60 protein-coding genes (2 of these 60 running past the window's edge) are annotated in these 55823 nt (G+C 61.2%); 8 read left to right on the forward strand and 52 right to left on the reverse strand.

Features of this window, described 5'->3' with window-relative positions:
* The 6 genes from LOY31_RS21155 to LOY31_RS21180 form a co-directional block, all read right to left on the reverse strand.
* On the reverse strand, window positions 1–367 hold the 5' end (the start) of the coding sequence (locus tag LOY31_RS21155; RefSeq protein WP_258712174.1) for a PLP-dependent aminotransferase family protein. It extends 1073 nt beyond the left edge of the window; 367 of the gene's 1440 nt are visible here — the first part of the coding sequence; the start codon lies at window positions 365–367; its stop codon lies off the left edge, out of view.
* Between the two features lie 201 nt (window positions 368–568).
* The gene (locus LOY31_RS21160; protein ID WP_007950867.1) at window positions 569–1381 is read right to left on the reverse strand and encodes an OmpA family protein; all 813 of its coding nucleotides are present in this window, start codon (window positions 1379–1381) and stop codon (window positions 569–571) included.
* Window positions 1378–1734, reverse strand: coding sequence for a DUF4398 domain-containing protein (locus LOY31_RS21165; protein WP_170929392.1), 357 nt, complete (start codon window positions 1732–1734; stop codon window positions 1378–1380). The genes LOY31_RS21160 and LOY31_RS21165 overlap by 4 nt, the downstream gene beginning before the upstream one ends.
* A 9-nt stretch (window positions 1735–1743) precedes the next feature.
* Entirely contained in the window at window positions 1744–2580 is an 837-nt protein-coding gene (locus tag LOY31_RS21170) for an ABC transporter substrate-binding protein (protein ID WP_085607278.1), read from the reverse strand.
* 80 nt (window positions 2581–2660) lie between these two features.
* Window positions 2661–3590: an electron transfer flavoprotein subunit alpha/FixB family protein gene (locus LOY31_RS21175; protein ID WP_007950863.1), complete on the reverse strand. Its 930-nt coding sequence runs from the start codon at window positions 3588–3590 to the stop codon at window positions 2661–2663.
* A 2-nt stretch (window positions 3591–3592) separates the two neighbouring features.
* Window positions 3593–4342 carry an electron transfer flavoprotein subunit beta/FixA family protein gene (locus LOY31_RS21180; protein ID WP_007950859.1) on the reverse strand — a complete coding sequence of 250 codons (750 nt, stop codon included), beginning with the start codon at window positions 4340–4342 and terminating at the stop codon, window positions 3593–3595.
* Window positions 4343–4867: 525 nt separating this feature from the next.
* Between LOY31_RS21180 and LOY31_RS21185 the strand changes: the two genes are divergently transcribed.
* Window positions 4868–6532, forward strand: coding sequence for an electron transfer flavoprotein-ubiquinone oxidoreductase (locus tag LOY31_RS21185; protein WP_085607280.1), 1665 nt, complete (start codon window positions 4868–4870; stop codon window positions 6530–6532).
* A gap of 66 nt (window positions 6533–6598) precedes the next feature.
* Here LOY31_RS21185 and LOY31_RS21190 read toward each other — a convergent pair whose 3' ends face one another.
* Window positions 6599–7489 carry an AraC family transcriptional regulator gene (locus LOY31_RS21190; RefSeq protein WP_007950856.1) on the reverse strand — a complete coding sequence of 297 codons (891 nt, stop codon included), beginning with the start codon at window positions 7487–7489 and terminating at the stop codon, window positions 6599–6601.
* A 191-nt stretch (window positions 7490–7680) separates the two neighbouring features.
* Here LOY31_RS21190 and LOY31_RS21195 point away from each other — a divergent pair, with 191 nt between their 5' ends.
* The gene (locus LOY31_RS21195; protein ID WP_011335405.1) at window positions 7681–8733 is read left to right on the forward strand and encodes an NAD(P)-dependent alcohol dehydrogenase; all 1053 of its coding nucleotides are present in this window, start codon (window positions 7681–7683) and stop codon (window positions 8731–8733) included.
* Window positions 8734–8737: 4 nt separating this feature from the next.
* Here the strand turns inward: LOY31_RS21195 and LOY31_RS21200 are convergent, their stop codons facing one another.
* From LOY31_RS21200 to LOY31_RS21225, 6 genes are all read right to left on the reverse strand, one after another.
* A complete protein-coding gene (locus tag LOY31_RS21200; RefSeq protein WP_007950852.1) occupies window positions 8738–9541 on the reverse strand; it encodes an IclR family transcriptional regulator in 804 nt (267 codons plus the stop codon).
* Window positions 9542–9601: 60 nt separating this feature from the next.
* Window positions 9602–10912, reverse strand: coding sequence for an MFS transporter (locus tag LOY31_RS21205; protein WP_085607282.1), 1311 nt, complete (start codon window positions 10910–10912; stop codon window positions 9602–9604).
* A gap of 190 nt (window positions 10913–11102) precedes the next feature.
* Complete coding sequence (gene dgoD, locus LOY31_RS21210) at window positions 11103–12251, reverse strand: galactonate dehydratase (RefSeq protein WP_085607284.1); 1149 nt, start codon at window positions 12249–12251, stop codon at window positions 11103–11105.
* Window positions 12252–12299: 48 nt separating this feature from the next.
* On the reverse strand, window positions 12300–12920 hold the full coding sequence (locus LOY31_RS21215) for a 2-dehydro-3-deoxy-6-phosphogalactonate aldolase (protein ID WP_085607286.1): 621 nt from the start codon (window positions 12918–12920) through the stop codon (window positions 12300–12302).
* A gap of 19 nt (window positions 12921–12939) precedes the next feature.
* The gene (locus LOY31_RS21220) at window positions 12940–13929 is read right to left on the reverse strand and encodes a 2-dehydro-3-deoxygalactonokinase (protein ID WP_085607288.1); all 990 of its coding nucleotides are present in this window, start codon (window positions 13927–13929) and stop codon (window positions 12940–12942) included.
* A gap of 193 nt (window positions 13930–14122) precedes the next feature.
* Window positions 14123–14605: a GNAT family N-acetyltransferase gene (locus tag LOY31_RS21225; protein WP_007950842.1), complete on the reverse strand. Its 483-nt coding sequence runs from the start codon at window positions 14603–14605 to the stop codon at window positions 14123–14125.
* Window positions 14606–14716: 111 nt separating this feature from the next.
* On the opposite strand from LOY31_RS21225, the gene LOY31_RS21230 reads away from it, so the two are divergent.
* The 4 genes from LOY31_RS21230 (at window position 14717) to LOY31_RS21245 (ending at window position 16588) form a co-directional block, all read left to right on the forward strand.
* A complete protein-coding gene (locus LOY31_RS21230) occupies window positions 14717–15385 on the forward strand; it encodes an HD domain-containing protein (RefSeq protein WP_221533150.1) in 669 nt (222 codons plus the stop codon).
* 82 nt (window positions 15386–15467) lie between these two features.
* Entirely contained in the window at window positions 15468–15812 is a 345-nt protein-coding gene (locus tag LOY31_RS21235; protein WP_039770633.1) for a hypothetical protein, read from the forward strand.
* A gap of 52 nt (window positions 15813–15864) precedes the next feature.
* Window positions 15865–16119 carry a hypothetical protein gene (locus LOY31_RS21240; protein WP_011335416.1) on the forward strand — a complete coding sequence of 85 codons (255 nt, stop codon included), beginning with the start codon at window positions 15865–15867 and terminating at the stop codon, window positions 16117–16119.
* An 88-nt stretch (window positions 16120–16207) separates the two neighbouring features.
* Window positions 16208–16588 (forward strand): Rho termination factor N-terminal domain-containing protein, encoded by a 381-nt coding sequence (locus tag LOY31_RS21245; RefSeq protein WP_085607302.1) that lies wholly within the window; start codon window positions 16208–16210, stop codon window positions 16586–16588.
* Between the two features lie 130 nt (window positions 16589–16718).
* Here the strand turns inward: LOY31_RS21245 and LOY31_RS21250 are convergent, their stop codons facing one another.
* From LOY31_RS21250 to LOY31_RS21380, 27 genes are all read right to left on the reverse strand, one after another.
* Window positions 16719–17648, reverse strand: a complete 930-nt coding sequence (locus LOY31_RS21250) for a PfkB family carbohydrate kinase (protein ID WP_221533151.1) — start codon at window positions 17646–17648, stop codon at window positions 16719–16721.
* Window positions 17641–19107, reverse strand: coding sequence for a cytosine permease (locus tag LOY31_RS21255; protein WP_221533152.1), 1467 nt, complete (start codon window positions 19105–19107; stop codon window positions 17641–17643). Before LOY31_RS21255 ends, LOY31_RS21250 begins: the two co-directional genes overlap by 8 nt.
* Window positions 19108–19322: 215 nt before the next feature.
* Complete coding sequence (locus tag LOY31_RS21260; RefSeq protein ID WP_007950831.1) at window positions 19323–20321, reverse strand: ADP-ribosylglycohydrolase family protein; 999 nt, start codon at window positions 20319–20321, stop codon at window positions 19323–19325.
* A complete protein-coding gene (locus tag LOY31_RS21265; RefSeq protein WP_085607311.1) occupies window positions 20318–21031 on the reverse strand; it encodes a GntR family transcriptional regulator in 714 nt (237 codons plus the stop codon). Before LOY31_RS21265 ends, LOY31_RS21260 begins: the two co-directional genes overlap by 4 nt.
* Window positions 21032–21216: 185 nt before the next feature.
* Window positions 21217–22185, reverse strand: coding sequence for an L-arabinose ABC transporter permease AraH (gene araH / locus LOY31_RS21270; protein WP_011335422.1), 969 nt, complete (start codon window positions 22183–22185; stop codon window positions 21217–21219).
* 12 nt (window positions 22186–22197) lie between these two features.
* The gene (gene araG / locus LOY31_RS21275) at window positions 22198–23742 is read right to left on the reverse strand and encodes an L-arabinose ABC transporter ATP-binding protein AraG (protein ID WP_221533153.1); all 1545 of its coding nucleotides are present in this window, start codon (window positions 23740–23742) and stop codon (window positions 22198–22200) included.
* Window positions 23743–23798: 56 nt separating this feature from the next.
* Window positions 23799–24803: a substrate-binding domain-containing protein gene (locus tag LOY31_RS21280; protein WP_221533154.1), complete on the reverse strand. Its 1005-nt coding sequence runs from the start codon at window positions 24801–24803 to the stop codon at window positions 23799–23801.
* A gap of 143 nt (window positions 24804–24946) precedes the next feature.
* Complete coding sequence (locus LOY31_RS21285) at window positions 24947–25765, reverse strand: SDR family oxidoreductase (RefSeq protein WP_011335425.1); 819 nt, start codon at window positions 25763–25765, stop codon at window positions 24947–24949.
* Between the two features lie 270 nt (window positions 25766–26035).
* A complete protein-coding gene (locus tag LOY31_RS21290) occupies window positions 26036–26911 on the reverse strand; it encodes an SMP-30/gluconolactonase/LRE family protein (protein ID WP_221533155.1) in 876 nt (291 codons plus the stop codon).
* Window positions 26912–26936: 25 nt separating this feature from the next.
* The gene (locus LOY31_RS21295; RefSeq protein WP_007950814.1) at window positions 26937–27653 is read right to left on the reverse strand and encodes a FadR/GntR family transcriptional regulator; all 717 of its coding nucleotides are present in this window, start codon (window positions 27651–27653) and stop codon (window positions 26937–26939) included.
* A gap of 102 nt (window positions 27654–27755) precedes the next feature.
* Window positions 27756–28316, reverse strand: a complete 561-nt coding sequence (locus tag LOY31_RS21300; RefSeq protein WP_221533156.1) for a DUF1285 domain-containing protein — start codon at window positions 28314–28316, stop codon at window positions 27756–27758.
* A 15-nt stretch (window positions 28317–28331) separates the two neighbouring features.
* Window positions 28332–28937 (reverse strand): DUF4823 domain-containing protein, encoded by a 606-nt coding sequence (locus LOY31_RS21305; RefSeq protein ID WP_007950810.1) that lies wholly within the window; start codon window positions 28935–28937, stop codon window positions 28332–28334.
* 122 nt (window positions 28938–29059) lie between these two features.
* Window positions 29060–30028, reverse strand: a complete 969-nt coding sequence (locus tag LOY31_RS21310; RefSeq protein ID WP_085607317.1) for a GTP 3',8-cyclase MoaA — start codon at window positions 30026–30028, stop codon at window positions 29060–29062.
* 138 nt (window positions 30029–30166) lie between these two features.
* A complete protein-coding gene (locus LOY31_RS21315) occupies window positions 30167–30805 on the reverse strand; it encodes a TetR/AcrR family transcriptional regulator (protein WP_007950805.1) in 639 nt (212 codons plus the stop codon).
* A 340-nt stretch (window positions 30806–31145) separates the two neighbouring features.
* Window positions 31146–31931, reverse strand: a complete 786-nt coding sequence (locus LOY31_RS21320) for a TatD family hydrolase (protein WP_221533157.1) — start codon at window positions 31929–31931, stop codon at window positions 31146–31148.
* A 15-nt stretch (window positions 31932–31946) separates the two neighbouring features.
* Window positions 31947–32303, reverse strand: a complete 357-nt coding sequence (locus LOY31_RS21325) for a PilZ domain-containing protein (protein WP_007950801.1) — start codon at window positions 32301–32303, stop codon at window positions 31947–31949.
* A 42-nt stretch (window positions 32304–32345) separates the two neighbouring features.
* The gene (locus LOY31_RS21330; RefSeq protein WP_258712175.1) at window positions 32346–33329 is read right to left on the reverse strand and encodes a DNA polymerase III subunit delta'; all 984 of its coding nucleotides are present in this window, start codon (window positions 33327–33329) and stop codon (window positions 32346–32348) included.
* On the reverse strand, window positions 33322–33954 hold the full coding sequence (gene tmk / locus LOY31_RS21335) for a dTMP kinase (protein WP_007950797.1): 633 nt from the start codon (window positions 33952–33954) through the stop codon (window positions 33322–33324). Before tmk ends, LOY31_RS21330 begins: the two co-directional genes overlap by 8 nt.
* 19 nt (window positions 33955–33973) lie before the next feature.
* Window positions 33974–35155, reverse strand: a complete 1182-nt coding sequence (mltG, locus tag LOY31_RS21340) for an endolytic transglycosylase MltG (RefSeq protein ID WP_221533159.1) — start codon at window positions 35153–35155, stop codon at window positions 33974–33976.
* 3 nt (window positions 35156–35158) lie between these two features.
* Window positions 35159–35974: an aminodeoxychorismate lyase gene (gene pabC / locus LOY31_RS21345; RefSeq protein ID WP_221533160.1), complete on the reverse strand. Its 816-nt coding sequence runs from the start codon at window positions 35972–35974 to the stop codon at window positions 35159–35161.
* Window positions 35974–37218 carry a beta-ketoacyl-ACP synthase II gene (gene fabF / locus LOY31_RS21350; RefSeq protein ID WP_007908259.1) on the reverse strand — a complete coding sequence of 415 codons (1245 nt, stop codon included), beginning with the start codon at window positions 37216–37218 and terminating at the stop codon, window positions 35974–35976. The genes pabC and fabF overlap by 1 nt, the downstream gene beginning before the upstream one ends.
* A 108-nt stretch (window positions 37219–37326) precedes the next feature.
* Entirely contained in the window at window positions 37327–37563 is a 237-nt protein-coding gene (gene acpP / locus LOY31_RS21355) for an acyl carrier protein (protein WP_003175607.1), read from the reverse strand.
* A gap of 196 nt (window positions 37564–37759) precedes the next feature.
* Window positions 37760–38503, reverse strand: coding sequence for a 3-oxoacyl-ACP reductase FabG (fabG, locus tag LOY31_RS21360; RefSeq protein WP_221533161.1), 744 nt, complete (start codon window positions 38501–38503; stop codon window positions 37760–37762).
* A 16-nt stretch (window positions 38504–38519) separates the two neighbouring features.
* Window positions 38520–39458 carry an ACP S-malonyltransferase gene (gene fabD / locus LOY31_RS21365; protein WP_007950787.1) on the reverse strand — a complete coding sequence of 313 codons (939 nt, stop codon included), beginning with the start codon at window positions 39456–39458 and terminating at the stop codon, window positions 38520–38522.
* 125 nt (window positions 39459–39583) lie between these two features.
* Window positions 39584–40594 carry a phosphate acyltransferase PlsX gene (gene plsX / locus LOY31_RS21370; protein ID WP_221533162.1) on the reverse strand — a complete coding sequence of 337 codons (1011 nt, stop codon included), beginning with the start codon at window positions 40592–40594 and terminating at the stop codon, window positions 39584–39586.
* Between the two features lie 4 nt (window positions 40595–40598).
* Window positions 40599–40781, reverse strand: coding sequence for a 50S ribosomal protein L32 (gene rpmF / locus LOY31_RS21375; protein WP_003179396.1), 183 nt, complete (start codon window positions 40779–40781; stop codon window positions 40599–40601).
* A gap of 13 nt (window positions 40782–40794) precedes the next feature.
* The gene (locus LOY31_RS21380; protein WP_003204262.1) at window positions 40795–41322 is read right to left on the reverse strand and encodes a YceD family protein; all 528 of its coding nucleotides are present in this window, start codon (window positions 41320–41322) and stop codon (window positions 40795–40797) included.
* Between the two features lie 106 nt (window positions 41323–41428).
* On the opposite strand from LOY31_RS21380, the gene LOY31_RS21385 reads away from it, so the two are divergent.
* Window positions 41429–42007 carry a nucleoside triphosphate pyrophosphatase gene (locus LOY31_RS21385; protein ID WP_258712176.1) on the forward strand — a complete coding sequence of 193 codons (579 nt, stop codon included), beginning with the start codon at window positions 41429–41431 and terminating at the stop codon, window positions 42005–42007.
* Window positions 42008–42053: 46 nt separating this feature from the next.
* Here LOY31_RS21385 and LOY31_RS21390 read toward each other — a convergent pair whose 3' ends face one another.
* Genes LOY31_RS21390 through rluC form a run of 3 tightly spaced genes read right to left on the reverse strand, consistent with a single transcriptional unit; the run spans window position 42054 to window position 44679 of the window.
* The gene (locus tag LOY31_RS21390; RefSeq protein WP_085607331.1) at window positions 42054–43043 is read right to left on the reverse strand and encodes a S49 family peptidase; all 990 of its coding nucleotides are present in this window, start codon (window positions 43041–43043) and stop codon (window positions 42054–42056) included.
* 24 nt (window positions 43044–43067) lie between these two features.
* Window positions 43068–43730: an HAD-IA family hydrolase gene (locus LOY31_RS21395; protein WP_085607333.1), complete on the reverse strand. Its 663-nt coding sequence runs from the start codon at window positions 43728–43730 to the stop codon at window positions 43068–43070.
* Window positions 43717–44679 carry a 23S rRNA pseudouridine(955/2504/2580) synthase RluC gene (gene rluC / locus LOY31_RS21400; protein ID WP_007950779.1) on the reverse strand — a complete coding sequence of 321 codons (963 nt, stop codon included), beginning with the start codon at window positions 44677–44679 and terminating at the stop codon, window positions 43717–43719. Before rluC ends, LOY31_RS21395 begins: the two co-directional genes overlap by 14 nt.
* A 699-nt stretch (window positions 44680–45378) precedes the next feature.
* Between rluC and rne the strand changes: the two genes are divergently transcribed.
* Window positions 45379–48618 (forward strand): ribonuclease E, encoded by a 3240-nt coding sequence (gene rne / locus LOY31_RS21405; RefSeq protein WP_221533163.1) that lies wholly within the window; start codon window positions 45379–45381, stop codon window positions 48616–48618.
* A 67-nt stretch (window positions 48619–48685) separates the two neighbouring features.
* Here rne and LOY31_RS21410 read toward each other — a convergent pair whose 3' ends face one another.
* From LOY31_RS21410 to lpxK, 9 genes are all read right to left on the reverse strand, one after another.
* The gene (locus tag LOY31_RS21410; protein WP_221533164.1) at window positions 48686–49282 is read right to left on the reverse strand and encodes a nucleotidyltransferase family protein; all 597 of its coding nucleotides are present in this window, start codon (window positions 49280–49282) and stop codon (window positions 48686–48688) included.
* On the reverse strand, window positions 49279–50259 hold the full coding sequence (locus LOY31_RS21415) for an XdhC family protein (protein ID WP_221533165.1): 981 nt from the start codon (window positions 50257–50259) through the stop codon (window positions 49279–49281). Before LOY31_RS21415 ends, LOY31_RS21410 begins: the two co-directional genes overlap by 4 nt.
* Complete coding sequence (locus tag LOY31_RS21420; protein ID WP_221533166.1) at window positions 50259–52580, reverse strand: xanthine dehydrogenase family protein molybdopterin-binding subunit; 2322 nt, start codon at window positions 52578–52580, stop codon at window positions 50259–50261. Before LOY31_RS21420 ends, LOY31_RS21415 begins: the two co-directional genes overlap by 1 nt.
* Window positions 52577–53047: a (2Fe-2S)-binding protein gene (locus LOY31_RS21425; RefSeq protein ID WP_007950774.1), complete on the reverse strand. Its 471-nt coding sequence runs from the start codon at window positions 53045–53047 to the stop codon at window positions 52577–52579. Before LOY31_RS21425 ends, LOY31_RS21420 begins: the two co-directional genes overlap by 4 nt.
* Before the next feature lie 246 nt (window positions 53048–53293).
* Entirely contained in the window at window positions 53294–54313 is a 1020-nt protein-coding gene (murB, locus tag LOY31_RS21430; RefSeq protein ID WP_221533167.1) for a UDP-N-acetylmuramate dehydrogenase, read from the reverse strand.
* The gene (locus LOY31_RS21435) at window positions 54310–54774 is read right to left on the reverse strand and encodes a low molecular weight protein-tyrosine-phosphatase (protein ID WP_221533168.1); all 465 of its coding nucleotides are present in this window, start codon (window positions 54772–54774) and stop codon (window positions 54310–54312) included. The genes murB and LOY31_RS21435 overlap by 4 nt, the downstream gene beginning before the upstream one ends.
* Window positions 54774–55538: a 3-deoxy-manno-octulosonate cytidylyltransferase gene (gene kdsB, locus LOY31_RS21440; protein ID WP_064383500.1), complete on the reverse strand. Its 765-nt coding sequence runs from the start codon at window positions 55536–55538 to the stop codon at window positions 54774–54776. The genes LOY31_RS21435 and kdsB overlap by 1 nt, the downstream gene beginning before the upstream one ends.
* Window positions 55535–55720, reverse strand: a complete 186-nt coding sequence (locus LOY31_RS21445) for a Trm112 family protein (protein ID WP_003174668.1) — start codon at window positions 55718–55720, stop codon at window positions 55535–55537. Before LOY31_RS21445 ends, kdsB begins: the two co-directional genes overlap by 4 nt.
* Before the next feature lie 24 nt (window positions 55721–55744).
* On the reverse strand, window positions 55745–55823 hold the end of the coding sequence (gene lpxK, locus LOY31_RS21450; RefSeq protein ID WP_221533169.1) for a tetraacyldisaccharide 4'-kinase. The gene runs 932 nt beyond the window's last position; 79 of the gene's 1011 nt are visible here — the last part of the coding sequence; its start codon lies off the right edge, out of view — the gene reads right to left on this strand; its stop codon occupies window positions 55745–55747.

Below are 55823 nucleotides of genomic sequence, written 5' to 3' on the forward strand. Positions count from 1 at the left end.
GCAAGTAATCGACACTCGGCACCGCCGCCCCCAGCGGGAACACGCCTTCACGACGGGACTCGACCAATACTTGTTGAATGATACTGCTGCGGGTGACCAGGCCTGGCCGCTCGACCCGGGCAATGTCCGGCGTGGGCGCCGTCAGTGCGGGAGTCTGGTGGACATAGTAACCGGACTGCGGCCGCGCGCGGATCAGGCCCTGATCCTCGAGGTTCGCGTAAGCCTGCAACACGGTGGCATGGCTGACGTTGAGCTGCGAACTCATCTTGCGCACCGAAGGCACGCGCTCGCCCGGTTGATAGACGCCACGGCGGATATCTTCGGCCAGCTGTTGAGCAATACGTTGGTAGAGCAAGAGATTGGTCATGACGCAGCACTCGATTTCACGGGCGTTTTATTCTTGTGTGAAACAATACCGGAACAGTTTGGAAGTGTACTGGGACAGTTGCCATATTAGTCAACCATACAGTGCTGTGTCGGTTAAATCTGTACTGCTTTGTGAGGTAATCGACAGACGTAAAAAAGCCCGGTGCTGCCTGACAGCCCGGGCTTTCCAGTAACGCCACCCTCAGCGGGCGGCGCCGAGCTGGCCTTTTTCGTCGGAGAACACGATTTCCACTCGACGGTTCTGCGCACGCCCACGCTCGGAAGCGTTGGCGTCCACCGGATATTCGTCGCCGTAGCCTTCGACCTGAATGCGTTTTTCGTCGATGCCCAGGTCCGTCAGCACGTCAGCCACCGACTGCGCGCGATCACGGGACAGCTTGAGGTTTTCCTGCTTGCCGCCGGTGCTGTCGGTGTAGCCCTCGATGCGCACGATGCGTTTCGGGTTGAGTTGCAGGAACTGCACGATCTTCAGCACCACGCGGTTGGCCGAGTTTTTCAGCTCGGCTTCACCGGTATCGAACAGCACGTCACCGAGGGTCATCACCAGACCACGATCGGTCTGGGTGGTGGCCAGCGCGACGATCTGCTCTTCCAGCCATTTGCCCTGCTGTTGCACGCTCAGCAGTTTGGACTCGCGCAAGGCCAGTTGCAGGCGCTGGCGCTCCAGCTCCAGCTTCGCCACACGCTCTTCGTTGAGCACCTGATTGGTGTGCTCACGGGCGATTTCGCTGTAGCGCTGGCTCAGGTAGGCGTAATGCACCACGTCCGAGCCACTGCCCCAGTACGTCGACAGACGATCGGCACGGGCCAGGGACTCACCGGCGCGGATCACGTCTTTCGGCGCGATACGCAGCACGTTGGAATCTTCCTTGACCTTCTGGAAGTCGGTGCTGGCCTGCTGCAATGCGGATTCGCTGTGCTGACCGGCGCAGCCGTAAAGACTGGCGCAACCGGCGAGGATCAGAGTGCCGAGGGCTTTGGACTTCAGGCTCATTGGGCATCCCCCAGTTGCTTGCGCAGTCGGACGATGCGGGTGTTGAGCACGTTCACTTGCTCTTCGCTCTTCTGGGTCAACACTTTGGCTTCCGCCAGACGTGCGTCGAGTTCGGCCTGTTCGAATCGCATCCGCGCATTCTTGTAGGACTCACCCGCCATGCTGCCTTTGGCCCGGTTGAACTTGTCTTCTGCCAGTTTCATTTCCGGCACGTCTTCGGCGGTGGCGCCCACGGCTTTGGCTTGCTCAAGGGCCTGCTCGGTCAGGCGCATTTGTTCGTTGGGTGCCGGATCGCTGGCGCAACCGGCCAGGGCCAGAACGGCCATGGCCGCGAAAAGAAGTCGATTACTCACTAAGAATCCCTACTGTTTTGGGGCGCTGACAGGTGGTTGCGGCGGCTGTTGCTGCTGCGCCTTCCATCGCTCGATGTTGCGTTGCAGCGCGGCTTCCGTCAGGCCGGACGCGGGCAATTCTGTCATCTTTTTGGCCAGCTGTCCGCGCAACCACGGATCGTTGCAGGCCGAGTTGTGCGAAACCGCGAGGAACAGACCGGGCCGGTCGATGGGTTGTTCAAAAGCCAGCAGATCATTGGCCATGCCCAGTGCCTGCGCGGCCGCCATGCCCGAGTAGCGACCGGCGAGTACATATTCCACCTCGCCCAGCAGAAGTTTCTGAAACGCCTGGGTCAGGTTTGCCGTACGGGTCAGGGTCAATTGCTGCTCGGCGAAAGTGCCGAATGCCGGGGTCATTCGAGACTTTTCCGACAAGCCTCCTTGATGGCCCTGGAGATCCTTCGCTTCGCTGTAGACCAGAGTCGACCCCTTGCGGGTCCAAACTAGATAGTCGTTTTCCAGCAACGGCGGGTGTATATAGTCGAGGTTTTCTAGCTCGTTGAAGGTCAGCGGCGCGTCAGCCAGCATGTCCATGCGCCCGCTGCGCACTTCGTCGAGGGCCTGGGAACGCTTGCCGGCGTACAGCAGATCGACTTTGATCCCCAGCTCTTTCGCCACCTGTTGCAACAGGTCGGCGCTGGCACCGATCAGTTGTTTGGGGTTCTGCGGATCCTGCCAGAGATACGGCGGTGCATCCGGGCTGCCGGTGACGACCAGCCGCTCGCATTTGCCCGCCGCCACCGACAGGCCCGGCAACAATGCCAGCCCCAGCAACCACGAGCAGCCCAACCGACGATGCAGATCCATGGCGAAACGCTCCCACTCAAATCCGAGACAAAAAAAAGCCCGACCAAAAGGTCGGGCTCTTTATAAGTGAAGCGGCCGAATTAGACCAGCTTCTCCAGCTCAGGTACGGCTTCGAACAGATCCGCCACCAGGCCGTAATCGGCCACCTGGAAGATCGGCGCTTCTTCGTCCTTGTTGATCGCAACGATCACTTTGGAGTCTTTCATGCCGGCCAGGTGCTGGATCGCGCCGGAAATACCGACGGCGATGTACAGCTGTGGCGCAACGATCTTGCCGGTCTGACCGACCTGCATGTCGTTCGGTACGAAACCTGCGTCGACCGCGGCGCGGGATGCACCCACAGCAGCACCCAGCTTGTCGGCCAGAGCGTACAGGTGTTTGAAGTTGTCGCCGTTCTGCATGCCGCGGCCGCCGGAAACGACGATCTTGGCAGCGGTCAGCTCAGGACGATCGGACTTGGCCAGTTCTTCGCTGACGAAGCTGGAAGTGCCGGCGTTGTGAGCAGCGGCAACGGATTCAACGGCAGCCGAACCACCTTCAGCGGCAACCGGGTCGAAACCGGTGGCACGCACGGTGATCACTTTGATCGCAGCGGTCGATTGCACGGTAGCGATGGCGTTACCGGCGTAGATCGGACGCTTGAAGGTATCAGCGCTTTCTACCGAGATGATCTCGGAGATCTGGTCAACGTCCAGCTGGGCAGCAACGCGCGGCAGGATGTTTTTGCCGTTGGAAGTGGCGGCAGCCAGGATGTGGCTGTAGCCAGCGCCCAGCTCTGCTACCAGAGGAGCAACGTTTTCCGGCAGCTGATGCGCGTAGGCAGCATTGTCAGCGTTCAGGACTTTGCTCACGCCAGCGATTTTCGCGGCGGCTTCAGCCACGGCGCCAGCGCCCTGGCCTGCAACCAGAACGTGGATGTCGCCGCCGATTTTGGCAGCGGCAGCCACGGTGTTCAGGGTGGCCGGAGCCAGCACCTTGTTGTCGTGTTCGGCGATTACCAAGATAGTCATGATCAGATTACCTTCGCTTCGTTTTTCAGTTTCTCGACCAGTTCAGCCACCGACTTGACCTTGATGCCCGCGCTGCGTGCAGCCGGCGCTTCGACTTTCAGGGTCTTGTTGGTGGAGGCGGTGGAAACGCCCAAAGCGTCCGGAGTCAGCGTCTCGAGAGGCTTCTTCTTGGCTTTCATGATGTTTGGCAGGGACGCGTAGCGCGGCTCGTTCAAACGCAGGTCGGTGGTGACGATCGCTGGCAGTTTCAGGGAAACGGTCTGCGCGCCGCCGTCGATTTCGCGGGTCACGGCAACGCTGTCGCCGGAGACTTCGACTTTCGAGGCGAAAGTGCCCTGACCGTAGCCGCTCAGTGCAGCGAGCATCTGGCCGGTCTGGTTGTTGTCGCTGTCGATGGCCTGTTTGCCCAGGATCACCAGCTGAGGCTGTTCCTTGTCGACCACGGCCTTGAGCAGCTTGGCCACGGCCAGGGAAGTCAGGTCTTCAGCGGATTCGACGAGGATGGCGCGGTCGGCACCCAGAGCCAGTGCGGTACGCAGCTGTTCCTGAGCGGTGGACGGGCCGATGGAGACGACGACGATTTCAGTCGCAACGCCTTTTTCTTTCAGGCGTACGGCTTCTTCCACTGCGATTTCGCAGAACGGGTTCATCGACATCTTGACGTTGGCGAGGTCTACGCCGGAATTGTCCGCCTTGACGCGAACCTTGACGTTGTAATCCACAACGCGTTTGACAGCTACAAGAACCTTCATGGATTCCTCGTTACTCTCCGGTGAAAAGAAAGTCGCCTAGGCGAACCTGGCGGTTGATGCTCATCGGGCACAAGGGCACCTCTAAAAACGCCGGCTGAGCGGGATGACCGTTCGTCAGTCGTGACCGACGAGTCATGCCGCTTCGCGGTGTGTAAACTGCGCGCCGAACCTGCGCTGCGCATCACCGGTTACCGCCTACGCCCTGTCTTTAGAGGTGCTCTTGAAACCACCATTCAGCCTACGGCGAGCGCAAAACCGCCCGTATCTTGACCGGAACGCCCATTCTGGTCAATACGCCAAAATGCCCTGTCATAAGCCGCGCTTCTTTGATTTCTCTGGGCTGGAGCCGATTCAAACAAACGTTTGTATTGGACGCTAAGAGTGGTGTAGATATAATGCGCCGCCTAGAGAGAAAGGTGGTTTGCCCATTATTAGCCTTGACGTTAACGTAAAGGCAATAACGGATACGACACCGAACCTCCAAATTAGAAAAAAAACTGTTGAGCCTTGAGTAGGAGATAGCCTGTGGAACGCGAATACATGGAATTCGACGTGGTCATCGTCGGTGCCGGCCCCGCTGGCCTGTCCGCCGCCTGCCGTCTGAAGCAGAAGGCCGCCGAAGCCGGTAAGGAAATCAGCGTCTGCGTGGTCGAAAAAGGCTCCGAAGTCGGCGCGCACATCCTGTCCGGTGCCGTATTCGAACCACGGGCCCTGAACGAACTGTTCCCGGACTGGAAAGAACTCGGCGCTCCGCTGAACACGCCAGTCACCCGCGATGACATTTTCGTGCTGAAAAACGCCGAAAGCGCGCAGAAAATTCCTGACTTCTTTGTGCCCAAGACCATGCACAACGAAGGCAACTACATTATCTCCCTCGGCAACCTGTGCCGCTGGCTCGCTCAGCAGGCCGAAAACCTGGGCGTGGAAATCTACCCGGGCTTCGCCGCTCAGGAAGCGCTGATCGATGAAAACGGCGTGGTACGCGGGATCATCACCGGCGACCTCGGCGTAGACCGCGAAGGTCATCCGAAAGAAGGCCTGTACACCCCAGGCATGGAACTGCGTGGCAAATACACGCTGTTCGCCGAAGGTTGCCGTGGTCACATCGGCAAGCAACTGATCAAGCGCTACAACCTCGACAGTGATGCCGACGCCCAGCACTACGGCATCGGCCTGAAGGAAATCTGGGAAATCGACCCGTCCAAACACCAGCCAGGCCTGGTGGTGCACACCGCCGGTTGGCCGATGGACATCATGGGCACCGAGAACACCGGCGGTTCCTTCCTCTATCACCTGGAAAACAACCAGGTGGTGGTCGGTCTGATCGTCGATCTTTCCTACAGCAACACCTACCTGTCGCCGTTCGACGAATTCCAGCGCCTCAAGCATCACCCGGTACTCAAGCAGTACCTGGAAGGCGGCAAGCGCATCAGCTACGGCGCACGTGCAATCTGCAAAGGTGGCCTGAACTCGCTGCCGAAGATGGTGTTCAAGGGCGGCGCACTGATCGGTTGCGACCTCGGCACCCTGAACTTCGCCAAGATCAAGGGCAGCCACACCGCGATGAAGTCCGGCATGCTCGCCGCTGAATCCGTGGCTGATGCGCTGTTCGCTGAAAAGGACGGCACCGAAGAGCTGACCACTTACGTTGACGCCTTCAAGAAGAGCTGGCTCTACGAAGAACTGTTCGCCAGCCGCAACTTCGGCCCGGCGATCCACAAGTTCGGCGCCATCGTCGGCGGCGGTTTCAACTGGCTGGATCAGAACATCTTCGGCGGCAAACTGCCGTTCACCCTGCACGACACCAAGCCTGACTACGCCTGCCTCAAGCTCGCGGCCGACTGCAAGAAGATCGACTACCCGAAACCCGACGGCAAGATCAGCTTCGACAAGCTGAGCTCGGTGTTCATCTCCGGTACCAACCATGAAGAAGAACAGCCGTGCCACCTGAAACTGACCGACCCGACTATCCCGCTGAGCAAGAACCTGCCGCTGTACGACGAGCCGGCACAGCGTTACTGCCCGGCCGGTGTGTATGAAGTGATCACCAAGGAAGACGGCGAGAAGCGCTTCCAGATCAACGCCCAGAACTGCGTGCACTGCAAGACCTGTGACATCAAGGACCCTTCGCAGAACATCACCTGGGTGACGCCGGAAGGCGCCGGCGGCCCGACCTACCCGAACATGTAAGTCGAATTGCTGAACATCAAGGCTCCCGAAACGGGGGCCTTTTTGTTGCCCGCGATTTGCTGAAGATCAAGCCGCGCGCTCATCCCCCGGACTGCGCTCGAAATAACGTTTGTACTCGCGACTGAACTGCGACGTGCTCTGATACCCCACCCGATGCGCCACCTGCGCCACTCCCAGTCCTTCGGCGATCAACAACGTCTGCGCCTTCAACAAACGTAAACGCTTCAGATACTGCACCGGCGACAGCAACGTGCTGCGTTTGAAATGCTCATGAAAGGTCGAAACGCTCATGTTCGCGCAACTGGCCAGCGTCTCGACGTTCAACGGTTCGGTGTAGTGCGAGTGCAAATGGCTGATCGAAGCCGCCACCCGGGCAAACTGACCCTGCTGCTCCACCAATGCCCGCAGCACATCGGCCTGGGGACCGCGCAAGGCTACGAACAACAACTCCCGCACCCGCGCCGGCCCGAGAATCTGGCACTCCAGCGGATCGTGCAGACAGCGCAGCAAGCGTTCGACGCAACCGCGCATGTCATCGTCGAGCACCACCGAAGTCATCGACTCCGGTGTCTGCGCCGGAATATGCCGCCCCGGCGCCAGCCCCATGGCCAGCACCAGTTCACCGAGCAGCACCCGGTCGATCGCCACCGACACGCCGAGCAACGGCGCGTCCGGCAACGCGTAGGTCTCGCACTCGAACGGCACCGGCAACGCCTGAATCAGGTAATGCCCGGCGCCGTACTCCATGGTGCGCGGCCCCAGATACGCCAGTTTGCTGCCTTGGGCGATGATCATCAGGCTCGGTTCATAAATGTGCGGACCACGGGCGACATCGCAACTGGCGCGCAACACCTGCACGCCCGGCAGCCCGGTCTGGCTGTAACCATCGCGCAGCGCCAGCGGTTCGATCAGCGAAACCAGGGTGGCGTTGGCATCAAGGTGACGGGTCAATTGCATCGGGTAGCTCTTCAGAAAAAATCACGAAAAAAGGGATGAAAGCATCATCGCAGATCCTTTTGCCAATGCGACCGATCAACCCCGCATGCCGGAGGATTAGGCATGACACCCGGAGGAATCGCCATGGCCGGACGACCGGACGGCGCCCAGAATGCGCCGCCTCACTTGTCACTGCTTTTGCGAGGTTTCACATGTACACCGCCATCGGCTATGCCGCTCAAACGGCCACCACGCCCCTCGCCCCGATGAAGTTCGAACGCCGCAGCCCACGGGCCGACGACGTCGCCATCGAAATTCTGTACTGCGGCGTCTGCCACTCCGACATCCACCAGGCGCGCAACGAATGGGGCATCGCCGTTTACCCGTTGATGCCCGGCCACGAGATCGTCGGAAAAGTCACCGCCGTCGGTGCGAATGTCACCAAGCACAAGGTCGGCGATCTGGTCGGCGTCGGCTGCATGGTCGACTCCTGCCGCACCTGCGAAGCCTGCCAGTCGAACCTCGAGCAATACTGCCTCGAAGGCCCGACCATGACCTACGCCACTCCGGACCGGGTCGATGGCAGCAACACCATGGGCGGTTATTCGGACAGCATCGTGGTCAGCGAGCACTTCGTGGTGCGCATTCCAGAGAAGCTGGATCTGGCGGCTGCCGCACCGATTCTCTGCGCTGGCATCACCACTTACTCGCCGCTCAAGCACTACGGCGTGAAGGCCGGCGACAAGGTCGGGATTCTGGGCATGGGCGGCCTCGGCCACATGGGCATCAAGTTCGCCAAGGCCATGGGCGCTGAAGTGACGTTGTTCACCCGCTCGGCGAGCAAGGCCGAGGAAGGTCGTCGTCAGGGCGCCGATCATGTGATCGTGTCCACCGACGAAGAGCAGATGAAAGCTGCAGCCGGTCGTTTCGACTTCCTGCTGGACACCATTCCGGTGCAGCACGATCTCAACCCGTACCTCGACACCCTGCGCTTCGACGGCGTGCACATTCTGGTGGGCCTGATCGAACCGATCGATCCGCCGGTTCACGCCGCGAAACTGGTGCTGGGTCGTCGCGTATTGGCCGGTTCGTTGATCGGTGGCGTCGCTGAAACCCAGGAAGTGCTGGATTTCTGCGCCGAGCACAACATCAGCTGCGACATCGAAATGCTCGACATCCGCCAGATCAACGAAGCCTACGCCCGCATGATCGCCGGCGACGTGAAGTATCGTTTCGTCATCGACATGGCGACTCTGAAGCTCTGATTCCTCAGACCTTCAAGCCTAGCTCCGCCGAGAGCCGGGCTGTGACCCCTTTGATCAGGGGAATCAGCTCGGCCATTTTTTCCAGCGGCATGTACGGCACGGTGCTGGCGATGCTGATCGCCGCGACGATGCGCTTGCTCGCGTCGCGGATCGGCGCCGCCACGCAACGGATCGACGGCTCGTTGTCTTCCAGATCGAACGCGTAGCCGCCGGCCACGTATTCGGTCATCCGCTGCTCCAGCTGCTCCCACGACTGCTGGGGATGCTGCGGCCAGAACTGACTTTTCCCACCCGCCGGCAGACTGATGTCGTACAGACGCTGCCAGTCCTGCGGCGCGTCATCCAGCATCAAGGCCTTGCCGATCCCGGTCCGCGCCAACGGCATGCGATGGCCGACCCGCGAGCGCATTTCCGGGCCGTTGCGTCCCGGATTCTTCAGCAAATAAAGCACCTCGTCGCCTTCGCGAATCCCCAAGTGAACGGTGTCGCCGGTCAGCGCCGACAACTCGTCCAGATACGGACCGGCCAGGGTCACCAGCGGCAACTCTTCGCGCGCCTGGAAACCCAGTTCGATCAGCTTCGGCCCCAGCAGATAACCGACTTGCGGCACGACGCGCAGGTAGCGCTCGTCCACCAGACAACTGGCCAGACGATGAGTGGTACTGCGCGTGGTACCGATCAGGCGGGCAATCTCTTTGAGATCGCGGGCGCCACTGGCGACGGCCTGCACCACACCCAACCCGCGAAGCAGGGTCTGGGTGCCGGTCGGCGCGGCGTCCTTGGCGGTTTTTGGGGCGTCTTCCTGCATATCCAGCCTTTAGCGTTGAGCGAGGGAACGGGCGGCATTATGGTCGCCCGGCATGGCCGACTACAACTCGATGCGCTCGACCTTGCCCACCAGCAGCACGTAGGACAAAGCACCAATCAATGCCAGAACCGCGATGTAGGTGATCGCCGGTGCGAACGAATCGCCGCTGGCCAGGAAGCCGATGACAATCGGCGTGGCAATCGCCGACAGGTTGCCGATGAAGTTGAACACCCCGCCGGTCAAGCCCAGTAACCGCGCCGGCGCCAGTGTCGAGACCAGAGACCAGGTGATCGACGCCAGCCCATTGCCGAAAAACGCCAGCGCCAAAAAGGCAATCACCAACGGCGTCGATTCGACGAAGTTGGCGCCGATGATCGAGGTGGAAATCAGCAGCCCGCCAATGATCGGCAGCTTGCGTGCAAACCCGACGGTGCAGCCGCGACGGATCAGGAAGTCGGAGAAGAACCCGGAGCACAGCACGCCGATGAACGCGGCGAGAAACGGCAGCGACGCCAGCAGGCCGGACTTGATGAAGTCCATTCCGCGATACTTCACCAGGTAGGTCGGGAACCAGGTCAGGAAAAACCACAGCGTCGAATTCAGGCAGAACTGGCCGAGGTAGATCCCCCACAACTTGCGTTTGCTCAGGACGATGCCGAGATCGGTCCAGCTGAATTTCGCCCTCACCTTGGCGGTTTCGGCGGCGATATCCACCAGCCCGCCGCCCTCGCGGATCAGATCGATTTCGCCTTGGTTGGCGCCTTTGAAATCACGCGGTTCGCGATACACCGCGTACCAGATCGCCGCCCAGACAATGCCCACCGCGCCGGTCGCGACAAACACCATGTGCCAGCCAAACTCATGTTGCAGCCACGCCAGCACCGGGGTCAGAAACGCCAGCCCGACAAACTGCCCGGAGGTATAGAAGCCGATGGCCGTGGCCCGCTCACGCTCGGGAAACCAGGTCGTCACCACGCGGCTGTTGATCGGATACGCCGGTGCTTCCAGCGCACCGACCGCCATGCGCAGCACGAACAGGGCGATGAAACTGGCGGCGAAACCGAGCATCACCGTGGCCAGCGACCACAACAGCAGCGCAACGCTGTACAGGATGCGCGGTGGCACCCGATCCACCAGCCAGCCGCCGGGGATCTGCATGGCGGCGTAGGTCCAGCCGAAGGCGGAAAAGATCAGCCCGACGTGCACCGGGTCGATGCCCAGATCCGTCGTCAGTGCCGGGGCGGCAATCGACAGGTTGCTGCGGTCGAGGTAGTTGATGACCACGGTGATGAACAGCAACACCATGATGAAAAATCGCTTGCGGCTGGGCGTGACTAACGTCGCTTGCCCGGTGAGGGTTTGCGGTTGCATGGGGAGCGCCTCTTCTTATGTTTATTGAGGTCGGGGGTTGTTGGCGAGATCGTTCCCACGCTCCGCGTGGGAATGCAGCCCGGGACGCTCTGCGTCCCAAGAGCGGACGCAGAACGTCCATTGAGGCATTCCCACGCGGGCGGTTCGACGCCTCGACGTGGGAACGATCTCTTAGAAGGAAATCAGCGACTCACCACTCGGCAAAACTGCCATCGGCATGACGCCAGATCGGGTTGCGCCAGCGGTGGCCGACCGCCGCGCGTTCGATCACGTATTCCTCGTTGATCTCGATGCCCAGGCCCGGGCCGTTCGGGATTTTCACGAAGCCTTTGTCGTAGTCGAACACCCGCGGATCCTTCACATAATCGAGCAGGTCATTGCTCTCGTTGTAATGGATGCCCAGGCTCTGCTCCTGGATAAACGCGTTGTAACAAGCGGCGTCCAGTTGCAGACACGCGGCCAGCGCAATCGGCCCCAGCGGGCAGTGCAGTGCCAGCGCCACGTCGTAGGCTTCAGCCATGTTGGCGATCTTGCGGGTCTCGGTGATGCCGCCGGCGTGGGAGGCATCCGGCTGGATGATGTCGACGTAACCTTCGCTCAACACCCGTTTAAAGTCCCACCGCGAAAACAGCCGCTCGCCGAGGGCAATCGGGGTGCTGGTCAGCGGTGCCAGTTCTTTCAGCGCTTCGTAGTTTTCGCTGAGCACCGGCTCTTCGATGAACATCAGTTTGTACGGGTCGAGTTCCTTCATCAGCACCTTGGCCATGGGTTTGTGCACCCGGCCATGGAAGTCGACGCCGATGCCGACGTTCGGCCCGACCGCATCACGTACGGCGGCAACGTTGGCAAGCGCCAGATCGACTTTTTCGAAGGTATCGAGAAATTGCAGCTCTTCGGTGCCGTTCATTTTCACCGCTGTGAAACCACGGCCCACCGCCTCTTTCGCAGCTCGCGCGGTGTCCGCCGGACGGTCGCCGCCGATCCACGAATACACTCGGATCTTGTCCCGCACCTGGCCGCCGAGCAGGTCGCTGACCGACACGCCCAGCGCCTTGCCCTTGATGTCCCACAGCGCCTGATCGATGCCGGCCAGTGCGCTCATGTGGATTGCGCCGCCGCGGTAGAAGCCGCCGCGATACAGCACAGTCCAGATGTCTTCGATATTGCGTGGGTCTTTGCCGATCAGGTAGTCGGACAATTCCTCAACCGCTGCGGCAACCGTGTGGGCCCGACCCTCGACCACGGGCTCGCCCCAACCGGTCACGCCCTCGTCGGTTTCGACTTTCAGGAAGCACCAGCGCGGCGGGACGATGAAGGTGGTGAGTTTGATGATTTTCATCTGCTTGTCTCTCTTGTTAGATGCAGCGCACGCAGCGCCGGAAAAGTCTTAGCGAAGGGCTTTCCAGGCCGCCACGTAGGCCTTGGCATTGACCGCCACTTGCTCAGTCGTCAGGCCCGGTTTGAACAGCCCGGACCCGAGGCCGAAGCCTTTGACGCCGGCGTCGATGAACGCCTGCATGTTGTCCGGCGTGATGCCGCCGACCGGCGCCAGAATCGTCCCGACCGGCAACACCGCCAGCCAGGCTTTCACCACCGCCGGGCCCATCTGTTCGGCCGGGAACAGCTTGAGAATGTCCGCGCCCTCCTCCAGTGCCGCGAAGGCTTCGGTCGGTGTGGCGACGCCCGGCGACAGGTACAGCCCCGCCGCTTTCGCTGCCCGCAACACCTTGGCATCGCTATGAGGCATGACGATCACCTGGCCGCCGGCCTCCTTTACCAATTCCACTTGTTCCGGGGTCAGCACCGTGCCGGCACCAATCAGGCAATCGGCGGGCAAAGTCTTACGCAGGATGCGAATACTTTCGTACGGTGCAGGGGAATTGAGCGGTACTTCAATGACGCGAAATCCGGCCGCATACAGGACTTCTCCGACAGCGGCCGCTTCCTGCGGATGCAGGCCGCGTAGGATCGCGATCAGACCGTTTTGCGCCAGTGCTTGCTTGAGCATGTCAGGCCTCCAGTCAGGGTTAACGGGATGAGGAATCGATCAGTCCGGCGGCGAGCGCCAGTTGCCACAGACCACGTTCGGTGGCTTGCTCGGCCAGGGTCACCCGGGCGAAACCGCAGGCGTCGAGGGCACGGCTGTAACGGGCGCACAACTGCGCGTTGCCGATGAGGATGATCGAAGGAAGATGTGTGCTGTTGCGCCGACGTCGTTGCACGGCGGCCAGCGCCGTCAGTTCATGGCCGATCAGCAGGCCGGACAGATAGTCCGGTTGCGCGGTGGCGCCGAGTTCACCGGTCAGGCCCAGGCTGCGGGCGCTGAACAGGGTCGACAGCACGCCGATTTCGCCTTCTGCCGACAACGCCACCTGCACGCCGCGATCAAACGCCTCGGCATCGAACGTCGCGCTGTGCTGTTGGGTACGGCCGAGAATGCTGTGTTCGCTGAGTACGGCGAACACTTCGCCGGTCATGAAGGTGTCGAAACGGGTGATGCAGCCGTCGGCCACTTCCACCCATTTCGAATGACTGCCCGGCAGGCCGATCAGCAGATCATTGCCCGCCTCGACCGGCAGATTCTGCAGGACGCCGAGTACCTGGGTTTCTTCGCCGCGCATCACGTTCGGCAGCGTCGAGCGCTGAATCACACCCGGCACGATGTGCACATCAACACCGCGAAGACTGCGAACGGTTTGCAGGGATTTTCCGAGATCGGCCACGTTGGCCGGCGTATCGCGGTAGGACGCTTCGCGCCAGCCCTGGGCGCTGCCGACCATGCCGCAGGCAATCACCGGCAAGTCGGGCTGCGCGTCGAGCCAGTCGCCACAGGCCTCGTCGAACGCCAGTTCAAAACCGTCGGAGCATTCACGACCGTTGATGACCCGCGGCGTCTTCGGCAACTGCATGATCCCGAACGACAGCGACCGCTGCGCCAGCACCTGCCCGCCCGCCGCGAGTTTGTAAGCACGTAGTGAGGTCGTCCCCCAATCGAGCGCGATCAATTGCGCCAGCATCGCTTCACCTGTTTTGTTATTGGCAGTGAGTGAGCTGGACTATAGACCCGGGCACAACAAAATCTCAATATATAAATATCATTCCCACATTATGGGACGCTGGCAAAAAAATATCGCAGGCAGAAACAGTGCCTTCAGAGAAATTCAACTTCCCTGCAGGAGCCGTCTCGGGCTGCGATATTCCTGGCGCGGCTCAGTTGCCCTCGGCAAACTCGCGCAACACCTTGCCATCCATGCGGTAACGCACCCACTCTTCCTGCGGCTGGGCACCAAGGGATTTGTAGAACTCGATGGCTGGAGTGTTCCAGTCCAGCACGCTCCATTCGAAGCGGCCACAGTCGTTGGCGCAGGCGATTTTCGCGAGGTGACGCAGCAGGGTTTTGCCAGCGCCGCCGCCTCGTTGTTCGGGGGTGATGTAGAGGTCTTCGAGGTACAGGCAGTTGCTGCCCAGCCAGGTCGAATAGCTGAAGAAGAACACCGCAAAACCGATCGGTACGCCGTCGCGCAGGCAGATCAGACCGTGGGCGGTGGCGCCTTCGCTGAACAGGCTGCGCTCGATGTCGGCAACGCTGGCGATGACTTCGTGACGGGCCTTTTCGAAGTCTGCCAATTCGGTGATGAACGCGAGGATTTGCGGTGCATCGCTGGGGGTCGCCGGGCGGATTTCGATCGTCATGGACGGGCCTTGTCGGAAAAAGGAAAACGCCATACTAAGGCGGCGCGCGGCGCTCGTCACATGGCAATCCACGGATTAGGCTAGCGCGGCCGATGACTCGCAAGGACTCCCATGAACAATCTCGTTTTTTCACATCTCACGGAGCTCGCCGCCGAACTGCTGCCCCACGCGCTGGAACCGTCGGAAGACGGCGCTCATGATCTGTCGCATCTGCAACGGGTCTGGCACAACGCGCGCACCTTGCAGGCCGAGGAAGGTGGCGACCTTGAAGTGCTGCTCGCTGCAGTGTTGCTGCACGATTGTGTGGCCGTGGAAAAGAACTCGCCGCTGCGTTCACAGGCATCACGCCTGGCAGCGGAAAAAGCCTCGAAGGTGCTGGCGAACATGCATTGGCCCGAAGCCAAAATCGACGCCGTTACCCACGCCATCGAGGCCCACAGCTTTTCCGCAAACATCGCCCCGCTCACCCTCGAAGCGCGACTGGTGCAGGACGCCGACCGTCTCGACTCCCTCGGCATGCTCGGCGTCGCCCGCACCTTTTACACCGCCGGACGCATGGGCAGCGCGCTGTACGACCCGCAAGATCCCGAGGCCCGGGAAAGGGACTACGACGACAAGCGATTCTGCCTCGACCATTTCCAGACCAAACTGCTGCACCTCGCCGACGGTTTCCAGACCGTTGCCGGTCAACGTCTGGCACAGCTCCGTCATCGACGCTTGAAAGGTTTCATGGAGCAATTCAAGGAAGAGATCGGCCTCGAAAGCGCTCAGCCCTTCTGAACCGTTCGTCGATCATCAGGCACCAATCTTTCACGAGGGCAGACCAAAAGGAGGTAAGGATTTCAATCACTGGAGACACCCTATGATCTCGTCAAGGTTGACTGCACTCGTATTCGCTACCCTCCTCAGCCCGGCGGTATTCGCCGCCTCGACCACCGCTGCCGGTACCGGGCCGACCGATCCGGTTACCCAGCCAAGAGCCCCCGCCATCAACAGTGCCCCCGGTATGAATACCGACGGTTCGGGTGTACCGCTGATCAATCAGCCACCCGCGACGGGAACCGATCCTCGCACCCAGGGCAGCGATCCCGGTCGCCAAGGCGGCATGAACACCCCCGACGCTCCGGCCGCCCCCGACAACGCCGGCCCCGGCGTCGGCTCGAAAACCACCACGGGTGGTTCGGGCTCTGAAGGCGCAGGACAGTGATCCGTGCTTCATCCACGCAACGTGTCTTATCCACTTCCTTGAAGAGGTAACCATGAACGTCGATAAAAACCTGGAAAAAGAAGTCCTCACCCGCCTGTTACATGCCCACCCAAGCGGCCTCGGCAAAGAGGTGCTGGACAATTATCGCGGCGAGAAAGTCGTGGCCAGTGCCCTCGCCGCCCTGCAGGAGCGTGGACTGATTCACCACGGACACATCACTTGCAATGAAGCCGGAGAGCATTCGCTGAATCTGCCGATCAAGCTCAGCGCTGCAGGGGTGGAAGCGGCGCGCAAGCTCGATACCTGACGCTTGCGGTCACTGGCGCAGGCAGTGTTCGAATGCATTGCCTGCGCCGGTTCATACCGAGATTCATCCAACCACCAGGAGACTCGCCATGCCTCGTGGAAGCAAAGCCAAATACACTGAAGAACAGAAGCGCAAAGCCGAACACATCGAAGACAGCTATCAAAACAAAGGGATGTCCAAGGACGAAGCCGAGGCCCGCGCCTGGGCGACAGTGAACAAACAGTCCGGCGGCGGCGAGAAGGCCGGAGGTTCCGGGCGTCGGAAACCGGCCAATGCCAAGGCCGAGGATCGCAAGGAATCAGCGCGGCGCGCGGCGGTGAGTCGTGAGGGACATTCGCGCGATAGCAAGGCTTCACGCGAAGTGCAGACGGTCGACAGTCTGCGTAAGGAGGCCCGGGAGCGGAAGATTCCCGGGCGTTCGTCGATGCGTAAAGATGAGTTGATTGCGGCGTTGCGCAGAGCCGGCTAGGTCCAGACTGGACGTAACGCCTGAAGGCCTTATCGCTGGCAAGCCAGCTCCCACAGAAATCAAAGTGCTCGCAAAAACTGCGCCCCCTACTGAAACCTGTGGGAGCTGGCTTGCCAGCGATTGCGATCGTTCAGTCAGTGCATTTTTTGCTGATCAGCACATCAACCTCCGCAGTGCCAGGAGCGGTCGCCGGGCCCCAGCGAGTGACCGCTAACGCAGCCGCAGCGTTGGCGCGCCGGGCGGCTTCGTGAGCGGCCAGTCCTTGTGCCAGCCCGGCGACGAATACGCCTGCATGCGCGTCGCCCGCGCCGTTGCTGTCCACCGCCTGCACCTTGAAACCCGGCACATGCTGGCGTTCGCCGCGCTGATGAATCCAGCAACCCTGCGGGCCATCGCGTACCACCATCAAAACTTCCTGTGGCAGATGCACGGCCAATCGGTCCAGCGCGGTTTCAATGTCAGCCGCGCCCGTGAAACGCAGCGCCTCGACGCGGTTGCTGGTCCACACATCAATGCGCGGCAGTAACGCCTGCATCATCGGTGAGTCCGGCGATTCCACCAGCGGACCTGGATCGAACACCACGTTGATCGTCTTCGGCAGCGCCAGCGTCCAGTCCAGCAACGCCTGGGCCTTGCCGCTGTGCAGCAGGCTGTAACCGCTGACGTAGACGTAGTCCCCCGTCTCGGCGGCGACGCTGTTCAGCTCCGCTGCCGTCACCTCACCTTCCGCGCCGATGTAGGAGATGAAACTGCGCTCGGCCGACGCATCGGTCAGCGCCACGCAGATGCCGGTGTCACGTTCTGCAGGTTGTTCGATGCCGATGCGGATGCCTTCGGCGTTCATCGCCTGCCGCGCCAGATCGCCGAATCGGCCGCTACCGTGGCGACCGAGATAGACCACCGGCAAGCCATTACGCGCGGCGGCAGCCATCACATTGAAGCCGCCGCCGGCTTCGAAACTGGCGGACTGCGCCAGCACGTCGCCGCCGATTTGCGGCAGCGCATCCACGGCCATGACCAGGTCGATGATGACCTGGCCGGTGTGCAACATCTTAGGCATGAGCATTCTCGGATTGCGCGGCGCGGCGATCTCTCGCCCCGCCGAGTACGAAGTAAATGCCGCCGGCGACCACGAACGTCACGATCCAGCCGAGGCCGTTGTGGCCCAGCCACGAATCGGACAGGAAGCCCTTGAACCAGACGTTCTCGGCGGTGGTGCCGATGGTGGTGAAACTGAAGCCCAGCACGATCGCGATTGCCCATGCGCCGAACGCGCGCCATTCGATGCCGCCGCTGTACCAGTAGGCGCTGCTCGGGCTGACGTCGAGCAGGTCTTTCGGGCTGTAGTAGTGACGGTGAATCAGGTCGACCACGAAGATCCCGACCCACGCGGTGATCGGCACTGCCAGCAGGGAAATGAAGGTGATGAACGGGCCGTAGAAGCTGTCGGCGATCAGCATGAAGTAGATCGAACCGGCGAATATCGCAACGATGTCGACCACTACCGCGTACACGCGCTTGACCTTCAGGCCGAGGGTCAGCGTGGTCAGGCCGGCGGAGTACACCGACAGGTTGTTCGACAACAGCAGGCCGCCGAATGCGGTGATCAGGTACGGCACGGCCATCCAGGTCGGCAGCATGTCGCGGATCGCCACGATCGGGTCAGTCGCCGACGCCAGGTCGTTGTTGCCCACCGACAGCAGGCCGCCGAGGGTGATCAACAGCACCAGCGGAATCCCCGCGCCGAACGCCGCCGAAGCGACCAGGCGCACGGCTTTGACGCTGCGATGCTGATAGCGCGACATGTCGGCGCCAGCATTTGCCCAGCCGATCCCGGTGCCGGCGGCCATGGTGCCGATGCCGATGATCATCGCGCTGATCGGCGCTGGTGTGGCGTTGAACACCGCGCTCCAGTCGATGGTCGCGCAGAGGAAGCCGCCGACCAGAATGTTCAGCGCGCCGAACACGTAGGTCGCCCACTTCTGGATCACCAGCAACGTGGCGTGGCCGAGGCCGGACACCGACAGGGTCAGCAGCACGAAAATCGCGATGAAGATCAGGGTCAGCACCGGCGCGCTTTTGGCTTCCACCGGCGAGCCGAACAGGATCGAGCACAACGACAGCAGCACGAATGCGGCCGTGGTGGTGTTGACGGTTTCCCAGCCCAGGCGCGACATCAGCGAGACCAGCGTCGGGCCGATATTGCCGCGCACACCGAAGATCGCCCGCGACAGGGTCAGGCTCGGCGCACGACCGCGACGGCCGGCAATCGAGATGATCCCCACCACCGCGAACGAACCGGCAGCGCCGAGAATCGCGACAATGATCGCCTGCCAGATCGCCAGGCCGCGAAAGGCAACCAGCGTGGCGCCCAGCGGCAGGCCGAGGATGGAAATGTTGGCAGCGAACCAGACCCAGAACAGTTGCAGCGGATGGCCGTTGCACTCGCCTTCCGGCACCGGCTCGATGCCCCGGGTTTCCAGTTGCCCGGCGCTTTGCCCGGCGTTCGATGAACTCATGAAAAATGCTCCTGTTTGCCTTTATTGTGGTTGTGGCAATGACGCAGAACGACGAGACATCCCGCCCTTCCTGGGCCTGTCTGCGCGATCCATTGCGGGTGAATATTCAGGGTTTGTGGTGCGCCTTTCGCGAGCAAGCTCGCTCCCACATTTTAATTTGTGGTGTTCACACAGCCCCTGTGGGAGCGAGCTTGCTCGCGAAGGCGTCAGTCCAATCAGCGCAAGGCCAAAAGCCCTGTCACCAACGGTTCCAGCTCCAGACCATTGACGGCCTTCACCGTCTCGATCATCGGCGCCGGCCAGCTCTGCAGACCCAGGCAGGCCCCGAGCATGGCGCCGAGAATCGCGGCGATGGTGTCGGTGTCGCCACCCAGGCTCGCGGCCATGCACAGCGCATCAAATGGCGTCATTTCACCGACCGCGACTTGCTGCGCGAGGGCGAACGACACCACCACCGATTCCTGCGACGCCACCGAGGTGCCGATCACGTCGTACAGCAGATCCGCGAGCAACACCGGGTCGCTCTCGACACTGATGCTGCGCGCCCAACTGATCCGCGAGGCGATGCGCCCGCCGGCCACCCAGTGGCCGTGCGATTCAGCTTGCTGGGCGATCTGCTGGCCGAGGTTCAGCGCCTCGCCCAGATCCAGACCGTTGATGCCGGCCGAAACCACCGCCGCCACCGCCGCCGCGCTGGAAATCCCCAGCGTGGTGTTGTGAGTGACCTGACAGGCCTGCACCACCGCCGCGATAAAGCGTTCGGGGTCGGCGACATCCGCCGCGATGCCCACCGGGGTGATGCGCATCGCTGCGCCGTTGGTGGTGCCATAACGCCCGGCCTCTTCCGGCGAATGGCCGGCGAGGATCATTTCGATCGCACGTTTGGTCGACGGGCCGAGCAAATCCTGCGAGCCCTTGGCCTGCATCTCGGCTTCCCATTCGATCAGCCGTTGCGCGAGCACCGCCGGTTCGATCCGGCCCTTGCCTTCAACCAGCAACTCGCCGACCAGAATCGCCTGTTCGGTGTCGTCGGTGATCGAGCCTTTGGGCATGTTCGCGGCAATCGGCTGCAAGGGGCCGGCGTCCTGCAGGTCGGTGATCTGGCCGAAGCGCTGCTTGATGGTTTCGCGGTTCAGGGATTGGGTCGGCATGCCCAGCGCGTCGCCGAGGGCCAGGCCGTAAAACGCGCCCAAGGCACGGTCGAGGGCGGTCATTTCGATTCTCCAAATTGCAGGTGCAGGCGGAAATGCACCGGGTCGAGCAGGCTTTCGACCTGTTCCATGAAACGGTTCTGCCGGTCGTAGGTGGTGCGCAATGCCTTGAGGAACACCGTGCCTTCTGGGCGGCCGAGCAGTTCGGCGTCCACGGCGTTGAGCGGTTCGGCACCGATCCACTGATCGCCGCGCTCGCCGATGTAACCGTAGGCGGCCAGGGTGATGGTCAGGGAGTTATCGATCAGGCCCACTCGCGGCAGGCTTTCCAGGCCTCCGCTGGCGGGCATCAGAGAGCGTTCAAGGGACACCGCCGTGCCGTCGTTGGAACGGCGGCGACGTTCGAGAAGAATGAATTGATCGGAGCCGAAACGCGCAAGCAGATCCGCACGTGTCACGGCCTCCAGACGCAGCACGTCGGTATTGATCATCGCCCCGCTGTCGGCCAGGGCCTGGGCCCAGCCGCTGCGCTGGTCGAGCACCACCCCGTCAAACGTGACGATGGAGCCGACCCCGCTTTGCGTGGCGATGTAATTGCGCCGCTTCAGTTCGGCCAGCGCTTCGCGCAACGTGCCACGGCTGACGTTGAATTCCTGAGCCAACTGATGCTCGCCGGGCAACAGAAAGCCGTCCTCCATGAGACCGCTTTCGATGCGTCGGACGAGCTCGTCGACCACCCGTTGTTTCTTGTCAAATCGTACCTGTCTAATCATGTACAAAGTGATACCCGAAACAAGACAGGGCGAGCAAGGAGTATTTATCTGGAAGTGACGGAAGGTTCGGTAGACAGGATGAACTGTGGGAGCGAGCTTGCTCGCGATAAGGCCTGCACATCCGACATCAAAGTGTCGGATCTACCGCTATCGCGAGCAAGCTCGCTCCCACAGGGTATTGCGGATTACCGTTGCTTGAGTCGGTCGATAACCACAGCCAACAACAAAATCGACCCTCGAATCACATACTGATAAAACGTGTCGATATTCTTCAGGTTCATCGCATTCTCGATAATCGCCAGAATCAACACCCCGGCAATCACATGCCGAATCATCCCGATCCCGCCACTCAGCGACACCCCGCCCAACACGCAAGCCGAAATCACCGTCAGCTCAAAACCCTGCCCGATCATCGGCTGACCCGAAGTCATCCGCGAAGCCAGAATCACCCCCGCCAGCGCACCGATCACCCCATGCACTGCGAAGATGATGATCTTCGTGCGATCGACATTCACCCCTGCCAGCAGCGCCGCTTCCTGGTTGCCGCCGATGGCCATGGTGTTGCGTCCGTAGGTCGTGTAATTCAGCAACCAGCCGAAAAACAGGAAGCAGACAATGGTGATCAGAATCGGCACCGGCACGCCGAACAACTGGCCGTTGCCGAACACGAAGAACGATTCCTGCGATACGCCCACCGCTTTGCCGTTGGCAAAAATGTAGGCCAGGCCACGGACGATCTGCATGGTCGCCAACGTCGTGATCAGCGCATTGACCCGCAACTTGGCGATCACGATGCCGTTGATCAGGCCGACGATCAGGCCCATCACCAGCGCCGCGCTGACGCCGAGAAACACGCTGTTGGTATCGCGCATGACCACCGCCGCAACCACGCCGGCGCAGGCAATCACCGAACCCACCGACAAGTCGAAATGTCCCGACGCCAGGCAATACAACATGGTGCACGCGGCGATCCCGGTGGTGGAAATCGCCAGGCCCAGGCCACGCATGTTCAGCGGCGAGAGGAAGTTGTCGATCAGCAAGGTGCAGGCGACAAAAATGCCCACCGCCGCCAGCAGCATCACCCAGTCATCGAGGAAGCGCCGCATATCCAGAGGTTTGCGCTCGGTCGGCAGGGTTTCGTTTTGGGTTGTCATCATAGTCACCTCTCAGTTCGCCACGCCGTCAGCGCGGTGGCGCGGCAAAGCCAGTTGCAGCAGGTTGGATTCGTTGGCCTGGTCGCGGCTGACTTCGCCACGCAGGGCGCCCTCGCACAGCACCAGAATGCGGTCGGAAATGCCCATTACCTCCATCAGATCGCTGGACACCACGATCACCGAAATACCGTCGGCGGCCAGGTTATGGATGATCTGGTAGATCTCGGCCTTGGCGCCGATGTCGATGCCGCGGGTCGGTTCGTCGAGCAGCAGGACTTTCATCGGCATCGACAGCCAGCGGCCGAGAATGGCTTTCTGCTGATTGCCGCCGGACAGGAACTTGATTTGTTGCCCGGCGTGGGGCGTTTTCACTTTCAGGGCCTTGATCTGTTTGTCGGCGTTGCCCTTTTCCCAGATCCCGCGCAGCAGGCAACCGAGACCGGAGTTCGCGCCACGCGCACTGATGTTGATGTTCTCGGCGACGCTGGCGAGCGGGATGATGCCTTCCTTCTTGCGATCCTCCGGACACAGCAGAATCCCGGCAGCAATTGCATCGCGGGGCGAACGCAGCTTCAGTTCATGGCCGCGCAATTCCAGGCGTCCGGCGGTGTTGCGCTCAAGACCGCTGAGCAGCCGGAACAGCTCGGTGCGCCCTGCCCCAACCAGTCCGAACAGGCCCAGAATCTCGCCTTTGTGCGCATCGAAACTGATCGGCTCGCGCAGGCCCGGGCCGAGCAAGCCATCGACTCTCAGCGCCACGGCACCGCGTGGACGACCGCGATAATCGTAGATGTCCTGAATGTCGCGCCCGACCATGCAAGTCACCAGTTGATCGTGGGTCAACTGACTCATGTCGTCGAAGGTGCGCACGTAGCGACCGTCCTTGAACACCGTCACCGCGTCGCAGATGCGGAACACTTCTTCCATGCGATGGGAGACGTAAAGCACGACTTTGCCTTCGTCGCGCAGTCGGCCGATGATCGCCATTAACCGGTCGATTTCCCGCGCCGAAAGGCTGCTGGTCGGTTCGTCAAAGGCAATCACATGCGCGCCACGGGACAGCGCCTTGGCGATTTCAACCAGTTGCCGCTGACCGAGGGACAGGCGTCCGACCTTGGTCTGCGGGTCGATTTCATCGGCCAGGCCTTTGAGGCAGGCCAAGGCTTGCTGGCGCAGCGCGCCGCGATTGATCAGGCCGAAACTGGCGGGCAGATGACCGAGGAACAGGTTCTCGGCCACAGTCATTTCCGGTACCAGATGCAACTCCTGGTGAATCACCGCCACACCGCTGCCGATGCTGTCGGCGGTCGACTTGAACGCCATCGTCCGATCGCCGATCTGCAGCTCGCCGCTGCTCGGAATGTAGGCACCGCCGAGGATTTTCAGCAGGGTCGATTTGCCGGCGCCGTTCTCGCCCATCAAGGCGTGGACCTGCCCGGGGTGGGCGACGAAACTGATGCCGTCCAGCGCCTTCACGCCCGGGAAGGTCTTGCCGATCCCGTTGAAACGCAGGCTGCCGCTGGCGCTGTGTTCTTGTGTCTGTACTTGCGCGTGCATTTAAGCCACCTCATCACACCGTTCAAGCGGCCCGGCTGCCCGGGCCGCCGCTGCCGTCAGTTCCACAGGCCGATCTTCTCCAGCTCCTGCTTGAAGTTGTCGCGGGTGATCAGGGTGACGTCGTCCATCGCGGTGTACTTCGGCGGTTCCTTGCCGGTGTTGACCCACTCGTACATCATCTCGGCAGTCTTGTAGCCTTCGATGTGCGGGCTCGGCAGCATCGAACCGTAGAAGCCGCTGTTGGGCTTTTTCAGCTCGCCGATGGCGTCGGTGCCGTTGATGCCGATACCGATCACGTTGGCCGCGGCAAACCCGGCGGCTTCGGTGGCGCGTACGCCGCCGAGCACGGTGTTGTCGTTCATGCCGCCGATGATCAGGTTCTTCGCCGCGCCCGGCAGCTTGACCAGCGCCGAGTTGGTGGCGTCCATGCTGCCCGGTACGTCGAGGGTTTTCAGGGCGGCGGTCAGAATGTGATCTTTCGGCATGCCCGCGTCTTCGAGGGCCTTCATCGAGCCGTCGGTGCGCTTCTTGCCGGTGTCGAGTTCGTTGTAGGTGTTGACCACCGCGTAGGTGTCTTTCCAGTCCCAGTTACGCTTTTTCGCCTCGGCGGCCATGGCGGCGCCCTGCTTCTGGCCGACTTCGAACGCGGCCATCCCGAGGTACGGCACGTCTTCCATGAACTTGCCGTTGGCGTCGACGAAGCGGTCGTCGACGGCGATGACTTTCAGGTCATTGAGTTTGGCCTTGGCCATGATCGCCGGGCCGAGGGACACGTCCGGCGGGCAGATGACGAAGCCCTTGGCGCCGTTGGCCGCGAGGCTGTCGATGGCCGAGAGGGTTTTCTCGCCGTCCGGCACGGCGATCTTGATCAGCTCGAAGCCTTTGTCCTTGGCAGCTTTCTCGGCGAAGGCCCATTCAGTCTGGAACCACGGCTCCTCAGCCTGCTTGACCAGGAAACCGATCTTCACCGGATCGGCGGCCAGCAGCGAACTGCTCAGGCTGAACGCAGTGACCGCCAGCGCGGTACTGCACAGGGTACGAATCCCGAAACGACGTTTCATAAGCAGACTCCTTGTTATTTTTCTTGAGCGTTATTTGAAAAGCGTTACAGCGGTCGAAGCGTTTCCCGCAAATCATGACGACAATAGTCATATCGTATGATGATTGGATTTCAGGCGGAACTTGCCACCTGAAATCCGGATTTTCAGTCGTGGTACATCACCGAGCGACCACCATCGATGGTGATGCACGAGGCGTTGATGAACGGCGCTTCATCACTGGCCAGGAACACGGCGGTCATCGCCACTTCAATCGGTTGGCCGATGCGTTTTGGTGGGTGCAGATCGAAGGCGCGCTGGCGTTCGGCGTGTGGGTCGGCGAAGCCGTTCCAGTAATCGACGTTGAGCTGGGTTTCGATGTAGCCCGGAGCGATGGCGTTAACGCGAATGCCCTTCGGCGCGTACTCGATGCCCAGCGCGCGGGTCAGCCCGAGCAAGCCGTGCTTGGCCACCGGGTACGGAAAGCAGCCGGGAATGATGTTTGTGGAATGGGTCGAGGCAATGTTGATGATGCTGCCGATGCCTTGCTCGATCATCTGCGGCAACACGGCTTTGCAGCCGTACCAAGCGCCGTCCAGGTCGATGGCGAAGCAGCGTTTCCAGTCTTCTTCGGTCATTTCCAGTGGATCACGGAACACGTTGACCCCGGCGCAGTTGACCAGCACGTCGATGCGACCGTGCAGCTCGATGGCCAGTTTGGCCATGGCGTGCAGATCCTGCTGACGTGATACATCGGCCTTGATCGCTTGCACATCGGCGCCCTGCTCGCGCCAGTGCGCGGCGACCTTCTCGACCTTTTCAGCCTGGATATCGCTGATCACCAGTTTGGCCTGCTGCGAGGCGAAGGTCGCGACGATTGCTTCGCCGATGCCTTGTGCGGCGCCGGTCAGCAGCACGACCTTGTTTTTCAGGCGCTCACCTTTCGGTGGCTCGGGCACCGGTGGCAGGGACAGAGGTTCAGCCATGAATCAGGACTCCTGTTCGAAAGCATAAAAAAACCGGGCATCTGACGATGTCCGGTCTGGAAGGCTTGTGGAACAAAACAGGCGAGCGCACGCCTCAGTACCTAAACGGCCCGAAGCGCTGACTCCGCTGTGGAGTGCGATGGAAATTCGCTGCATCACTTCACCTGTTTTGTTCTTTTTAAGTGTGAGTGCGTGTTACTGCTGGAGCCGACTATAAACCCGACCGCCGAATAATCTCAATATATAATTTTGCATCCCATATTTTGGGATTTAACCAGCGAATCGCGTACAGAGCTTTCCGGCGACGTCCACTCGCAAAGACAGCACGGCGCCATCCAGCGGGTGGTTCAACGGACTTTTGGCGCTGGTGATGTACAGGGTTTTCAGGTCGGCGCCGCCGAATACGCAACTGGTCGGGCGGCTGATCGGCAGGTCGATCTTGCGGTCGATCTGGCCATACGGCGTCAGGCGCAGCAGGCAGCTGCCGTCCCAGCGGGCGTTCCACACGTAGCCTTCGGCGTCCATCGCCGAACCGTCCGGGCCGCCGTTCTGATCGGCGCTGTACCAAGGCTGGGCAGTGTCGAGGTTGCCGTCGGTGTGAATGAAATAGCGATACAAGGTGCCGTCGAGGCTGTCGCCGAACAGCAGCGTGGTGCCGTCGTCGCTCCAGAGCAGCGTGTTGGGAATGCCCAGACCACGCAGCAATGGCGTGACGCGTTTATCCGGATCAACCCGGAACAGCCCGCCGGAGCGACGGGTGATCGGCAGATCCTCGCCCTGCTCGCCGATATTGTTTTGCATGGTGCCGAGCCACAAGCGGCCCTGGCCATCGCAACGTGCTTCGTTGGCGCGATTGCCCGGCTGCGGGTCGGCGACGCAGAACAGCGTCAGTCGCGGCTCAAGTCCGGGGGAATCGAGATCGAGCCGGTAGACGCCGCTGCTCAGGGTCACCAGCGCGTCGCCGCTGGCGCAAGGAATGAACGCCGAGACGTGCTCCGGCATCTGCCAGATCTGCACGTTCTGCCCGATCAGCCGCAGCGCCTGCTGGCCGGCGATGTCCACCCAGTACAGCGCCTGGGTCGGCGCATCCCAGAACGGGCCTTCGCCCAGTTGCGCCCGATGTTCTGTCACCGCAGTCCACGTCATGCAACCTCCTGTCTTGTTGTTTTTGTCAGCTGGCTTTTTTGTCGGCCATCACCTGCGGGTAGAACCGCTTGATGGCCAGGTCGGCATTGTCGATCAGGGTCATGCAGGCCCACACCCCGCGCGCGGCATCCCGGGCGGCGATGGCGTCGGCCATGTCTTTGTGGATGGGCAAAGTGCGGCGCAGTTCGTCAGGATCGGCCGCCGAGACTTCGAAGGACACGGCAAGCAGCGCGCCGAGGGCCGGCACCATTTGCTCGATGAATTGATTGTGGCTGGCGGCGAGAATGCATTCGTGGAAGAACTGGTCGGCGCGGTTGTAATCGATGCCGCTGTCGACCGCCCGCTCGAGCGCGTTGTAGGCCTGCTGCACGGCTTGGACCTGTTCGACGGTCGCCCGCTCGCAGGCCCAGCGCACTGCCATCGGTTCAATGGTGCGGCGCAGGTCGAGCAGGTCATCGACGAAGTTTTCCGGCAGGCCGCTGCGTGACAACCAGCCCACGACTTGCGGATCGAACAGGTTCCAGCGCTTGATCGGCAGCACCCGCGTGCCGACTTTCGGCCCGACTTCGAGCATGCCTTTGGCGACGAGGGTCTTGATGGCTTCGCGGATCACGGTGCGGCTGACCCCGAGCTGCTCGCCCAGATCGGCCTCGACCTTGATCGCCTGCCCGGGTTTGACCTGGCCGGCGGCAATCCAGGCGCCCAGCCAGTCAACCGTTGATGCGTGAAAACTGCTCGACATGGACACCCCGAAGCCGTTCGCTGTGGATGCCCACGCTAATCATCATACGATTAAGAGTCAACGACAAAAAACCGCAGCCTGCTTTCACAGACTGCGGTTTTTTTAAGGTTCGAGACCGATGCGGAAGAACTCGCCGCCGCTCCAGACGCCGAGCCAGCGCTGGCCATCGATTTCACGGCTGACTGCCAGTTCGACCAATTGGTAGAACACGTTGCGGTGGATTAGCGCTTCGAGGTTGGTGCGTACATGCACGTAAGGTGCGGGCTCTTGCGTGGTCGGATCGATCTCGACCCGGATCGGATGTTCCGCGCCGGCCTCGGTGGTTTCATCGACGTTGGTGGTGAAGCGCAGCACTTGCGCCTCACCCTCGCCTTCCACCTCGACGGCAATCGCCACGAATGGCGCGTCGTCGACCTTGATCCCGACTTTCTCAACCGGAGTAATCAGGAAATAGTCATCGCCGTCGCGGCGGATGATGGTGGAGAACAGCTTGACCATCGGCTTGCGCCCGATCGGCGTGCCCAGGTAATACCAGGTTCCGTCGCGGGCGATGCGCATGTCGATGTCGCCGCAGAAATCCGGGTTCCACAAGTGCACCGGCGGCAAGCCTTTGGTTTTGGGGATTTGCCCCAGCAGGTCATTGGCTTTTTGCGGGCCACTCATGGCGTACTCCTTGAATTACTGGTCCCCGACGCCCAGCAGGCTGCGCGCGTACTGCGCAAGCGGTGGGCCGATCAGGTCTTCGGGCTTGTTGTCGTGGAACGTCAGTAAACCGCCACGACTCTTGATCCGTGCAGTATCAATCAAATACTGGGTGCTGGTCTCGATCAACATGATCTGAATCACGCCGCCGTCGATACCGAGGCGATCCACTGCTTCCTGATCCAGCCATTCATCGGAGTTGCCGATGCGGTCGTCCGCCTTGGCGAAACGGGTGTACAGCAGGTAGTGGGCACCGGCGTCGCGAGCTTCGCCCATCGCCTGATCGAGGCCTTCCGGCGCGCGGGCGCGGCGGACCATCGGGAAGTATTCGACGAAGCCTTTGAAGGCCTCTTCGGCGACGACGTTGGGACGCGGGTAAGAACCACCCGGCGGCGCGAACGAGCCTTGCGCAATGTAGATGAACGAATCCGGCTGAATGCGGAAATTGTTTACGCGACGGCTGTCGCTGTGATCCAGCAGCCCAGCGTCGCTCATCTGGTAGCGAGTCCCTTCGGCCATGTCACTGACAGTCATACAGCCGCCCAGCGCCAAAACGGCCAGCAGCAAAACCAGGCTACGCATCCTAATCCTCCAGAAGCCGGTGACGGAAAACCGGCGAATGGCCGTAGGATGCAGCTTTTGCGCCAGTCCTTGGAAATGTGCAGGTATCCGCTTTGAAATAAGACTTTGTGGCTAAACCGGACTTAGCCGCCGATGATCTTCATAACGGTGGCGCCGCCGGAGAATGCGACTTCCTGCTTGTCGCCCAAAGCCTTGACCAGCAGTCGCTGCAACGCCGGCAGCGCTTCGTGACGCGGCTTGTCGAGCAGGTCACCGACGTAGTGGCGGTTGCTCGACGACAGGCAGCCATGCAGCCATCCGGTCGACGACAGGCGCAGGCGCGAGCAGGTTCGGCAGAACGGCACGCTTTCGTTGGCGATCACGCCGAAGTTGCCCCGACCGGGAATCGCATAGCGAACCGCCGTGGCGTCCACCGGCGCGTCGGTTTGCGCGTACTCGTAATGTTCGCCGATCAGGCTCAGCAGCTGTTGCAGGCTGACGAACTGTTGCAGGAAGGCATTGGAATCAGAGGCCAGGTGGCCCATGCGCATCAGCTCAATGAAGCGCAGCTCAAAGCCGCGCTCGAGGCAGTAATCGAGCAGCGGCATCACCTGGTCGAGGTTCTGTCCGCGCAACGGCACCATGTTGACCTTGATCTTCATCCCCGCCGCGGCCGCCTGATCCATGCCATCCAGCACGGTGGCCAGATCGCCGCCACGGGCAATGCTGCGGAACGCGCCGGCGTCCAGGGTATCGAGGGAAACGTTGATGCGTCGCAGGCCGGCATCGACCAGCAGCGGGAGTTTTTTCGCCAGGAGCTGACCGTTGGTGGTCAGGCTGATGTCTTCCAGGCCCATCCTGCCGACGGCGCTCATGAAGGATTCGAGCTTGGGGCTGACCAGCGGCTCGCCGCCGGTGATGCGCAGGCGCTCGATGCCGGCGGCTTCGATCAGATAGGCCACGCCACGTGCCATGGCCTCGGCCGACAGTTCATCCTGCGCAGCCACCAGCCGCTTGCCGTTGGGCACGCAGTAGGTACAGGCGTAATTGCAGGCTGAAGTCAGACTGATCCGCAAATTGCGAAAACGCCTGCCTTGACGGTCAACGATCATGAAGCACTCCGGCGATGGAAAATCGAGCGGCTAAAACTTGACTCACAATTCAAGTTTTAGCAAGCCCTATGCCTGAGTATATTCCTGCGGTACTGCGCCATGTAGCGAAAAACACGGCGCATAAGGCGACTGAATGATTCAGCTGCTTGGGGTTTCAGGGTCACGCTTGCGCTTGTTGCCCATACGCACGCCGATATCCATCAGGAACTGGAAGAAACCTTCCTGATCTTCCAGCACATTGCTCCAGAACGGCGAGTGATACAGCGCCACCGCGCCGTGCACCAGCGCCCAGGAAGCGCAGTAATGGAAGTACGGCGGCACGTCCTCAAGCTTGCCTTCGCTGATGCGGCCCTTGATGAGCAGCGTCAGGCGTTCGAAGTTCGAGGCACGGATCTTGTGCAGCTCCTCGACCATCTCGGGCACCTGATTGCCCTTGACCACCTTCTCTTCCAGGCGATCGAACAGGCGATAGCGCTGCGGGTCGCGCATGCGGAATTCAAAGTAGGCACGGGACAGCGCTTCCTTGTCCTTGTCGACATCGGCCGAGTGCAACAGCTCGTTCAAGTCGCGCTCGTAATCGAGCATCAGGCGCAGATAGATTTCGGCCTTGGACTTGAAGTGCTTGTAGATCGTGCCTTTGCCGATACCCACGGCATCAGCAATCATCTCGACGGTGACACTGTCTTCACCTTGTTCGAGGAACAGCTTGAGCGCGGTATCGAGAATTTCTTGCTCGCGGCGACGAAACTCACGGACCTTACGAGGTTCTTTGTGCATAAGAAAAGGTCTGTAGGGGTCAAAATTCGAAGCCGCGTATTATGCCTAACTTGCGCAAAAATGCACGGATCATCCGACCATATCTGTGTTTCTTGTTCATTTCACGAACGTTTCGGGGGGAATGAGAACATAACCGAAGCGAACGTATTCCAAATTTGTTTAAAAACCCCGGCCGGCCAACTGGACTCGGCGCCAGACTGATCAATACTTGAACTGTCGGGCGACATCTCCCCCAAGTGTCGCGCCGGTAAAGGTACCAAGGGACCGCGTGCCTTTGTTTTACTCCTAATGGTCTTAACCCGGATTCACCCCCAGAACCCGGGTTTTTTTTGCCTGCGATTCAGGCTTTTACATTCGCAAGCGGAAACAGTCGCTTGAAATTCTCGGTGGTCTGCTCGGCAAAACGCTCGTAGTTCTCGCCGCGCAGCATCGCCAGAAACTCTGCCACTTCCCGCACGTATTGCGGCAGGTTCGGTTTGCCGCGATACGGGATCGGCGCCAGGTACGGCGAATCGGTTTCCACCAACAGGCGATCGGCCGGAACCTTGCTCGCTACATCGCGCAGTGCGTCGGCATTGCGGAAGGTGACGATGCCCGACAGGGAAATGTAATAACCCATGTCCAGCGCCGCCTTGGCCATGTCCCAGTCTTCAGTGAAGCAATGCAGCACACCGGCCTGGGACAGCGCGGCTTCGCGCAACAACTCAAGGGTGTCGGCGCGGGCGCCACGGGTGTGGATGACCACCGGTTTGCCAGTCTGCTGTGCTGCATGCAGGTGCAGACGGAACGATTCCTGCTGCAGTTCGGCGGCTTCCGGCTCGTAGTGATAGTCCAGACCGGTTTCACCGATCGCCACCACTTTCGGGTGATTGAGCTCATGCAACAGCCAGTCCAGCGCCGGCGCCGCGCCCGGCTGCACATCCAGCGGATGCACGCCGACCGAACAATCGACGTCGTCGTAACGCTCGGCGAGGGCTTTGACATCGGCCGCGTTGTCGGCGCTGACGCCGATGCACAGGAAGTGTCCGACCCCGCGCTGACGGGCCGCATCCAGCGCGGCATCCAGGGAACCGTCGTGAGCGGCGAGGTCGAGGCGATCAAGGTGACAATGGGAATCTACAAGCATAAAAAGGGCTGCAACTTACATCGTATGAGTGGGACGGTCGGACTTCAGGGCTCCGGCCAGATGAGTTTCGATGCGACTGCGCGCGGTGTTGTCGCCATCGTTGAATTGCACGCCGACGCCCGCTGCGCGGTTGCCTTGGGCGCCTTTGGGGGTGATCCAGGCCACTTTGCCGGCCACCGGAATCTTCTCTGCCTCGTCCATCAGGTTCAGCAACATGAACACCTCATCGCCCAACTTGTAGCTCTTGTTGGTCGGGATGAACAGGCCACCATTCTTGATGAACGGCATGTAGGCGGCGTAAAGGACCGACTTGTCCTTGATGGTCAGGGACAAGATGCCGTTGCGCGGCCCCGGGCTGACAGGTTCATTCATGTTGACCTCCACTGCTGATGTTCAGAGTCTAGGTACACATTCTTATCTTTGGCCAGGCAAGCTCGCCCATTGCACCAGCAACGCTTCCAGCAGCAACGCCGCATTGAGGTTGGCCTTGCTCAGGACTTTCTGACGCTGGGCGAGGATCCAGTCCTGAATATCCAGCACTTTAGGCTGAGCACTTTTCTGCGCCAGGTACTGCACGACCTTGCGCATGTCGGTCAGGCCGAGGCCTGCTTCATCCTGGGTCAATTGATAGCGCAGGATCAGGCTCGACCAGTCGCAGAACCAGTCGAACAGACGCAGCATCGGAATGTTTTTCCACTCTTCGGCCAGTTGCGTCGGCGATTGCTGCTGCTTGAGCAGCTTCTTCACGCCTTCGACAACCTGCGCACGCTGTTCACGCACGCCCTGCCCCTGCAACGTGACGGCGGCCAACGGTGAGCCGGCGGCCAGAGTCAACAGTTCGACCCGTTCGTCTTCGGAACATTCCGGCAGTGCCTGAGCCAGCCATTGCAGGCTCATGGATTCGCTCGGCAGCGGGCAAGCCTGCTGCACGCAACGACTCTTGATGGTCGGCAGCAACCGGCTCGGCTGGTGGCTGACCAGCAACAACACGGTATCGCCGGACGGCTCTTCAAGGCTCTTGAGCAAGGCGTTGGCGGCGTTGATGTTCATCGACTCCACCGGCTCGATCAGCACCACCTTGCGCCCGCCCAGTTGCGCGGTCTGCACCACGAAACTGACCAGATCGCGCACCTGGTCGACCTTGATCGCCTTGTCCGCTTCTTCCGGTTCGAGGATGTAATTGTCCGGGTGGCTGCCGGCCTTGAGCAGCAGGCAGGATTTGCACTCGCCGCAGGCTTCAGGCGTCGGACGCTGGCACAGCAGGCTGGCCATCAGCCGCTCGGCCAGCGCGCATTTGCCGATACCGGCCGGGCCATGCAACAGATACGCGTGGGCGTGCTGAGTGCGACCGGCCAGTTGCTGCCAGAGGCTGTCCTGCCACGGATAGGCCTCAGCCACGGCTCAACTCCAGCAAGTTCGGAATCAGCGTATCCAGCGATTGTTGAACCTTGGCCAACGGCTGACCGGCGTCGATCCGCACGTAACGCGCCGGATCGGCTTCGGCGCGCTTGAGGAAAGCACTGCGTACGGCCTCGAAAAACTCACGGCCTTCCAGCTCGAAACGATCCAGACGACCCCGAGCGCTGGCCCGGGCCAGGCCGATTTCCACCGGCAGATCGAAAATCAGCGTCAGGTCGGGACGCAAATCGCCCTGCACGAAAGTCTCCAGCGCCGCGATGCGCTCCAGCGACAAGCCGCGACCGCCGCCCTGATAGGCGTAAGTAGAATCGGTGAAACGGTCACACAGCACCACCGCACCACGGGCCAGCGCCGGGCGAATGACTTCAGCCAGATGCTGGGCACGGGCGGCGAACACCAGCAGCAGCTCGGTGTCCGGGTTCATCACTTCGTCGACCGGGGCCAGCAACACCTCACGAATGCGCTCGGCCAGCGGCGTACCGCCGGGCTCGCGGGTCAGCACCACTTCGATACCGGCGGCGCGCAGGCGCTCGGCGAGGTATTCGCGGTTGGTGCTTTTGCCGGCGCCTTCCGGGCCTTCCAGGGTAATAAACAAGCCAGTCACAGGCAGTCCTTAATCAAAGTCATTGCGTGTTTTGGGGAGCGGAGGCTTCCGGTTCCGGCGTCGGCGCAGGCTCTTGAACAGGCGGCTGCGGCAACGATTCCGGTGCAGTATCGGGTGAAGCGGCAGGAATCGCCTCCTCGGCTGCCGGCGCGGCCTCGGGCGCGGTCGCAGGCGCCGGGCTCGAGCGGTAATCCGCGCGCCGCTTGAGCTGGTACTCGCGCACCGCATTGTTGTGCGCATCCAGATCATCGGAGAACACGTGGCTGCCATCACCACGGGCAACAAAGTAGAGGCTGGTGCCATCCACCGGGTTGAGTGCGGCGTGAATGGCTTCACGTCCGACCATGGCGATCGGCGTCGGCGGCAGACCCGGAATCATGTACGTGTTGTACGGCGTGGCTTCCTTGAGATGCGCACGAGTCAGCTTGCCGTTGTAGCGATCACCCAGGCCGTAGATCACCGTCGGATCGGTCTGCAGCTGCATGCCCAGCGCCATGCGCCGCACGAAGACGCCGGCAATCTGGCCACGTTCCTGAGGCACGCCGGTTTCCTTCTCCACCAGCGACGCCATGATCAGCGCCTGATAGGGCTCGGTGTAAGGCACGTCGGCGGAGCGTTTTTCCCACTCCTTGGCCAGCACCTCGTCGAGGCGGTCGAAAGCCTTTTTCAACAGTTCGGTATCGGTCACACCGCGCACGAAGCGGTATGTGTCGGGGAAGAAGCGGCCTTCAGGGAACAGGCCCTTGTGACCGATTTTGGCCATCACATCACTGTCGCTCAGGCCGTTGAGGGTCTGCTCGATCTTTTCATCTTTGGCCAGCGCGGCGCGCACTTGATGGAAGTTCCAGCCTTCGACCAGGGTCAGGCTGTACTGAACCACATCGCCACGTTTCCACAGGTCGATCAGGCCGTTGACGGTCATGCCCGGCTGCATGCGGTATTCACCGCTGTGAATCGGCGTGCCGGCCAGGTTGAAACGCCAATAGACCCGCAGCCAGAAAGCGTCCTTGATGACGCCATCGGCTTCGAGTCCAAGAAAAGTACGGGTCGGGGTGGATCCCTTGGGCACATCCAGCAGTTCTTCCTGCGTGATGTTCAGGGGCTGTTCCAGTGCCGAATGAATCTTCCAGGCGCTGGCGCCCAACAGCAGCCCTGCCAGAACCAGTCCGGTTTCCAGCAGCAGCAAAAGTTTACGTCTCACGAATCAGGCATCCAGTAGCGCGCGGGCAATGGTTTGCAGTTTACGGGTGAGCGGGCCAACCGGCCAGCTCAGAGCAGCACAGGCGCGTACCGGCCAGACGCCATACACGCTGTTGCAGACAAAGACTTCATCGGCCCATTGCAGCTGTTCCAGGGGGATGTCGGTGATTTGCACGGGGATGCCCAGGGACTCGGCCTGAAACAATATTTCTGCGCGCATCACACCGGCCACGCCGCAGCGTTTCAGGTCCGCCGTGATCAGCACACCGTCACGCACCAGGAACAGATTGCTGAACACGCCTTCGATCACCCGACCGGCCTGGTCGAGCATCAAACCTTCGACATGCTCAGTGTCCTGCCATTCAGCGCGGGCAATGACCTGTTCCAGTCGATTGAGGTGTTTGAGCCCGGCGAGCAACGGCTGCCTGGACAGGCGCGTGCTGCACGGAAACAGGCGAACGCCCTGCTCGGCGTGGGCCGCTGGATAAGCGGCGGGAGGATTGCCTTGCAGAATGCGTCGGCCCTGCGCCGAAGGATCCGGCGCATAACCGCGCAATCCGTCGCCACGGGTGAGGATGAGCTTGAGCACGCCCTCGCCCATTGCGGCGGCATAGGATTGCAGCTCATGGCGAACCTGCTCGATGTCGGCTGCGATGGCCAGACGCGCACAGCCATCGGCCAGTCGCGTCAGATGCCGATCCAGCAGCAACGGCTGACCGCCACGCACGGCGATGGTCTCGAACAGACCGTCGCCGTAAGCCAGGCCGCGATCTTTCAGCGACAGAGCGTCAGCCGGCAGACCGTCGACCCAGCAGTCCATCAGCCGGCGAACCGACGGAACGCCAACGTGCCGTTGGTGCCGCCAAACCCGAACGAGTTGGACAGCACGACATCGATATCCATGTTGCGCGCGGTATGCGGCACGAAATCGAGGTCGCAGCCTTCGTCCGGCTCATCGAGGTTGATGGTTGGCGGCGCCACCTGGCTGTTGATCGCCAGCACGCTGAAGATCGCCTCGACCGCGCCCGCCGCACCCAGCAGGTGACCGGTCATGGACTTGGTGGAGCTGACCGCCAGCTTGTAGGCGTGATCACCGAACACCGACTTGATCGCGTTGGCTTCAGCGAGGTCACCGGCCGGGGTCGAAGTGCCGTGGGCGTTGATGTATTGCACTTGATCGACGTTGATCTTCGCATCGCGCAGCGCATTGGTGATGCAGCGCGCGGCACCAGCGCCGTCGGCGGGTGGCGAAGTCATGTGGAAGGCGTCGCCACTGGTGCCGAAACCGATCAGTTCGGCGTAGATGGTCGCGCCACGGGCCTTGGCGTGCTCGAGTTCTTCGAGCACCAGGGCACCGGCGCCGTCGGACAGTACGAAACCGTCACGACCCTTGTCCCACGGACGGCTGGCGCGGGTCGGCTCGTCGTTGCGGGTCGACAGCGCACGGGAAGCACCAAAGCCGCCCATGCCCAGACCGCACGCGGCCATCTCGGCACCGCCGGCAATCATCACGTCGGCTTCGTCGTACATGATGTTGCGCGCCGCCATGCCGATGCAGTGCGTACCGGTGGTACACGCTGTGGCGATGGCGTAGTTAGGCCCCTGTGCACCCAGGTGGATGGACAGGAAACCGGAAATCATATTGATGATCGAGCCAGGCACAAAGAACGGAGAAATCCGGCGCGGGCCAGTCTCGTGCAGGGTGCGGCTGGTTTCTTCGATGTTGGTCAGACCGCCGATACCCGAACCCATGGCCACGCCAATGCGTTCACGGTTGGCATCGGTGACTTCCAGACCGGCATTGCGTACGGCTTGAAAGCCGGCCGCCAGACCGTACTGAATGAACAGGTCGAGCTTGCGCGCTTCCTTGACCGACAGGTATTCCTCGACATTGAAGCCCTTTACCGAGCCGCCAAAGCGGGTGGAATAGGCAGAAAGGTCGGTGTGTTCGATCAGACCAATGCCACTGCGGCCAGCCAGAATGCCCTGCCAACTGCTCGGCACATCCGTGCCCAGTGGCGACAACATACCCATACCGGTGACTACGACGCGTCTACGCGACACAGCACTCTCCTTTTTCAAATGACGACTTTGCATCAGGCCTAAAGAAAAAACCGCACGCCATGATGGCAGTGCGGTTTTTCCATGACAGCAAGCAACGATTACAAACTATTACGCCTGGTGGCTAGTAACGTAGTCGATTGCAGCTTGTACAGTAGTGATCTTCTCAGCTTCTTCGTCAGGGATTTCGGTCTCGAATTCCTCTTCCAGAGCCATCACCAGCTCAACGGTGTCAAGGGAGTCGGCACCCAGGTCTTCTACGAAGGAAGCGGTGTTGACCACTTCTTCTTCTTTAACACCCAGTTGCTCGGCAACGATTTTCTTGACGCGCTCTTCGATGGTGCTCATACCTTGTTTTCACTCCTAATGGACAAATTCAGGCAGCTGGCCAGTGGGTAAGTGTATAGAAAGACTTTTCAGCTTTTCAACTGAAAGCTTCACTCCTCAAACCCTGCGGCCCTCTGCCTATAAATAGATTGCAGCTTTATAACGGATTTTAGACAGCTCGTATGACATTTTTTTGAAGCAATCCGTCACATTTGAATTACATGTACATCCCGCCGTTAACCGGGATTGTAGCCCCGGTCACGTATGCCGCACCGTCGGATGCAAGAAAAGCGACCACGGACGCGATCTCTTGAGCTTGTCCCAGACGGCCCAGCGGAATCTGCGTCTGCAAGGCTTCACGCTGTGCTTCAGGCAGCTCGCGAGTCATATCGGTGTCGATGAACCCTGGGGTTACCGAGTTGACCGTAATCGAACGCGAACCGACTTCACGCGCCATGGCACGGCTGAAACCTTCCAGACCGGCCTTGGCGGCTGCATAGTTTACTTGGCCAGCGTTGCCCATGGCACCCACCACCGAGCCAATACTGATAATTCGGCCCCAACGCGCCTTGGTCATGCCGCGCAGAACGCCCTTGGACAGGCGATACAGACTGTTCAGGTTGGTATCGATCACGTCGTACCACTCGTCGTCTTTCATGCGCATCATCAGGTTATCGCGGGTGATGCCGGCATTGTTGACCAGAATCGCCACCGGCGCACCGAACTGCTCCTGGATGCTCGCCAGCACTTTGATAACCGATTCGTCGCTGGTGACGTTCAGTTCGAAACCTGCGCCCTGAATGCCGTTTTCCTTCAGGGTCGCAGCAATGCGCTCGGCGCCCGAAGCGGAAGTCGCGGTGCCAACAACGATGGCGCCCTGACGACCCAGTTCCAGTGCGATAGCCTGGCCGATGCCACGGCTTGCGCCGGTGACCAGTGCAACTTTACCTTGCAGACTCATGCAAGCTTCTCCTGATTCAGACAGCCGCTGCGCGAGCAGCAGCGAAAGCGTCTGGGGTATTGAGGTTGGAAGTCGAAACGCCTTCGGCGCAACGTTTGTTCAGACCGGCCAGCACCTTGCCAGGACCGCACTCGACCAGGTTGGTCGCGCCTTTGGCGGCCAGAGTCTGTACGGACTCGACCCAGCGTACCGGCTTGTAGAGTTGCTCCAGCAGATCACGCTTGAGGGTTTCCAGATCCGCCGGCACCTGGGCGCTGACGTTCTGTACCACAGGGATCTGCGGCGCCTGCCAGTCGATGGCAGCGATGGATTCGGCGAAGCGCTCGGCGGCCGGGCGCATCAGCTCGCAGTGCGACGGCACGCTGACCGGCAGCGGCATGGCACGCTTGGCGCCACGAGCCTTGCAGCCTTCGATGGCGCGCTCAACGGCAGCCTTGGCACCGGCGATCACCACCTGGCCCGGGGAGTTGAAGTTCACCGCGCTGACCACTTCGCCTTGCGCCGCTTCGGCACAGGCAGCGAGAACATCGGCATCTTCCAGACCGAGGATGGCAGCCATGCCGCCCTGCCCGGCCGGAACGGCTTCCTGCATCAGTTGGCCACGGCGTTCAACGAGCTTTACCGCGTCGGCCAGGCTCAGGCTGCCGGCAGCGACCAGCGCGCTGTATTCACCCAGACTGTGACCGGCAACGAAGGCCGGACGCGCACCGCCTTCCGCCAACCACAGACGCCACAGGGCGATCGAAGCGGTCAGAATGGCCGGTTGGGTTTTGTCGGTTTGATTGAGCAGCTCTTCCGGGCCCTGCTGGGTCAGCGCCCACAGGTCGTAGCCCAGAGCATCGGATGCTTCTTTGAAAGTTTCGAGGATCAGTGGATGTTGCGCGCCCAGCTCGGCCAGCATGCCGAGGGACTGCGAACCCTGTCCTGGAAAGACGAATGCGAGGGAAGCAGACATGTAACAAGCCCCTAATGATCTTGTCGTCGGAAAAATGGCATCCCGCTAGAGGGACGCAAGAAACTGACAGTTGGATGGCCCTTTGAACCGGGCGGTCACATTTAAGCATTGTCCGACGAAAACGCCTAAGACAACAAATCCTCCAGACGGCCGTGCAGGCGTTCGGGAAGATTCTCCTGAATCTCGATCAGCGCTCGCTGAATGGCACTCTGAAACCCCTGAACCCCGGCCGAACCGTGACTTTTCACGACAATGCCCTGCAAACCGAGGAAGCTTGCGCCGTTATGTCGCGCAGGTGCCAGATCAGCCTGCAGACGCTTCATCAATGGCAGCGCCAGTGCGCCGACAGCGCGGGAGGCGAGGTTTTTCTTGAACAAGGCCTCGATGCGCGCAGCGATCATGGTCGCCAGACCTTCGCTGGACTTGAGCAGGATATTGCCGACGAAACCGTCGCAAACCACCACATCTGCCTCGCCGCGATACAAGCCGTCGCCTTCGATGAAACCGATGTAATTGATGCCCCGAGCAGCCTGCAGCAACGTCGCAGCCAGCTTGACCTGCTGATTGCCCTTGATGTCTTCGGTACCGATATTCAGCAGCGCGATACGCGGTCGGGCAATGCCCAGGGTTTGCGCCGCCACCGACCCCATCACGGCAAACTGCAACAGATGCTCGGCGCTGCAATCGACGTTGGCGCCCAGATCGAGCAACTGGCAATAGCCCTTCTGGGTAGGGATCGCGGCGACCATGGCCGGACGATCAATCCCCGGCAGGGTCTTGAGCACAAATCGCGACAGGGCCATCAAGGCACCGGTATTGCCGGCACTGACACAGGCCTGAACCTTGCCGTCACGCAGCAATTCGAGGGCGACACGCATCGACGAGTCCGACTTGCCACGCAGGGCCTGGGCAGGTTTTTCGTCCATGGTGATGACTTCGGACGCCGGAACAATCGTCAGGCGCGCGCGATCGGCAGCCGATTGGCCGGTGATCAGTTCTTCAAGAAGGGAGGGTTGACCGACTAGGGTCAGGTGCAGCGAGGGTGTAGCAGAAAGGCAAGCAAGGCTGGCCTGAACAATGCTGCGGGGACCGAAGTCCCCGCCCATTGCGTCAATCGCGATGACTTGAGCGGACAAGTGATTACTCGTCAGCGCCCTTGTCGATCACTTTACGGCCACGGTATACGCCTTCTGGCGATACGTGGTGACGCAGGTGAACTTCACCAGTGGTTTTTTCTACAGACAGGGTGCTAGCCTCGAGAGCGTCGTGCGAACGGCGCATGTCACGGGCAGAGCGGGATTTTTTGTTCTGCTGAACAGCCATAATTGATTAACTCCTAAACGTTTGGGTCACGCTTTAACTGCGCCAATACACTGAACGGGTTGGACCGCGTTACCTCGTCCTCGCTCGGTTCGGGCTCATCTGCTCCCGCCGGCTGCTGGCATTCTTCCGGATGATGAGCAGGCACAATGGGCAAGGCGAGCAGAAGCTCCTCCTCGATCAGTGACTGCAGATCCAATGGATCTTCGCCCAGTTCCAGCACGTCATAACCTTTCGGTAACGACTGGGTATTCGCACCCTCCTTCACAACAGCGTAACTGCATTCGCTGTGGATCGGCAGGGTGACCAGCTCAAGACAACGCTGGCAAACCATTTTGACTTCGGTGTCGATAAAGCTGTGGATCACCACAGATTTACGTTCATCTCGTTCAAAAACGAATTTTGCCTGCACCGTACCGACATCGTCGGAAAGCGGGTCGCAGAGTCTCTTCAAATCGGCCAGCAGCAGTTCACCTTGAAGGGTGGTGCCACGGTCAGCCAATTTGCGCGGGTCAACGTGAGGTGGAATCGGGTCATTCAACATAGGCGCAGCATTATAGGGATGCACCCACCCATGTCAAAGGAAATTGTGCCCTGTCCGTCACTTGCGCGGCTCCGCTAGAATCTGTCGCCTGCCTCTGGAGATGCGAATGCTGCCTTTATTACTCGCTTCAAGCTCGACCTATCGTCGGGAATTGCTCAGCCGCCTGCGCCTGCCGTTCGTCTGCAGCTCGCCGGATATCGATGAAAGCCATCGCCCGGACGAGTCGGCAATCGAGCTGGTCAAGCGCCTCGCCGAACAAAAGGCCCAAGCTTTGGCCGACAGCCACCCTGCTCATCTGATCATCGGCTCCGACCAGGTTGCGGTACTCGGCGAGCGCATCATCGGCAAGCCGCACACCTTCGAAAACGCCCGCGAACAACTGATGGCCGCCAGCGGCGCCAGCGTGACCTTCCTCACCGGCCTGGCCCTGCTCAACAGCCACACCGGCCACTGCCAGGTCGACTGCGTGCCTTTCACCGTGCACATGCGCGTGCTGGACCAGACCCGCGTCGAGCGCTACCTGCACGCCGAGCAGCCCTACGACTGCGCCGGCAGCTTCAAGGCCGAAGGACTGGGCGTGAGCCTGTTTCAATCCACCGGAGGCCCGGACGCCACCAGCCTGATCGGCCTGCCGCTGATTCGCCTGATCGACATGCTGTTGATGGAAGGCGTACAGATTCCCTGACCCACAAAAAACCGGCCCTCAGGCCGGTTTTTCTTGCAGCATTCGATCAGCGCAACGACGGGCCGTTGAAACCCATCCACATTGCCAGTTTCTCGGCAACGCTGGCACCGAGCTTCTTCGAGAAGCGGTCGAACGGCGATTCCTGAACGGTGAAGTCCACCAGTTCCTTTTCGCCAATCACGTCACGCGCCACCGAACTGGCATTGCCCAGACCATCGATCAAACCCAGTGGCAGCGCCTGCTCGCCAGACCAGACCAGCCCGGAGAACAGCTCCGGATGCTCTTTGTCTTTCAAGCGATCGCCACGCCCCTGCTTGACGCTATTGATGAACTGCTTGTGCGTGGTATCCAGCACACTTTGCCAGAACGCCGTCTCTTCCGGCTTTTGCGGCTGGAACGGATCGAGGAACGCCTTGTGCTCGCCGGAGGTGTAGGTTCGACGCTCGACACCAAGCTTCTCCATGGTGCCGACAAACCCATAACCGGCCGCTGTCACACCAATAGAGCCCACCAGACTGGCCTTGTCGGCATAGATCTGATCAGCAGCACTGGCGATGTAATAGGCACCGGAAGCGCCCAAGTCGGAAATCACCGCGTACAGCCTGGTGTCAGGATGCAGGCCGCGCAGACGCTTGATCTCGTCATACACATAACCCGACTGCACCGGACTGCCGCCCGGACTGTTGATGCGCAGGATCACGCCCTTGACCTTCTTATCCTCGAACGCCGCGCGCAGGCTGCCGACGATGTTGTCGGCGCTGGCAGGCTCCTTGTCGGCGATCATGCCGGTGACGTCGATCAACGCGGTGTAGTTGGAGCTGCGCGTAGCGCTCTTCTCCATGTCCATCAACGGCGTGAACAGGATCAGCGCAACAAACAGATAAACAAAGGTCAGCAGCTTGAAGAAGATGCCCCAGCGCCGCGATCGACGCTGCTCCTGCACGCCGGCCAGCAGGGTCTTTTCCAGCAGCTTCCAGCTTTTCGCATCACCGTCGTCGGCAGTTGCCTTGGCCGGTGCTTTCCATTCGTCGGTCATGCCATCCACCCCAGCAAAAACGTATTAAGCCTGCTGCCCCAGCCAGGCGTGCAATTCGGAAAAATGGTCGATCGACAGTCGCGGCTCGAATTGCTGCAGCGATTCGATCGATTGCGCGCCATAACTGACCGCCACCGAATCCATCCCTGCATTGCGCGCCATCAGCAGATCGAAGGACGAATCGCCGACCATCAGCGCCTGTTCGGCACGCACACCGCAATGCGCAAGGATCTGCTCCAGCATCAGAGGGTGCGGCTTGCTTGCAGTTTCATCGGCAGCGCGGGTGATATCGAAATAATCTTCCCAGCCATTGGCCTTGAGCACCCGATCCAGCCCGCGACGATTCTTGCCGGTCGCGACAGCCAGGTGATAACCCTGCTCGCGAAAGGACGCCATCGACTCGACTACGCCTTCGAACAACGGCGAAGGCACGGCTTCTGCAGCGATGTAGTGATCGGCGTAATACTCGCGAAACAAGGTCATTTCGGCATCGCTGATTTCGGGATACAGCGTACGGATTGCCTCGGGCAAGCCCAGACCGATGATGCCTTTGACGGCAAAATCATCACGCAACTCGAAACCTGAACGCCCGGATGCCGAGTGCATTGCCTCGACAATCCGATGAATGGAATCGGCGAGCGTGCCGTCCCAATCGAAAATCAGCAGTTTGTAATCAGATGGGCGCACTCAATCGCTCCACAGTCTTGGCCCACATTTCATCGACCGGCGCCTGCAACTTGAGTTCACCGCCATCGGGCAGCGGCACGGTCAGCATGTAGGCGTGCAGAAACAGGCGCTTGCCGCCCAGATCACGGATTTCCTTACTGAAACCGTCATCGCCATATTTGGTGTCACCGGCAATGCAGTGCCCGGCGTGCAACGTGTGGACGCGGATCTGGTGCGTGCGACCGGTGATCGGCTTGGCTTCGATCAAAGTGGCAAAATCGCCAAAGCGACGCAGGACCTTGAACACGGTCACGGACTCCTTGCCCTCCTCCTCGTCGACTTCGACCATGCGCTCACCGGAGCGCAGATTGCTCTTGCCGAGCGCCGCACGGACCTGCTTGATCGAGGTCGCCCAGTTGCCGCGAACCAGGGCCATGTAGCGTTTGTCGACGCCGTCACCGCGCAACGCGGCATGCAAGTGACGCAACATGCTGCGCTTCTTGGCGATCATCAGCAGGCCGGAGGTATCACGATCGAGACGGTGAACCAGCTCGAGCTCCTTGGCATCGGGACGCAACTGACGAAAGGCTTCGATAACGCCGTAATTCAGGCCGCTGCCACCGTGAACCGCAATGCCGGCGGGCTTGTTGATCACGATCAGGGCCTTGTCTTCGTAGACAATCGAGGCTTCCAGGCGCTGCAACAGGCCTTGGGCCAGAGGTACCGGTTCGTCACGCTCAGGCACGCGCACGGGCGGCACGCGCACGATGTCGCCGGCCTGCAGCTTGTATTCGGGCTTGATCCGACCTTTGTTCACACGCACTTCGCCTTTGCGCAAAATGCGGTAAATCAAGGTCTTGGGCACGCCTTTGAGCCGGGCGAGGAGGAAATTGTCGATTCGTTGGCCGGCATATTCCGGCGAGACCTCAAGCAGTTGAACGCCTGGAGTCGAAGGGGCAGTAGTCGTCATGGCGCCGATGATAACAATTTTTTATGGAATTGAAGCACTTAATCATTGCTGCTATAGTCGCGAACGCCGCCAAAAGCGGCCTGGACAGCGGAACCACGGTCAAAAACCGGCCCTGACCAACGCAATTCACCAGGACGCGAGGCCGTCCTACGGGGCTTTTGCTACGTAACGGTGGAGTTTGCAGCTGTAACAAGCGCAGGTGACATGAGGCCTGAATCACGCCGCAAAGCAGAGTTTTGACTCGCCACGCGAGCCATATTCACGGCCAGTTCACAAAGTGCAGTCAGCCGCGGATGACCCCGAGCGAAGACTCCGGAAACACCGCCTGAATTAGCCATGATGCGTGACCTCCCCTTTCGGAGCTCACGGTAAATGCCAACCCGCTGCGGATTCTGCGCGCGGCAGCACCCGAATTATCAGGGATACGTGTAGGGTGGAGATGCACAACCGCTGGACTGTGTAGCAACAGGCTTTATCAAGACGCTTCATCTCGTCCACAGCCACCGGTTGATTCCTCCTCCTGACTGAGTGCTTAAGTAGCCACAGCAAGCAGGACGCGTACGTCGCGATAACGGCCCAATTGGCCGGACATCGCTGGACACGGGAATGGCCAACCACTCCCGACGCACCTGACACCGACCGTGAGAAGTCGTGTGTGCCGAACGCCGTTTCCGGCAGCCCGGAAACCGACGGTACTACATGAAAAGAATGCTGATTAACGCAACTCAACCCGAAGAGTTGCGTGTTGCACTGGTAGATGGCCAGCGCCTCTACGACCTGGACATCGAATCCGGTGCACGCGAGCAGAAAAAGGCCAACATCTATAAAGGCCGCATCACTCGCATCGAACCAAGCCTTGAGGCTGCCTTTGTCGATTTCGGCTCCGAGCGCCACGGCTTCCTGCCCCTCAAAGAAATCTCCCGCGAATACTTCAAGAAAGCCCCTGAAGGCCGCGTCAACATCAAGGACGTCCTGAGCGAAGGCCAGGAAGTCATCGTTCAGGTCGAAAAAGAAGAACGTGGCAACAAGGGCGCAGCCCTGACCACCTTCATCAGCCTGGCCGGTCGTTACCTCGTTCTGATGCCGAACAACCCGCGTGCCGGCGGCATCTCCCGTCGCATCGAAGGCGAAGAGCGCAACGAACTGCGTGAAGCGCTGAACGGTCTGGTCGCTCCGGCCGACATGGGTCTGATCGTGCGCACTGCCGGCCTTGGCCGCAGCAGCGAAGAAATGCAGTGGGACCTCGATTACCTGCTGCAACTCTGGACCGCCATCAAAGAAGCCTCGCTGGATCGTTCCGCGCCATTCCTGATCTACCAGGAAAGCAACGTGATCATCCGCGCCATCCGCGATTACCTGCGCCAGGACATCGGCGAAGTGCTGATCGACAGCGTTGAAGCCCAGGACGAAGCCCTGACCTTCATCCGCCAGGTGATGCCGCAGTACGCCAGCAAGATCAAGCTGTACGAAGACAGCGTTCCGCTGTTCAACCGTTTCCAGATCGAAAGCCAGATCGAGACCGCTTTCCAGCGCGTCGTCGAACTGCCGTCCGGCGGCTCCATCGTCATCGATCCGACCGAAGCCCTGGTGTCCATCGACATCAACTCGGCGCGCGCCACCAAAGGCAGCGACATCGAAGAAACCGCCCTGCAGACCAACCTTGAAGCAGCCGAAGAAATCGCCCGTCAGTTGCGCCTGCGCGACATCGGCGGCCTGATCGTCATCGACTTCATCGACATGACCCCTGCCAAGAACCAGCGCGCCGTGGAAGAGAAAGTCCGCGAATGCCTGGAAGCCGACCGCGCTCGCGTGCAGATCGGTCGCATCTCGCGCTTCGGCCTGCTGGAAATGTCCCGTCAGCGCCTGCGTCCTTCGCTCGGCGAAAGCAGCGGCATCGTCTGCCCGCGCTGCAGCGGCACCGGCATCATCCGTGACGTCGAATCGCTGTCTCTGGCGATCCTGCGCCTGATCGAAGAAGAAGCCCTGAAAGACCGCACCGCCGAAGTTCGCGCTCAAGTGCCGATCCCGGTAGCCGCGTTCCTGCTCAACGAAAAACGCAACTCGATCACCAAGATCGAACTGCGCACCCGCGCCCGTATCGTCATCCTGCCGAACGATCACCTCGAAACCCCGCATTTCGAAGTTCAGCGTCTGCGTGACGACAGCCCGGAAGCCGCGACCAACCAGTCCAGCTACGAAATCGCTGCCGCTGCCGCCGATGTCGAAGACGTCCAGCCAGCCGCCGCGACCCGCACCCTGGTTCGCCAGGAAGCCGCGGTCAAGACGGCTCCGGCCCGCGCCAACGCTCCGGTTCCGACCGAAGTCGCCGCTCCGGCCCCGGCACCTGCTCCGGTTGCCGCGCCAGAGCCAAGCCTGTTCAAAGGCCTGGTGAAGTCGCTGGTCAGCCTGTTCGCCACCAAGGAAGAGCCAGTTGCTCCGGTTGTGGTTGAAAAACCAGCCACCGAGCGTCCGGCCCGCAACGAAGAGCGTCGCAACGGTCGTCAGCAGAGCCGCAACCGTAACGGTCGCCGCGATGAAGAACGCAAGCCGCGCGAAGAGCGTGCACCGCGTGAAGAGCGCGCCCCACGTGAGCCGCGTGAAGAGCGTCAGCCGCGCGAACCACGTGAAGTCCGCGAGCCGCGCGAATCCCGTGACGAAGCACCGGTAGCCCGCGAAGAACGCGCACCGCGCGCACCTCGTGAAGAACGTGCACCACGTGCTCCGCGTGAAGATCGCAAGCCGCGTGGCGAGCGTGAAGAACGCGTACGTGAACTGCGCGAACCTCTGGATGCCGCTCCAGCCGTTGCTGCCGCCGCCACCGCTGAAGAGCGTCCGGCCCGTCAGCCGCGTGAAGAACGTGCGCCACGTCCTCCGCGTGAAGAGCGTCAACCGCGTGCCGAACAGGCCGCTGCTGCCGTCGCTGAAGAAGAAATCACCACCAACGAAGAGCAACTGCCGGAAGACGGTTCGGAGAACGCCGAAGGCGATCGTCCACGCCGCCGCTCCCGTGGTCAGCGTCGTCGCAGCAACCGTCGCGAGCGTCAGCGTGATGCCAACGGCAACGTGATCGAAGGTTCGGAAGAATCCGAGTCCGGCGAAAACGCTCAAGCGCCAAGCACTGCCGATCTGGCCGCTGGCCTGGCTGTGACCGCTGCTGTTGCCAGCACCGTGATCAGCGCTCCGGCTGAAGCTCAGGCCCACGAGCAAGCTGAACGCGCCACCGCTGCCACTCTGGAAACTGCTCCAGTAGAAGCGCCGGTTGTTGAAGCCACCACTCCGGTTGAAGCACCTGCTGCTCCGGAAGTCGAAGTGGCTCCGGTTCGCGAAGCTCAGCCTCAGGTTGAAGCGGCTGCCGAACCAGCAGTGACCTTCGAAGCACCAGCCGTAGTTGAAGAGTCGGTTGTCGAAACCGTCGCTGAAACCGTGACCGAAACCGTGCGTGAAGTTCGCGAAGAACAGACCGCATTCAACTGGGTCGCCGAGCCGGCTGTCGCTGAAACACCAGCGCCAGTGGTTGAAGCGCCTGTCGTTGAAGAAGCCAAGGCTGCCGAGCCAGTAGTTGTTGCTGAACCGGCACCGGTCGTTGAAGCCCCTGTGGTTGAAGCGCCAGTAGTAGCCGAAGCACCAGCGCCAGTGGTTGAAGCTGCTCCGGTCAGCGCCCTGACCCCAAGTGGCCGCGCACCGAACGACCCGCGTGAAGTGCGTCGTCGCAAGCGTGAAGAAGAGCGTCTGCAGAAGGAAGCCGAACTGGCTGCCGCTGCTGCTCCAGTCGCTGCCGAGCCAGTGGTTGCCGAAGTGGTCGAGGCAGCTCCTGCCCCGGTCGCTGAAGAAGCTGCCGTTGAAGCCGTGATTGCCGAAGCACCACGCTCCGTTCAGGAAGCGGTCGAGCAACACGAAGAGGCCCAGGAAAAAGAACACGAGCCTAAACCCCTCGTCTGATTTCAAAAGCCAATAAAAAGCCCCGCCTGGTAATCCAGGCGGGGCTTTTTTATGCCTCAAGGTTTTATCAGGACGGCGGAAAAACCAGCGCGTCGGGCACATCGATATCCCACAACACACCCGGATCATCCACCGCGACTTCAATCACCCGTCCTTGGGCAAACAGCGGTCGGGCGCCCCGGTCACCGGACAAGGCCATCAGCCCTGCGGCGAACGAGCGACCAAACCCGACCGGATGCCCATAGTCACCGTTCAACGTCGGTACGCTGACCGCATCCTCGGCAATCGCCGCCACGATCCGCTCAATGCTCGACGGCAGAATGAACGGCATGTCGCCCAGCACAATCAGCCAGCCATCGGCATCCGGGCAAGCCGCCACACCCGTCGCGATGCTATCGCCCATTCCCGCGGTCTCGATCGAGACAATGTCACACCCGTAAGCCTGCGCCATGCGCATCGCCTGCGGCCGCGCCTCGGTCGTCACCAGCACTCGCCGGTCGAGGCTCGCCGGCAGGTTGACCAACACCTGCTCGATCACCGAACGCACCGCGCCATCACGCCCGGTGCAATCGGCCAGCAGCTTGTCCTTGTCGGCACCCGCCACCTCGCGAAAGCGGCTGCCCTCGCCCGCCGCCAGCACAATCACTCCGATGGATCGGCTCATACACTCTCCACTGTTTTCTTCTGCTTGAGCTCGACACCATTCTTGATCGCGACGATTTCCGCCAACAGCGACAAGGCGATTTCCGCCGGGGAATGGCTGCCAATATGCAAACCGATGGGCCCGTGCAAACGGGCGATGGCCGCTTCCGACAAGCCTAGCTCAGCGAGATTTTCCCGACGCTTGATGCTGTTGACCCGCGAGCCAAGCGCACCGACATAGAACGCTTTGGAGTCGAGCGCCGTGAGCAGCGCCATGTCATCCAGCCGTGGATCGTGAGTCAGCGCGACAATCGCCGTGCGCTCATCGGTCTGGATATTCAGCACCGCCTCGTCGGGCATGCCGGGCACAAACCGCCCATGCTGCTCTTCCCAGCCATAGACGAACTCGGTACGCGGATCACAGATCAGCACTTCGAAATCCAGCAGCCGCGCCATCTCGGCCACATACCGCGACAACTGCCCGGCGCCGATCAACAGCAGGCGCCAGCGCGGGCCGTAAATGGCACGCAGGGTCTGGCCGTCGAAGCTCAAGGTGTCGGTCTTGCCGGCCGGGCGCAACACCACTTCGCCAGTGCCGATATTCAGCTCGCGCGCGACGATTTCGTGAGCCTCGCAACGGTCCAGCAACTCGGCGACCCACGCCGGATCGCCGACCCGCTCCTCGGTCAGGCGCAGGGTGCCGCCGCAAGGCAGGCCGAAGCGCGCGGCCTCTTCCTGCGTGACGCCGTAGGTGATCAACTGCACCGGCGGCCCGTTGGCGGGAATCCGCCCATCGTGCAGCCGGGCGATCAGATCGTCCTCGACGCAACCACCGGACACAGAGCCAATCACCACGCCATCCTCACGCAACGCCAGCATCGCGCCGGGCGCCCGGGGCGCGGTGCCCCAGGTCTGCACCACGCTGAACAACATCACTCGCTGCCCGGCGCGACGCCATTCGAGCACACTGCGCAGGACATTCAGATCGGCGCTGTCCATCACGCTTGCGCCTTCTGCCAGCCCTGCAACTGGTAACGCACCGGCAGGTTACGGATGCGCTGACCGGTGGCGGCGAAGATCGCGTTGCACAGCGCCGGCGCAATCGGCGGTACGCCCGGCTCACCGACACCGCCCAATGGCACCTCACCCGGCGGCGCCACCAGATGCACCGCGACTTCCTTCGGCGCCAGCGACATGCGCGCCACTTCATACATATGGAAGTTGTCTTGCTGCACCTTGCCGTCCTTGAAGCTGATTTCACCCCACACGGCGTTGCCCAGGCCCATCACACACGCGCCTTCGAACTGCGAACGGATCCGCTCGGGGTTGATCTGCGGGCCGCAATCCACGGCGATATCGGCCTTGTGCACGATCAGCGTGCCGTCGTCCTTGACCTCGACTTCGATCACCGCCGCCACGTAGGTGACGAAGCTGTAATGCACGGCCAGCCCCAGGCCACGGCCCTTGGGCAGTTGACGCCCCCAACCTGCCGCCTTGGCTGCCGTTTCCAGCACGGTACGCATGCGCCCGGTGTCGATCGGATAACGCTCGGGGGATTCGCCGTAGTTCCATTCTTCACTGAGCGTGCGCGGGTCGATCTTCCGATCCGGGCCGAGCAGCTTGATCTGGTACTTGAGCGGATCTTCCTTGGCCTTGTGCGCCAGTTCGTCGACGAAACTCTGGATCGCGAAACCATGGGGAATGTTCGACACCGAGCGATACCAGCCGACCCGCGTATGCACCGTGGCTTCAGGGTTTTCCAGGCGCACGTTGGGAATCGCGTAGGCCATGTTGGTAAAGCCCATGCCCAGCTCGAACGCAGCTTCGTGATTCATGCCCGGCGCAAACAACGCGGTTATGCTCGGCGCCACCGTGCGGTGCAGCCAGGCGGAAGGCAAGCCGTCCTTGCCCACGCCGGCCTTGAGGTATTCGGCGGACACGGTGTGGAAATACGAGTTGTGGATGTCGTCTTCCCGGGTCCACTGCACACGCACTGCTTTACCAGGAAACTCCTTGGCGAGCACGGCAGCTTCAACGACGAAGTCCGGTTTCGACTTACGGCCGAAACCACCGCCCAACAGCGTGACATTGAAGGTGACGTTATCGAACGGCAGCCCCAGGCGTTCGGCGATGCGCTCGCGGGTGACCTGCGGCGCCTGGCTGGGTGCCCATGCCTCGCAGGTGCCATCCTTGTAACGGGCGATGGCGACCATCGGCTCCATCGGCGCCTGAGCCAGATGCGGCAAGTAATAAGAGGCTTCGAGCGTGCTGGCGGCGCTGCCGATGGCCTTGTCGATGTCGCCGGTATTGCGCACCACTTTGCCCGGTTTCAGCGAAGCGGCTTCGATCTCCTTGCGATAGGCGACCGAGTCATAAGTGGCGTTCGGGCCATCGTCCCACTCGATCTTTAACGCTTCACGCCCCTTCAATGCCGCCCAGGTGTTGCTGGCCACCACGGCCACGCCACCCAAAGGCTGGAATTCCGAAGGCAATGGCCGGGGTTCGATCTGGATGACTTTGAGGACGCCCGGCACTTTCAGCGCGGCGCTGTCGTCGACCGACTTGACCTTGCCGCCGTACACCGCCGGACGCGCAATGACCGCGAACAGCATGCCGTCGAAATGCACGTCGGCTCCATATACCGCGCGGCCATTGACGATGTCGGCACCGTCGATGGCCTTGGTGCCTTCCTTGCCGATGTAGCGGAATTCCGACGGTTGCTTGAGCCGCAGGCTGTCACGGGCCGGCACTGTCAGCGCACTGGCCGCAGCGGCCAGCTCACCGTAACCCAGCTCGCGCCCGGACGGCGTGTGAATGACTTTATGCAGTTGCGCGCGGCATTCGCCGACCGGCACCTTCCACTGCGCAGCGGCGGCCTGCTCCAGCATGGTCCGGGCGGCGGCGCCGCAACGGCGCATCGGTTCGTACCAGTGACGCATGCTACGCGAGCCGTCGGTATCCTGGTTGCCGAAGCGCACTTCATCACCCGGCGCCTGCTGAACCTTGACGTGCGCCCAGTCGGCTTCCAGTTCATCGGCGACCACCATGGTCAAGCTGGTGCGCACGCCCTGACCCATTTCCGAACGGTTGCAGACCACGGTCACCGTGCCATCGGCGGCAATGCTGACGTAGACCTTCGGATCGTCGATCCAGCCGTTGGGCATGCCGTCGGCGCCGAACTGCTTCGGCTTGTCTTCGGCCAGCGCATCCTGCCAGCCCCAGCTCGCCGCCAGCACCAGCGCACCCGTGGCGCCGACGCCTTTGAGAAAGCCCCGGCGACTCAGGTTGCTCAGGGCAAAATCGTTCGGTAGACGGCTCATGCCTTGGCCTCCTTCAGGTGAGTGGATGCCTGACGGATCGCGGTCTTGATCCGGTTGTAGGTGCCGCAGCGGCAGATGTTGCCGACCATCGCTTCTTCGATCTGCTCGTCGCTCGGGTTCGGATTGGTCTTGAGCAACGCGGTGGCGGACATGATCTGCCCGCCCTGGCAGTAACCGCATTGGGCCACAGCCGTGTCGAGCCAGGCTTGCTGGACGATCTGACCGACCGGGTCGGCATGCAGGTTGTCGATGGTGGTCACGCTCTGCCCGACCACCGAACCGATCGGGGTGATGCAACTGCGCGCCGGCGCGCCGTCGATATGAATGGTGCACGCACCGCACAGGCCCATACCGCAGCCGAACTTGGTGCCGTTGTAACCGGCGACGTCACGGATCGCCCACAACAGCGGCATGTCCTCGGTGACATCGAGTGGATGGTCTTGACCATTAAGTTTCAGGGTAATCATGGGCACGCCCGCATATTCATGGAGGTTATGGGGTCGAGCCATCTGCCACCGCAGGGACGGTGGTGGTTCGCGCAGATGGGCTCAGGCTAATCAGGCTCTCTTGTACCGACGGGAACGTCTGCACCGGGCCTTTGGTGGAGCAAATGACTGGTATCGTTAGCTGGCTACGTTAACCCGCGATTAACAAAAAAGCCCTGCACTTTTTAAATAGTGCAGGGCTTTGGGTTCAGCCTTGAAAGCGTAGCCTCAATAGCGATTGGGCTCCATTTCCAGCTCGACATTGAAACGTTCTGAAATGTCTTTCTGGATGCGCTGGGCCAGATCGAGCAATTGCAGCCCGGTTGCCGCGCCGTAGTTGACCAGCACCAGCGCCTGCAATTTATGCACGCCGGCATCGGCCTCACGGAAACCTTTCCAGCCGGCGCGCTCGATCAACCAGCCGGCCGCCAGTTTCATCTGCCCGTCCGGTTGCGCGTAGGCCACCAGATCCGGATGCTGCGCCTTGATCTGTGCGACCACGGCCGCCGGCACCAGCGGGTTCTTGAAGAAGCTGCCGGCATTGCCGAGCACCGCCGGATCCGGCAGTTTCTCGCTGCGGATGCTGCAAATGGCGCGGCTGACATCCGTCGGCGTCGGCTGCTCGATGCCCTGCTCGGTCAGGCGCTGACGCACCGGGCCGTATTCAAGATGCAGATGCGCTACTCGATCCAGTGCAAAGCGCACCCGCAGGATCAGCCAACGACCCGGCTGCTGCTTGAACACGCTGTCGCGGTAGGCGAAGTTGCACTCTTCCAGACTGAAGTCGCGCAGCTCGCCGGTCTGGCGATCCAGCGCCGTCAGGCCGGCGAACACATCCTTGATCTCGACACCGTAGGCACCGATGTTCTGCATCGGTGCGGCGCCAACGGTGCCGGGGATCAGACTGAGATTCTCCAGCCCGGAAAAACCCTGCGCCAGCGTGTGCTGCACGAACGGGTGCCATGGCTCCCCAGCTTCGGCTTCGATCACCACGCGGTTGCCGTCGTCGCTGATGACGCGGATGCCACGAGTGGCCATGCGCAGCACCAGCGCCGGGATGTCCGCCGTGAGCAACAGGTTGCTGCCGCCGCCAATCACCAGCAACGGCACATCGTGGGAAGTCGCGTAAGCCAGGGCTTCGTGCACATCGGCGTCACTGTGGGCTTCGGCAAACAGCTGCGCGCGAACGTCGACGCCGAAGGTATTGAAGGGTTTCAGGGAAACCTGCGGCTGTACCTGCAAACTCATAACCGCCCCTTCACTTCGATCAACAGCTGATCGCAGGCACGTTCGATCAGATCCAGCACCTGCTCGAAGCCCTGATCGCCGTCGTAGTACGGATCCGGCACTTCGTCGACCACGCCTTCATAGCGGCGCAGGAACAGATCCAGCTCGGCCTTGCCGGTGGACGGTTGCAAGGCCTTGAGGTTGCGCAGGTTGCTGTTGTCCATGGCGAGGATCAGGTCGTAGCTGGCGAAATCGGCGCGGCTGACCTGTTGAGCGCGTTGCGCCGACAGGTCATAACCGCGCAGTTTGGCCGCAGCCTGGCTGCGCTTGTCCGGCGGATTACCGACGTGCCAGTCGCCAGTGCCGGCGGAGGCCACTTCGACCTGATCCGCCAGCCCCGCTTCACGCAACTTGTGGCGCAAAACGCCTTCGGCGGTGGGCGAACGGCAGATGTTGCCCAGGCACACGAACAGAACGCGCATCAGGCCTCCAGCAGGCGACGGACGCGCTCGAGGTCTTCGGCGGTGTCGACCCCGGTCGGCGGCGCGATCAACGCGTCAGCCACGTGAATCCGCACGCCGTGCCAGAGGGCACGCAACTGTTCGAGGGACTCGGTGTTTTCCAGCCAGCACGGACCCCAGCTCACGAAATCCTGAAGGAAGCCTGCGCGGTAGGCATAAATGCCAATGTGGCGACGATAAGGGACGCCTTCCGGCAAAACATCGCGGCTCTTGGCGAACGCATCGCGGGCCCATGGCAGGGTCGCGCGACTGAAGGTCAGCGCCAGACCGTTGAGGTCGCTGACAACCTTGACCACGTTCGGGTTGAACAGGGTTTCCACGTCTTCGATCGGCTCGGCCAGGGTGGCCATGCGCGCCTCGGTGTGGGCTGCGAGGTTGGCGGCGACCTGATCGATCACGCTCGGCGGGATCAACGGTTCGTCACCCTGCACGTTGACCACGATGGCATCAGGCTCAAGGCCCAGCTTCGCAGCCACTTCGGCCAGACGATCGGTACCGGAGTTGTGATCTTCACGGGTCAGCACCACTTCGGCGCCGAAAGCCTTGCAGGCCTCGACAATGCGCGCATCGTCGGTGGCCACGACCACACGGCTGGCGCTGCTTTTGCTGGCCTGCTCCCAGACATGCTGGATCATCGGCTTGCCGGCGATATCCAGCAGCGGTTTGCCCGGCAGGCGGGTCGAGGCATATCGCGACGGGATGACAACGGTGAAGGCAGTGGTCATTTATCCAGACGCTCGTCGGTGGTCAGGGTGCGGGCTTCGCTTTCCAGCATCACCGGGATGCCGTCGCGGATCGGGTACGCCAGGCCGGCGCCCTTGCTGATCAGTTCGGTCTTGTCGGCGCTGAGCTTGAGCGGGCCTTTGCAGATCGGGCAGGCGAGGATGTCGAGCAATTTGGTGTCCATGAACATTCCCTGGATAAAAACGGATTAAGGCAAAAGACGATCCGGCAACAGGCGCATCAACTGTGTGTCGAACCAGGCCACGAAGGCCGGCGACGGCACGGCA

The organism is Pseudomonas sp. B21-021 (assembly GCF_024749205.1).
GTDB classification, from domain to species: Bacteria; Pseudomonadota; Gammaproteobacteria; order Pseudomonadales; family Pseudomonadaceae; genus Aquipseudomonas; species Aquipseudomonas paraglycinae.

Excerpts from the sequence above, each read along its gene's own strand:
- araH (WP_011335422.1), bottom strand. The coding sequence starts at position 22,185 with ATGACAACCCAAAACGAAACCCTGCCGACCGAGCGCAAACCTCTGGAT.
- LOY31_RS21245 (WP_085607302.1), top strand. The coding sequence starts at position 16,208 with ATGCCTCGTGGAAGCAAAGCCAAATACACTGAAGAACAGAAGCGCAAA.
- LOY31_RS21240 (WP_011335416.1), top strand. The coding sequence starts at position 15,865 with ATGAACGTCGATAAAAACCTGGAAAAAGAAGTCCTCACCCGCCTGTTA.
- LOY31_RS21225 (WP_007950842.1), bottom strand. The coding sequence starts at position 14,605 with ATGACGATCGAAATCCGCCCGGCGACCCCCAGCGATGCACCGCAAATC.
- LOY31_RS21235 (WP_039770633.1), top strand. The coding sequence starts at position 15,468 with ATGATCTCGTCAAGGTTGACTGCACTCGTATTCGCTACCCTCCTCAGC.
- rluC (WP_007950779.1), bottom strand. The coding sequence starts at position 44,679 with ATGACGACTACTGCCCCTTCGACTCCAGGCGTTCAACTGCTTGAGGTC.
- acpP (WP_003175607.1), bottom strand. The coding sequence starts at position 37,563 with ATGAGCACCATCGAAGAGCGCGTCAAGAAAATCGTTGCCGAGCAACTG.
- LOY31_RS21380 (WP_003204262.1), bottom strand. The coding sequence starts at position 41,322 with ATGTTGAATGACCCGATTCCACCTCACGTTGACCCGCGCAAATTGGCT.
- LOY31_RS21215 (WP_085607286.1), bottom strand. The coding sequence starts at position 12,920 with ATGCTCAAGCAAGCACTGGCGCAAAACGGTCTGATCGCGATCCTACGC.
- LOY31_RS21385 (WP_258712176.1), top strand. The coding sequence starts at position 41,429 with ATGCTGCCTTTATTACTCGCTTCAAGCTCGACCTATCGTCGGGAATTG.
- LOY31_RS21435 (WP_221533168.1), bottom strand. The coding sequence starts at position 54,774 with ATGCGCGTTCTGTTCGTGTGCCTGGGCAACATCTGCCGTTCGCCCACC.
- araG (WP_221533153.1), bottom strand. The coding sequence starts at position 23,742 with ATGCACGCGCAAGTACAGACACAAGAACACAGCGCCAGCGGCAGCCTG.
- LOY31_RS21200 (WP_007950852.1), bottom strand. The coding sequence starts at position 9,541 with ATGCAGGAAGACGCCCCAAAAACCGCCAAGGACGCCGCGCCGACCGGC.
- LOY31_RS21320 (WP_221533157.1), bottom strand. The coding sequence starts at position 31,931 with ATGCTTGTAGATTCCCATTGTCACCTTGATCGCCTCGACCTCGCCGCT.
- LOY31_RS21170 (WP_085607278.1), bottom strand. The coding sequence starts at position 2,580 with ATGGATCTGCATCGTCGGTTGGGCTGCTCGTGGTTGCTGGGGCTGGCA.
- LOY31_RS21410 (WP_221533164.1), bottom strand. The coding sequence starts at position 49,282 with ATGAGCCGATCCATCGGAGTGATTGTGCTGGCGGCGGGCGAGGGCAGC.
- LOY31_RS21310 (WP_085607317.1), bottom strand. The coding sequence starts at position 30,028 with ATGATCGTTGACCGTCAAGGCAGGCGTTTTCGCAATTTGCGGATCAGT.
- LOY31_RS21290 (WP_221533155.1), bottom strand. The coding sequence starts at position 26,911 with ATGACGTGGACTGCGGTGACAGAACATCGGGCGCAACTGGGCGAAGGC.
- LOY31_RS21205 (WP_085607282.1), bottom strand. The coding sequence starts at position 10,912 with ATGCAACCGCAAACCCTCACCGGGCAAGCGACGTTAGTCACGCCCAGC.
- LOY31_RS21190 (WP_007950856.1), bottom strand. The coding sequence starts at position 7,489 with ATGCAATTGACCCGTCACCTTGATGCCAACGCCACCCTGGTTTCGCTG.
- rpmF (WP_003179396.1), bottom strand. The coding sequence starts at position 40,781 with ATGGCTGTTCAGCAGAACAAAAAATCCCGCTCTGCCCGTGACATGCGC.
- LOY31_RS21280 (WP_221533154.1), bottom strand. The coding sequence starts at position 24,803 with ATGAAACGTCGTTTCGGGATTCGTACCCTGTGCAGTACCGCGCTGGCG.
- fabD (WP_007950787.1), bottom strand. The coding sequence starts at position 39,458 with ATGTCTGCTTCCCTCGCATTCGTCTTTCCAGGACAGGGTTCGCAGTCC.
- kdsB (WP_064383500.1), bottom strand. The coding sequence starts at position 55,538 with ATGACCACTGCCTTCACCGTTGTCATCCCGTCGCGATATGCCTCGACC.
- LOY31_RS21445 (WP_003174668.1), bottom strand. The coding sequence starts at position 55,720 with ATGGACACCAAATTGCTCGACATCCTCGCCTGCCCGATCTGCAAAGGC.
- fabG (WP_221533161.1), bottom strand. The coding sequence starts at position 38,503 with ATGAGTCTGCAAGGTAAAGTTGCACTGGTCACCGGCGCAAGCCGTGGC.
- LOY31_RS21420 (WP_221533166.1), bottom strand. The coding sequence starts at position 52,580 with ATGAGCCGTCTACCGAACGATTTTGCCCTGAGCAACCTGAGTCGCCGG.
- LOY31_RS21315 (WP_007950805.1), bottom strand. The coding sequence starts at position 30,805 with ATGCACAAAGAACCTCGTAAGGTCCGTGAGTTTCGTCGCCGCGAGCAA.
- LOY31_RS21220 (WP_085607288.1), bottom strand. The coding sequence starts at position 13,929 with ATGCTGGCGCAATTGATCGCGCTCGATTGGGGGACGACCTCACTACGT.
- LOY31_RS21300 (WP_221533156.1), bottom strand. The coding sequence starts at position 28,316 with ATGAGTGGCCCGCAAAAAGCCAATGACCTGCTGGGGCAAATCCCCAAA.
- LOY31_RS21175 (WP_007950863.1), bottom strand. The coding sequence starts at position 3,590 with ATGACTATCTTGGTAATCGCCGAACACGACAACAAGGTGCTGGCTCCG.
- LOY31_RS21390 (WP_085607331.1), bottom strand. The coding sequence starts at position 43,043 with ATGACCGACGAATGGAAAGCACCGGCCAAGGCAACTGCCGACGACGGT.
- LOY31_RS21325 (WP_007950801.1), bottom strand. The coding sequence starts at position 32,303 with ATGAATGAACCTGTCAGCCCGGGGCCGCGCAACGGCATCTTGTCCCTG.
- LOY31_RS21195 (WP_011335405.1), top strand. The coding sequence starts at position 7,681 with ATGTACACCGCCATCGGCTATGCCGCTCAAACGGCCACCACGCCCCTC.
- LOY31_RS21265 (WP_085607311.1), bottom strand. The coding sequence starts at position 21,031 with ATGATTAGACAGGTACGATTTGACAAGAAACAACGGGTGGTCGACGAG.
- murB (WP_221533167.1), bottom strand. The coding sequence starts at position 54,313 with ATGAGTTTGCAGGTACAGCCGCAGGTTTCCCTGAAACCCTTCAATACC.
- LOY31_RS21250 (WP_221533151.1), bottom strand. The coding sequence starts at position 17,648 with ATGCCTAAGATGTTGCACACCGGCCAGGTCATCATCGACCTGGTCATG.
- LOY31_RS21295 (WP_007950814.1), bottom strand. The coding sequence starts at position 27,653 with ATGTCGAGCAGTTTTCACGCATCAACGGTTGACTGGCTGGGCGCCTGG.
- LOY31_RS21255 (WP_221533152.1), bottom strand. The coding sequence starts at position 19,107 with ATGAGTTCATCGAACGCCGGGCAAAGCGCCGGGCAACTGGAAACCCGG.
- pabC (WP_221533160.1), bottom strand. The coding sequence starts at position 35,974 with ATGGACTGCTGGGTCGACGGTCTGCCGGCTGACGCTCTGTCGCTGAAA.
- LOY31_RS21285 (WP_011335425.1), bottom strand. The coding sequence starts at position 25,765 with ATGGCTGAACCTCTGTCCCTGCCACCGGTGCCCGAGCCACCGAAAGGT.
- LOY31_RS21305 (WP_007950810.1), bottom strand. The coding sequence starts at position 28,937 with ATGCGTAGCCTGGTTTTGCTGCTGGCCGTTTTGGCGCTGGGCGGCTGT.
- LOY31_RS21180 (WP_007950859.1), bottom strand. The coding sequence starts at position 4,342 with ATGAAGGTTCTTGTAGCTGTCAAACGCGTTGTGGATTACAACGTCAAG.
- dgoD (WP_085607284.1), bottom strand. The coding sequence starts at position 12,251 with ATGAAAATCATCAAACTCACCACCTTCATCGTCCCGCCGCGCTGGTGC.
- LOY31_RS21415 (WP_221533165.1), bottom strand. The coding sequence starts at position 50,259 with ATGGACAGCGCCGATCTGAATGTCCTGCGCAGTGTGCTCGAATGGCGT.
- LOY31_RS21230 (WP_221533150.1), top strand. The coding sequence starts at position 14,717 with ATGAACAATCTCGTTTTTTCACATCTCACGGAGCTCGCCGCCGAACTG.
- rne (WP_221533163.1), top strand. The coding sequence starts at position 45,379 with ATGAAAAGAATGCTGATTAACGCAACTCAACCCGAAGAGTTGCGTGTT.
- LOY31_RS21425 (WP_007950774.1), bottom strand. The coding sequence starts at position 53,047 with ATGATTACCCTGAAACTTAATGGTCAAGACCATCCACTCGATGTCACC.
- LOY31_RS21260 (WP_007950831.1), bottom strand. The coding sequence starts at position 20,321 with ATGACCGCCCTCGACCGTGCCTTGGGCGCGTTTTACGGCCTGGCCCTC.
- LOY31_RS21160 (WP_007950867.1), bottom strand. The coding sequence starts at position 1,381 with ATGAGCCTGAAGTCCAAAGCCCTCGGCACTCTGATCCTCGCCGGTTGC.